Source organism: Polaribacter butkevichii (genome assembly GCF_038024105.1).
GTDB lineage: Bacteria > Bacteroidota > Bacteroidia > Flavobacteriales > Flavobacteriaceae > Polaribacter > Polaribacter butkevichii.
In genome coordinates this window covers 2,115,416-2,173,086 of the sequence record NZ_CP150661.1, presented here as the reverse complement: position 1 = coordinate 2,173,086, position 57,671 = coordinate 2,115,416, and the positions used below count along the sequence as shown (strand labels likewise).

At 30.2% G+C, this 57,671-nt stretch carries 45 protein-coding genes (1 of these 45 cut by a window edge); 15 read left to right on the top strand and 30 right to left on the bottom strand.

Annotated features, from left to right (window positions below; all coding sequences use genetic code 11):
* The 3 genes from WG951_RS09155 to WG951_RS09145 form a co-directional block, all read right to left on the bottom strand.
* A protein-coding gene (locus WG951_RS09155) for a hypothetical protein (protein WP_105050089.1) crosses the window boundary here: on the bottom strand, positions 1-828 show its 5' portion. It extends 315 nt beyond the left edge of the window; the window shows 828 of its 1,143 coding nt (coding positions 1-828); the start codon lies at positions 826-828; its stop codon lies beyond the left edge, outside the window.
* Positions 829-837: 9 nt separating this feature from the next.
* Positions 838-1,794 (bottom strand): hypothetical protein, encoded by a 957-nt coding sequence (locus WG951_RS09150; protein WP_105050090.1) that lies wholly within the window; start codon positions 1,792-1,794, stop codon positions 838-840.
* Positions 1,795-1,993: 199 nt separating this feature from the next.
* Positions 1,994-2,404 carry a BrxA/BrxB family bacilliredoxin gene (locus WG951_RS09145; protein WP_105050091.1) on the bottom strand — a complete coding sequence of 137 codons (411 nt, stop codon included), beginning with the start codon at positions 2,402-2,404 and terminating at the stop codon, positions 1,994-1,996.
* A 362-nt stretch (positions 2,405-2,766) separates the two neighbouring features.
* Between WG951_RS09145 and WG951_RS09140 the strand changes: the two genes are divergently transcribed.
* The 6 genes from WG951_RS09140 (at position 2,767) to WG951_RS09115 (ending at position 9,524) form a co-directional block, all read left to right on the top strand.
* Entirely contained in the window at positions 2,767-3,528 is a 762-nt protein-coding gene (locus tag WG951_RS09140; protein ID WP_105050092.1) for a TerB family tellurite resistance protein, read from the top strand.
* 170 nt (positions 3,529-3,698) lie between these two features.
* Positions 3,699-7,106 carry an isoleucine--tRNA ligase gene (gene ileS, locus WG951_RS09135; protein ID WP_105050093.1) on the top strand — a complete coding sequence of 1,136 codons (3,408 nt, stop codon included), beginning with the start codon at positions 3,699-3,701 and terminating at the stop codon, positions 7,104-7,106.
* Positions 7,107-7,111: 5 nt separating this feature from the next.
* Positions 7,112-7,489 carry a TraR/DksA family transcriptional regulator gene (locus WG951_RS09130; protein WP_105050094.1) on the top strand — a complete coding sequence of 126 codons (378 nt, stop codon included), beginning with the start codon at positions 7,112-7,114 and terminating at the stop codon, positions 7,487-7,489.
* 72 nt (positions 7,490-7,561) lie between these two features.
* Positions 7,562-8,218: a hypothetical protein gene (locus WG951_RS09125; protein WP_105050095.1), complete on the top strand. Its 657-nt coding sequence runs from the start codon at positions 7,562-7,564 to the stop codon at positions 8,216-8,218.
* 43 nt (positions 8,219-8,261) lie between these two features.
* Positions 8,262-8,876, top strand: coding sequence for a lipoprotein signal peptidase (locus WG951_RS09120; protein WP_105050096.1), 615 nt, complete (start codon positions 8,262-8,264; stop codon positions 8,874-8,876).
* Between the two features lie 42 nt (positions 8,877-8,918).
* The gene (locus WG951_RS09115; protein WP_105050097.1) at positions 8,919-9,524 is read left to right on the top strand and encodes a DUF4230 domain-containing protein; all 606 of its coding nucleotides are present in this window, start codon (positions 8,919-8,921) and stop codon (positions 9,522-9,524) included.
* A gap of 64 nt (positions 9,525-9,588) precedes the next feature.
* Here the strand turns inward: WG951_RS09115 and WG951_RS09110 are convergent, their stop codons facing one another.
* From WG951_RS09110 to WG951_RS09075, 8 genes are all read right to left on the bottom strand, one after another.
* On the bottom strand, positions 9,589-9,756 hold the full coding sequence (locus WG951_RS09110) for a hypothetical protein (protein ID WP_170062924.1): 168 nt from the start codon (positions 9,754-9,756) through the stop codon (positions 9,589-9,591).
* Between the two features lie 27 nt (positions 9,757-9,783).
* Positions 9,784-13,212, bottom strand: coding sequence for a T9SS type A sorting domain-containing protein (locus tag WG951_RS09105; RefSeq protein ID WP_105050098.1), 3,429 nt, complete (start codon positions 13,210-13,212; stop codon positions 9,784-9,786).
* 132 nt (positions 13,213-13,344) lie between these two features.
* The gene (locus WG951_RS09100; RefSeq protein WP_105050099.1) at positions 13,345-14,442 is read right to left on the bottom strand and encodes an ABC transporter substrate-binding protein; all 1,098 of its coding nucleotides are present in this window, start codon (positions 14,440-14,442) and stop codon (positions 13,345-13,347) included.
* A 63-nt stretch (positions 14,443-14,505) separates the two neighbouring features.
* Positions 14,506-15,072: a phage tail protein gene (locus tag WG951_RS09095; RefSeq protein ID WP_105050100.1), complete on the bottom strand. Its 567-nt coding sequence runs from the start codon at positions 15,070-15,072 to the stop codon at positions 14,506-14,508.
* Positions 15,073-15,097: 25 nt separating this feature from the next.
* The gene (locus tag WG951_RS09090; RefSeq protein ID WP_105050101.1) at positions 15,098-15,454 is read right to left on the bottom strand and encodes a hypothetical protein; all 357 of its coding nucleotides are present in this window, start codon (positions 15,452-15,454) and stop codon (positions 15,098-15,100) included.
* A 140-nt stretch (positions 15,455-15,594) separates the two neighbouring features.
* Positions 15,595-16,278 carry a response regulator transcription factor gene (locus tag WG951_RS09085; RefSeq protein WP_105050102.1) on the bottom strand — a complete coding sequence of 228 codons (684 nt, stop codon included), beginning with the start codon at positions 16,276-16,278 and terminating at the stop codon, positions 15,595-15,597.
* The gene (locus tag WG951_RS09080; protein ID WP_105050103.1) at positions 16,262-17,077 is read right to left on the bottom strand and encodes a sensor histidine kinase; all 816 of its coding nucleotides are present in this window, start codon (positions 17,075-17,077) and stop codon (positions 16,262-16,264) included. Before WG951_RS09080 ends, WG951_RS09085 begins: the two co-directional genes overlap by 17 nt.
* A gap of 1,459 nt (positions 17,078-18,536) precedes the next feature.
* Positions 18,537-19,049 carry a hypothetical protein gene (locus tag WG951_RS09075; protein ID WP_105050106.1) on the bottom strand — a complete coding sequence of 171 codons (513 nt, stop codon included), beginning with the start codon at positions 19,047-19,049 and terminating at the stop codon, positions 18,537-18,539.
* A gap of 166 nt (positions 19,050-19,215) precedes the next feature.
* Here WG951_RS09075 and uvrC point away from each other — a divergent pair, with 166 nt between their 5' ends.
* The gene (uvrC, locus tag WG951_RS09070; protein ID WP_105050107.1) at positions 19,216-21,012 is read left to right on the top strand and encodes an excinuclease ABC subunit UvrC; all 1,797 of its coding nucleotides are present in this window, start codon (positions 19,216-19,218) and stop codon (positions 21,010-21,012) included.
* On the top strand, positions 21,009-23,210 hold the full coding sequence (locus WG951_RS09065; protein WP_105050108.1) for a patatin-like phospholipase family protein: 2,202 nt from the start codon (positions 21,009-21,011) through the stop codon (positions 23,208-23,210). Before uvrC ends, WG951_RS09065 begins: the two co-directional genes overlap by 4 nt.
* A 65-nt stretch (positions 23,211-23,275) precedes the next feature.
* Here WG951_RS09065 and WG951_RS09060 read toward each other — a convergent pair whose 3' ends face one another.
* Together WG951_RS09060 and WG951_RS09055 are read right to left on the bottom strand one after the other, a co-directional pair.
* Positions 23,276-25,531 carry an inorganic phosphate transporter gene (locus WG951_RS09060; protein ID WP_105050109.1) on the bottom strand — a complete coding sequence of 752 codons (2,256 nt, stop codon included), beginning with the start codon at positions 25,529-25,531 and terminating at the stop codon, positions 23,276-23,278.
* Positions 25,532-25,614: 83 nt separating this feature from the next.
* Positions 25,615-26,826 (bottom strand): porin, encoded by a 1,212-nt coding sequence (locus WG951_RS09055; RefSeq protein ID WP_105050110.1) that lies wholly within the window; start codon positions 26,824-26,826, stop codon positions 25,615-25,617.
* A 334-nt stretch (positions 26,827-27,160) separates the two neighbouring features.
* Here WG951_RS09055 and WG951_RS09050 point away from each other — a divergent pair, with 334 nt between their 5' ends.
* A complete protein-coding gene (locus tag WG951_RS09050) occupies positions 27,161-29,911 on the top strand; it encodes a TonB-dependent receptor (RefSeq protein WP_105050111.1) in 2,751 nt (916 codons plus the stop codon).
* Positions 29,912-30,045: 134 nt separating this feature from the next.
* A complete protein-coding gene (locus tag WG951_RS09045) occupies positions 30,046-32,058 on the top strand; it encodes a hypothetical protein (RefSeq protein ID WP_105050112.1) in 2,013 nt (670 codons plus the stop codon).
* 269 nt (positions 32,059-32,327) lie between these two features.
* Here the strand turns inward: WG951_RS09045 and WG951_RS09040 are convergent, their stop codons facing one another.
* From WG951_RS09040 to WG951_RS09000, 9 genes are all read right to left on the bottom strand, one after another.
* Positions 32,328-32,831, bottom strand: a complete 504-nt coding sequence (locus tag WG951_RS09040) for a DUF3575 domain-containing protein (RefSeq protein ID WP_105050113.1) — start codon at positions 32,829-32,831, stop codon at positions 32,328-32,330.
* A gap of 58 nt (positions 32,832-32,889) precedes the next feature.
* Complete coding sequence (locus WG951_RS09035) at positions 32,890-33,441, bottom strand: DUF3575 domain-containing protein (protein WP_105050628.1); 552 nt, start codon at positions 33,439-33,441, stop codon at positions 32,890-32,892.
* A 180-nt stretch (positions 33,442-33,621) separates the two neighbouring features.
* A complete protein-coding gene (locus WG951_RS09030) occupies positions 33,622-34,758 on the bottom strand; it encodes an efflux RND transporter periplasmic adaptor subunit (RefSeq protein WP_105050114.1) in 1,137 nt (378 codons plus the stop codon).
* A 2-nt stretch (positions 34,759-34,760) separates the two neighbouring features.
* Positions 34,761-39,080, bottom strand: coding sequence for a CusA/CzcA family heavy metal efflux RND transporter (locus WG951_RS09025; RefSeq protein WP_105050115.1), 4,320 nt, complete (start codon positions 39,078-39,080; stop codon positions 34,761-34,763).
* A gap of 68 nt (positions 39,081-39,148) precedes the next feature.
* On the bottom strand, positions 39,149-39,535 hold the full coding sequence (locus tag WG951_RS09020) for a hypothetical protein (RefSeq protein WP_105050116.1): 387 nt from the start codon (positions 39,533-39,535) through the stop codon (positions 39,149-39,151).
* Positions 39,536-39,604: 69 nt separating this feature from the next.
* Positions 39,605-42,982 (bottom strand): hypothetical protein, encoded by a 3,378-nt coding sequence (locus WG951_RS09015; protein WP_170062925.1) that lies wholly within the window; start codon positions 42,980-42,982, stop codon positions 39,605-39,607.
* A gap of 56 nt (positions 42,983-43,038) precedes the next feature.
* Positions 43,039-43,557: a methylated-DNA--[protein]-cysteine S-methyltransferase gene (locus WG951_RS09010; RefSeq protein ID WP_105050117.1), complete on the bottom strand. Its 519-nt coding sequence runs from the start codon at positions 43,555-43,557 to the stop codon at positions 43,039-43,041.
* Position 43,558: 1 nt separating this feature from the next.
* On the bottom strand, positions 43,559-44,230 hold the full coding sequence (locus WG951_RS09005) for a hypothetical protein (RefSeq protein WP_146105300.1): 672 nt from the start codon (positions 44,228-44,230) through the stop codon (positions 43,559-43,561).
* Entirely contained in the window at positions 44,223-44,987 is a 765-nt protein-coding gene (locus WG951_RS09000; protein WP_105050119.1) for a TatD family hydrolase, read from the bottom strand. The genes WG951_RS09005 and WG951_RS09000 overlap by 8 nt, the downstream gene beginning before the upstream one ends.
* A gap of 101 nt (positions 44,988-45,088) precedes the next feature.
* Between WG951_RS09000 and WG951_RS08995 the strand changes: the two genes are divergently transcribed.
* From WG951_RS08995 to WG951_RS08985, 3 genes are all read left to right on the top strand, one after another.
* Positions 45,089-46,447, top strand: a complete 1,359-nt coding sequence (locus tag WG951_RS08995) for a DEAD/DEAH box helicase (protein ID WP_105050120.1) — start codon at positions 45,089-45,091, stop codon at positions 46,445-46,447.
* A complete protein-coding gene (locus WG951_RS08990; RefSeq protein ID WP_105050121.1) occupies positions 46,447-46,812 on the top strand; it encodes a Na(+)-translocating NADH-quinone reductase subunit F in 366 nt (121 codons plus the stop codon). Before WG951_RS08995 ends, WG951_RS08990 begins: the two co-directional genes overlap by 1 nt.
* 276 nt (positions 46,813-47,088) lie before the next feature.
* Positions 47,089-48,120 (top strand): hypothetical protein, encoded by a 1,032-nt coding sequence (locus WG951_RS08985; protein ID WP_105050122.1) that lies wholly within the window; start codon positions 47,089-47,091, stop codon positions 48,118-48,120.
* Positions 48,121-48,721: 601 nt separating this feature from the next.
* Here WG951_RS08985 and WG951_RS08980 read toward each other — a convergent pair.
* Both WG951_RS08980 and WG951_RS08975 read right to left on the bottom strand, forming a co-directional pair.
* Entirely contained in the window at positions 48,722-49,441 is a 720-nt protein-coding gene (locus tag WG951_RS08980) for a 3-ketoacyl-ACP reductase (RefSeq protein WP_105050123.1), read from the bottom strand.
* 82 nt (positions 49,442-49,523) lie between these two features.
* Entirely contained in the window at positions 49,524-50,369 is an 846-nt protein-coding gene (locus tag WG951_RS08975) for an OmpA/MotB family protein (protein WP_105050124.1), read from the bottom strand.
* A 116-nt stretch (positions 50,370-50,485) separates the two neighbouring features.
* On the opposite strand from WG951_RS08975, the gene WG951_RS08970 reads away from it, so the two are divergent.
* Both WG951_RS08970 and WG951_RS08965 read left to right on the top strand, forming a co-directional pair.
* Entirely contained in the window at positions 50,486-51,478 is a 993-nt protein-coding gene (locus WG951_RS08970) for an FAD:protein FMN transferase (RefSeq protein ID WP_105050125.1), read from the top strand.
* Between the two features lie 63 nt (positions 51,479-51,541).
* Positions 51,542-52,861, top strand: coding sequence for a hypothetical protein (locus tag WG951_RS08965; protein WP_105050126.1), 1,320 nt, complete (start codon positions 51,542-51,544; stop codon positions 52,859-52,861).
* Here WG951_RS08965 and WG951_RS08960 read toward each other — a convergent pair.
* From WG951_RS08960 to gpmI, 6 genes are read right to left on the bottom strand one after another with little or no spacing between them, the layout of a single operon-like run.
* Positions 52,858-53,628 carry a class I SAM-dependent methyltransferase gene (locus WG951_RS08960; RefSeq protein WP_105050127.1) on the bottom strand — a complete coding sequence of 257 codons (771 nt, stop codon included), beginning with the start codon at positions 53,626-53,628 and terminating at the stop codon, positions 52,858-52,860. The genes WG951_RS08965 and WG951_RS08960 overlap by 4 nt on opposite strands.
* Before the next feature lie 28 nt (positions 53,629-53,656).
* Positions 53,657-54,034, bottom strand: coding sequence for a GxxExxY protein (locus WG951_RS08955; RefSeq protein ID WP_245893544.1), 378 nt, complete (start codon positions 54,032-54,034; stop codon positions 53,657-53,659).
* 60 nt (positions 54,035-54,094) lie between these two features.
* Positions 54,095-54,898 carry a type I methionyl aminopeptidase gene (gene map, locus WG951_RS08950; RefSeq protein WP_105050129.1) on the bottom strand — a complete coding sequence of 268 codons (804 nt, stop codon included), beginning with the start codon at positions 54,896-54,898 and terminating at the stop codon, positions 54,095-54,097.
* Between the two features lie 57 nt (positions 54,899-54,955).
* Positions 54,956-55,357 (bottom strand): BT0820 family HAD-type phosphatase, encoded by a 402-nt coding sequence (locus tag WG951_RS08945; protein ID WP_105050130.1) that lies wholly within the window; start codon positions 55,355-55,357, stop codon positions 54,956-54,958.
* A complete protein-coding gene (locus WG951_RS08940; protein WP_105050131.1) occupies positions 55,357-55,899 on the bottom strand; it encodes a thioredoxin family protein in 543 nt (180 codons plus the stop codon). Before WG951_RS08940 ends, WG951_RS08945 begins: the two co-directional genes overlap by 1 nt.
* Positions 55,900-55,914: 15 nt before the next feature.
* Positions 55,915-57,432: a 2,3-bisphosphoglycerate-independent phosphoglycerate mutase gene (gene gpmI / locus WG951_RS08935; protein WP_105050132.1), complete on the bottom strand. Its 1,518-nt coding sequence runs from the start codon at positions 57,430-57,432 to the stop codon at positions 55,915-55,917.
* Between the last annotated feature and the right edge of the window lie 239 nt (positions 57,433-57,671).

Below are 57,671 nucleotides of genomic sequence, written 5' to 3'. Positions count from 1 at the left end.
GGTTAGTTGTTTTCCTGTATAAGTTATAAAACCCAAAACCTGGTTAAAATCTGGTGCTTCTTCATTATTTCCTTTTCCAATATTAAAATAACCACTTAGGTGAAGTTCTGGTAATGTATTAGCAAATGGTCTAACAGATAAACGTCCGGAAATTACTTTATTATTATTTTTTTCTTCACCAGAATATCCTGCTCCGTTATAAATACCAATTACATAACTGGCGTATTTACCAGGCATAGCTCCGTTAATTTCTTTTAAGAATTTTTCATCCATTTTGGGGCCAATATTACCACCAAAAGTTACACCAAAATCGGCAGAATTAAAAATTTTATTTCTTTCAATAAACATATTGTCTTGTACTCTGTACGTGTTTATTTTTTGCTCATAATCTAACCAAGGTGTATGAACCATACCAACTTCTAACCAGTTTCCTGTAAATACGGTACTATTAAAATTAGGTTTGGCTTTAACATAAAGGTATTTTAATCTTGTTTCTATATTACCAGCATCAGGTCCATCTCTGTCTACTGTCAAATCCATGGTGTATCTTACGGAAAAGGTTTCGTTTAAATCTTTTTTTAAAGTAAAGTAACTTCGTTTTAAAACAAATGCACTTTTATGTTCATTTACAAGACCTTTTTCATCATCAGCCTGTGTTTGTGCAATACCGTCTCTATAAGCAATAAACCAATTACCAGACATTTTAAGAAAGTCTGCTACTACAATTCCTTTTTCTTCGGTGTCAATACCATTTTTCTGTATTTGAGCATTACAAAAAATAGAAAAATAAAATAAAGAGCTAAGTAAAATATGCGTTTTTAATTTCATAGTTCAGCCTTAAAATGAAGTTGCTAAAAATTTTACGCCATAAACAAGTAGTATGCTTACTATAAGTCCTATAGATACTTTAAATAAGTCTTTACCTAAACTTTTAAACATTTCTTTACGAGCATCATTTTTACGCAATACTAAGTTTAATGCAATTTCTCTACCTGCTAAAATCCCTATAAATACCCAAGTAGTACTCATAGGTACGTTGTTTAATTCTTTAAAATAGAAAAGTACAATACCATAAGTAAAGTCAATTAAAGTAGCAGCACGTATGTCTACCGTATTTGTTTTAGAACGGATAATGCTTTGTATTGCTCCACCTTTAGAAGCAATTATAAAAGCTAAAAGTCCTAAAATAATAATTAAAGAACCTGCCAGTTCCCAAATATTTAAAGACCTTGGTAGGTACACGTAAATATTTGCAAAATCTTGAATTAACCATTGCGACCATAAAAAACCTGTAGATAACCACTGTAAGGCGGTCCATATATTTTTCTGACTATTTGTAATCGGATTTTCAATAAATTTCTTTTCAACAGTTTTAGATATGATTAAATACAATACAATTGCGGTTCCAAAAGCGACTAAATATCCAGACATAGATTTTAAAACCATATCCGTTAAATTCTTTTCATTAAAAAAAGTAAGTATTAAAAAAGAGGTACTTACAGGAATTCCCGTTCGAGTTAAAATCATTAACACTATTGGAGGTAAAATATAATACCAAGCAAATGGTTCTGGTAATGGATATTTAGACAACCTACCATAAGAGACATCTCCATTGTGTGTAAAGTATCCGTAAATTAAGGTTATAGTTAATATGCTACCCGCAAAAATCCACAAAACCCACCATTTTTTACGTTCATTAGAACTTAAAAAAGTACCTAACGTTTGTATTGTGTCGTTTCCTACAACTGAGTAAGCAGCTAAGATAAAACCTAAATACATTACTGTTATTTCCATAAATAAAATAAGTTAGTTAAAAAGTATAAATACTAAACAAAGGAACTTTTTTATTAAAGGGGCTATGTTATTTAAAATTTAAATAAATGTAAAGTTTTGTTTTTTAAGTTTTTAGGGTTTTTGGTAGGGTAGATACGTAATTATAAGACATAAAAAAACCACGTAATTTACGTGGTTTTAATCTTGTTTCTTTTAAAGATTAACAAAACTCTTCGTAAGCCTGCGCTAAGTTTTGTGCAATCATTTGTGCAGATCTACCTTCAATATGGTGGCGCTCTAGCATGTGCACTAAATTACCATCTTTAAACAATGCAATTGCTGGCGATGATGGAGGAAAAGGTACCATAAACTCACGTGCTCTTTGTGTAGATTCTTTTTCCACACCTGCAAAAACAGTTGTTAAGTTTGTTGGTGTTTTCTCAGCCCCAAGAGAAGCAATTGCCCCTGGTCTAGCAGTACCTGCTGCACAACCACAAACAGAGTTTACCATCACTAAAGTTGTTCCTTTTTTAGACATTGCGTTTTCAACATCTTCACTTGTATATAATGCTTCAAAACCAGCTTTGATTAACTCATCGCGCATTGGTTTTACTAATTCTTCTGGATACATATTTTCTAAATTTAAAATGCAAAGATAGGTATTTGTTTTACAAAATTCAACATACTTAAAAATGGTAGTATCAATAGAAACATCAATAAAATTGATATCATAAAGTTCTTTTTATTTTTGGGCATGCCCATTTTTAAATAAAAGTTTCGTTGTCACTACACTTTTATTTAAAAATGGTTAGGCTTCGAGTTTATCTTGAGCGAAGTCGAAAGGCACTCGCTTTTTTTGAGAAAAACAAAAAAGAGCTCAAACAAATGCTACAATCCTTCATGCATAAGAACCCTTTGGCTTTATAAACTTTAAAACGTTTTACATTTCAACTAAATAACTTTGTAACTTTGCCTCTTTAAAAAAATAAATAAATGGGAAGTTTTACAAAATGGTTAGGAGCAGGTTTAGGATTTACTTTTGGGGGTCCAATAGGTGCAGCCATTGGTTTTGCAGTAGGTAGTTTTGTAGATGGTTTTTCAGAAAAAGATTTAAATGAAGAACAACTAGATTACGAAAGAAGCAGACAAAGAGGTAGTAGAAGTACTGCAGACACACAATCTGGAGATTTTGAAATGAGTTTACTTGTTTTGGCATCCATAGTAATAAAATCTGACGGAAAAGTAGATCAAAGAGAGCTAGATTTTGTACGTGCTCAATTTGTGGGGATGTATGGTAAAGAAAGAGCAAACAATGCGTTTAAACTTTTTAACGGAATTATAAAAAAGCAAGTTTCTGCACGTCAGGTTTGTATTCAAATCAGACAAAACATGTCGCATGCATCACGTTTACAATTGTTGCACTTTTTGTTTGGTATTGCAAAAGCAGATCAATTTGTGTCAGAAACAGAAGTAGAAGAAATTAGAAAAATTGCGGGCTATTTATACATCAATCAAAATGATTTTGAATCTATAAAAGCCATGTTTTATGATTCTTCAGAGAATGCTTATAAAATTTTAGAACTAGAAAAAACAGCCACAGATGCAGAGGTAAAAAGTGGTTACAGAAAAATGGTAAAAAAATACCATCCAGATAAATTACAAGGTTTAGGAGAAGAACATTTAAAAGGTGCCAACGAAAAGTTTCAGAGCATACAGGCAGCTTACGAACAAATAAAAAAAGAAAGAGGCTTGTAAATACTAGAACAACATTATAAGTTTTAAAGTGGCAAAGTTAAACCCAACTAAGGTTTTAATTTTGCCACTTTGTAGTTTTGCTACTTTTTTACCTTAAACTTTGCTACTTTCAACTGACTAAAATTAGAAGAAAATCCTTAATTTCGCAATCTTATCAGAAAATAGATATGATGAAAGCGAAATTTCCTGAATATAAAGGACTTGACTTACCAAAAGTAGCAGAAGAAATTCTTAATTATTGGCAAGAAAATAACATTTTTGAAAAAAGTGTAACCTCAAGAGAAAATGCAAAACCTTTTGTGTTTTTTGAAGGCCCTCCTTCTGCAAACGGACTTCCAGGAGTTCACCATGTTTTAGCAAGAGCTATTAAAGATATTTTTCCACGTTATAAAACCATGAAAGGCTTTCAGGTAAAAAGAAAAGCTGGTTGGGATACACATGGTTTGCCAATAGAATTGGGTGTTGAGAAAGAATTAGGAATTACCAAAGAAGATATTGGTAAGAAAATTTCTGTAGAAGATTATAATGCTGCTTGTAGAAAAGCGGTAATGCGTTATACTGATATTTGGAATGACCTAACCAATAAAATGGGATATTGGGTAGATATGGAAGATCCATACATTACCTACGAACCTAAATATATGGAATCTGTTTGGTGGCTTTTAAAAGAAATTTACAACAAAAAGTTAATCTATAAAGGATATACAATTCAGCCTTATTCGCCAAAAGCGGGTACGGGTTTAAGCTCTCACGAGTTAAATCAACCAGGTACATACCAAGATGTAACAGATACCACAGTTGTTGCACAATTTAAAGCAGTAGCAAACACACTTCCAGGTTTTTTACAAAATGAAGGAACTGTTTATTTTATAGCTTGGACAACTACACCTTGGACATTGCCAAGTAATACAGCATTAACGGTTGGACCTAAAATAGAATATGTTTTAGTAGAAACGTTTAATCAATATACATTTGAACCTATTAAAGTAATTTTAGCTAAAAAATTAGTTGGAAAACAATTTGCAGGTAAAAACAATGTAGAAGTAGAAACTACAGAAGAACTAAGTACTTATAATGCAGGTGATAAAAAAATACCTTACCACGTTATTAAAGAGTTTGTTGGTAAAGATTTAGTTGATATTAAATACGAACCCGTTTTAGATTACTGTTTGCCAAACGATAATCCGCAAGATGCTTTTAGAGTAATTGCTGGAGATTTTGTTACTACAGAAGACGGAACAGGAATTGTACATACCGCACCAACTTTTGGAGCAGATGATGCAATGGTTGCAAAACAAGCAGTGCCACCAATTCCGCCAATGTTGGTAAAAGATGAAAACGATAATTTAGTTCCTTTAGTAGATTTACAAGGAAAATTTAGACCAGAAATGGGCGAATTTGCAGGTAAATATGTAAAGAACGAATATTATAATGATGGCGAAGCACCAGAAAGATCTATTGATGTTGAATTGGCTATTAAGTTAAAAACAGAAAATAAAGCTTTTAAAGTAGAAAAATACAAACACAGTTATCCTAATTGTTGGCGTACAGATAAACCAATCTTATATTATCCATTAGATTCTTGGTTTATTAAAGTAACCGATGTTAAAGATAGAATGCACTCTTTAAACAAAACCATTAACTGGAAACCTGAATCTACAGGTACAGGTCGTTTTGGAAACTGGTTGGCAAATGCAAATGATTGGAATTTATCTCGTTCTCGTTATTGGGGAATTCCATTACCAATCTGGAGATCAGAAGATGGTAAAGAAGAAATTTGTATTGGTTCTGTTAAAGAATTAAAAGAAGAAATGGCGAATGCTGTAGCTGCTGGTGTTTTAGCAAAAGACATTTTCGAAGATTTTGAAGTTGATAATAACTCGGAAGAAAACTATGCGAAAATAGATTTACATAAAAATATTGTGGATGAAATTGTATTAGTTTCAGCATCTGGACAACCAATGAAACGTGAAAGCGATTTAATTGATGTTTGGTTCGATTCTGGTTCTATGCCTTATGCACAATGGCATTATCCGTTTGAAAACAAACAAAAAATTGATGGAAACGAATCTTTTCCTGCAGATTTTATCGCAGAAGGAGTAGACCAAACACGTGGTTGGTTTTATACTTTACATGCAATTGCAACCATGGTTTTTGATTCTGTAGCGTATAAAAACGTAGTTTCTAACGGTTTGGTTTTAGATAAAAACGGACATAAAATGTCTAAACGTCTAGGAAATGCAACAGATCCTTTTACAACATTATCAACGTATGGAGCAGATGCAACACGTTGGTACATGATTGCAAATGCAAACCCTTGGGACAATTTAAAATTTGATTTAGATGGAATTGAAGAGGTAAAACGTAAATTCTTCGGAACTTTATATAACACCTATTCATTTTTTACTTTATATACAAATCTTGATGGTTTTTCTTATGAAGAAGCAGATATTCCTTTAGAAAAAAGACCAGAAATAGACCGTTGGGTTTTATCAGAATTACATACTTTAATTGCTAAGGTTGATAAATTCTACGAAGAATATGAGCCTACAAGAGCTGCTAGAGCAATAAGTGATTTTACTCAAGATTACTTAAGTAACTGGTACGTACGTTTAAGTAGAAGACGTTTTTGGAAAGGAGATTATCAAACAGATAAAATTTCTGCATATCAAACTTTATACACGTGTATGAATACGATTGCAAAATTAGCATCGCCAATTGCGCCATTTTTTATGGACAGATTGTATCAAGATTTAAACTCTGTAACCGGTAAAGAAACATCAGAAAGTATACATTTATCTAATTTTCCAGTATACGATGCAAGTTTTGTTGATAAAAGCTTGGAGCGTAAAATGGAAAATGCACAAATTATATCATCTTTAGTTTTATCACTTAGAGCAAAAGAAAAGATTAAAGTGCGTCAACCATTACAAAAAATTATGATTCCTGTTGATAGTGAACAACAGAAAGAAGAAATTTTAGCCGTTGCAAACTTAATTAAGAACGAGGTAAACATTAAGGAAATTCAGATTTTAGATGACGCTTCAGATATTTTAATCAAACAAATTAAGCCGAATTTTAAAACATTAGGCCCAAAGTTTGGAAAAGATATGCGCTTTATAGCTGCCGAGGTTCAGAAGTTTAATCAAGAAGATATTAACAAAATAGAAAAAGATAAAAACATTCTTCTTGACATTAATGGAAAAAATATTATTTTGGAGCTCTCGGATGTAGAGATATCATCTAAGGATATAGAAGGATGGTTGGTTGCAAATGAAGGAGCGTTAACAGTTGCTTTAGATGTTACAATAACAGAAGAATTACGTAAAGAAGGAGTTGCTAGAGAATTGGTAAACAGAATTCAGAATGCACGTAAAGACACTGGTTTAGAAGTAACAGATAGAATAAAGTTGACGGTTTTAAATTTTGAGAACTTACAGAAATCTATCATAGATAATAAGGAGTACATTATGAGTGAAACATTAACTAAAGAATTAGTTTTTGTGGATGTGTTAGAAAATGGTACAGAAATTGAATTTGATACCATAAAAAGTAGAATATTAATAGAAAAAATGTAAGAGTTATGTCAGAAGTAAAATCAAAATATTCAGCGGAAGACTTACAAGAGTTTAAGGCAATTATAGAAAAAAAAATAGCGAGAGCAGAAGAAGATTTAGCTTTGTTAAAAGCTGCATATAAAAATGATTCTAATAATGGTACAGATGATACTTCTCATTCGTTTAAATCTTTTGACGAAGGTTCTGAAGTAATGAACAAAGAAGCAAATGTTCAGTTGGCTATTAGACAAGAAAAATTTATTAGAGATTTAAAAAATGCTTTGTTACGTATAGAAAATAGAACGTATGGTGTTTGTAGAGTAACGGGTAAATTAATACAAAAAGAACGTTTAAAAATAGTACCTCATGCAACTTTAAGTATAGAGGCAAAACGTAAACAATAATCGTTTTATTAAAATATAATTATCTAAAAGCTTCTTTTATAAGGAGCTTTTTTTATTTAAACTATTCAAAGAATGTTTGTTGTTGCAAGGTCTAAAGTTTTTGTATTCTTTTTATTAATTTCTTCTGTAGTTTTATCGCAAAAGAAAGTTTTAAAAAAGTTTGAAACTCAATCTAAAGAAATAGAAATTTCTACACTTGGGTTAGATGATCTTGTGATTGAAAATTCAACGTCTAATTTTGTAGAGGTTTACTTAATAGCAGAAAACGTAGCGGATCAACAGATTGTTTCTAAAGAAGCATATGGTTTGCTGAAAATTCAGTTTAAAATACCAGAAAATATAACTGAAGAAAAAGTTTTTAGAAAATTTATTACAGAAAGATTGCATAGAGCAAGTGTTGTTATAAAGATTCCAAAAAATAAAAAAATCACCATTTTTGGTGATGAAATAAATATTGAAACTAAAAGTTACCAAGGAGATTTAAATATTTATATTGAAAAAGGGATTTTAAAATTGCATACTATTTACGCAAGTTTAAGGGTTAAAATGTATGCAGGTAACCTTTATGCAGCTGTTAATAAAGCCAATATAGATATAGTTTCTAAAAAGGGTAAGATAAAAATTAACGATGTTATAGTTGAAAATTTACATCAAAAAAAGGAAGAAAAATCAGATGAAATGATTAGCATAAATTCTATAAAAGCTAATATTTTCTTAACCACCCAATAAACACAATAATATTGTTATTTTTGTGAGTACAAATTAAAGAAAAATGTCAAAAAAGAGTCTTGCTATATTAACGATACTTATTGCAATTATTTTAGATCAAATTATAAAAATATACGTAAAAACCCATTTTGTTTTAGGAGAAGAAGTGGTTGTTTTTAATTGGTTTAAAATACATTTTGTTGAAAACAATGGGATGGCAATGGGGTTTGAGTTTGGTGGTAAAGCAGGGAAACTTTTTTTAACATTGTTTAGGTTGGTTGCCGTAACAGGAATTATCTATTGGTTGGTACAAAATATCAAGAAAAAAGTACACAACGCTGTTATTATTGCTATTGGTTTAATTTTTTCTGGGGCAGTTGGTAATATTATAGATTCTGTTTTTTACGGAGTTATTTTTGATGGGTCTAGCCATAAAGTAGCGACACTTTTTGCAGACAAACCTTATGGAGAATTATTTCATGGTAGAGTAGTAGATATGTTTTATTTTCCCTTATGGGAAGGCGTTTTACCAGATTGGATCCCTGTAATAGGAGGAGAATTCTTTACTTTTTTTCAATATATATTTAACCCAGCAGATGCTTTTATTAGTGTTGGAGTTGCTTTGTTATTTATATTTAGTAAACAAGCTTTCCCTAAAGAAGAGGTTGTAAAAGAGTAATCTCTTTTTCAATTTTACTACCTTTAAAGAAAGTTTAAAAAAATGCGCTTTCTAAAATACCTTATTGTTTTTTCTGTTGGATTTTTTATTGCCAATTTTTGGTGCTATAAAAAAGAAGAAAACCACAAACAAGAAGAAATACAAGTGGTTGTAAACTCTATTAAAAACCTTAGCAAATTGGTGGTTTCTAAGGGTGTTTTTTCTGAAGTTTATAATTATTCTGATTCTAAAAAATATTTTTATGATTATCTTTCTTTTGATAAAAAAGCCATTGTTACTGTTAATGCAGTTGTAGAGGTTGGTTATGATTTATCTAAACTAGAAATTCAAATAGATTCTGTTGGTAAGAAAATTATGATCAACAAAATTCCAGATGTTGCTATTGTAATTGCTCCGGATGTAAAATATTTTGATTTACAACAAAGTCAATTTAATACTTTTTCTAAAGAAGAGTTAAATAAAATAAATAAAAATAGCATTGATAAAATTAAAGAAACAATAGAAGTAACCGATTTAAAAGAAAAAGCTAAAACAAGATTATTTGAAGAGTTGTCTAAAATATACCAACTTTCTACAATTTACAATTGGCAAGTGGTAGATAATACGAGTTCTGGTTTTTTTAATGATTTTATAAAGGTTAAAGATTAAAAAAAAAGGCTATCAAAAATTAATTTGATAGCCTTTTAAGATGTGTAATTATCTTACTTTTTTATTAAAAACCTCCTCCCGGAGCTTCTGGAGAAGAAGCTTGCGCTTTTTGTGGGTTTAGAATTAAATAAGTGCCTAATGCTGTTAAAGCAGCATACTTACCATAGTTTCCTATTCTTTTAATTGCTTCTTTACGCGTAATATCTTTTGAAGTTTTTATATTTTTTTTCATGATGTTTAGTCTTTAAAATGATAGCTATTATTCTAAAATTATTTTTTTGTTTAACTTTCCTTTTTCAGTTTCAAGTTTTACAAGGTAAACACCTTTGGCTAATAGCGGTAAGGCAATATCTTTAGTTCCGTTAGAAGTAAAAGTAGTTTTTACTACTTGTTTACCAAGCATACTGTACAACTTAATGTTAGCATTACCCTGTGGTAAACCGGCTATTCTTAAAGTAGTATTATCTAATTTATAAATGCTTGTGTTTTCTAAAGTTACCGTTCCATCTATACTTAAAGTGCTATTGGTTGTATGAATGTAAAAACGACCAATTCCGTCTAAATTTTTAGATAAAGTAACTTTATAAGTACTGTTTGCTTCATTTAAAGGAGTAAAGGTATTTGTAAGTCTGTCTTCTAAAAATATTTTTAGATCATCATTAAAGTTTGATGCGTTTAAAGAAAAAGTAATCTCCTTACCCGCTGCAGCTTTAATTCCTACAGGAATCTCCATACTATCATAATTAGCATCTGGTAATGTTTGTATTGCTAAATTTTTTCCTTTATTATTAGAAACTAATTGAGTAAATACTTCAAAATCAGAGGAAACACCGTTAAACATTTTAGAGTCGTATCCATTGTCAAAATCTGTAGTTTTACCTGCTACGTAGAAAACTTTAGTAGATTTTTTTGTATCGTTATTTTCAATAAACAATTCAAAAGATGTTTTAGGAGTTTGTCTCATAAAAGTATCTGTACCTTGATGACTTCTATTAGCAGTAGAAAATGCTATTGCTCCGTCTGTAGAAGCTTCTACAAAGAAACCTTGTCCTGGTGCAATTTCAATTGGGTCTATAGAATTGTATGATTTATATTCAGTTCCATTCCATAACCAAACTGTTTTTTCTGTAAGTTTATCTGTATTTACGCTTGCAAAGTTATCTGAGTTAACATAAGCTGTATAAGGATTACCAATTAAATTAAATTTATTTCTAGAACCCGATGCTGATACAGGAAACATTACGTTAGAAGTATTTAAATTACCCGTAGATGATAAATCATTAGGGGTATCTAGTTTTATTGACACACCTAATCCTGGAATAAAGTTGCCGGTACTAGCTGTATTAGCGTAGAACCAAGGTGTGGCTCCATCATTTGAATAGCTACCAATACCAATATTAACACCTGTACCGGTTGCAAAAGTATTATTTGCTATTATGTTTTGTAATGTTTCATTTGCAATAGGTGTAGATGCTAAATACCAATTTGTTGTTGGTATATTTCTTTTAAAAGTTACGGAGCCGGTTACGGTACTTTGTGGTATAAAAGAGGCTCCAGAATTAATGGTTAAACTGTTAAATGTAACTGCGTTGCTTGCTGTTGGGTAATTATTTAGACTACTTGGAATAATAATGTCTGCATTTGCAGGAGGTACAATAGCTGGGTTCCAGTTTTGTGTATCATTCCAATCATTATTTAATGTTCCAGTCCAGGTAACCACACTTGTTTGTATTGTTACAGAAACACTTGCACTATTAGGGCAAGCCCCTGTTGTTTGGTAAGTAATTGTATATGTACCTAGTGTTGATGCAGAAAGATCTATTTCTCCGGTACTAGTATTTAGACTTAACCCTGCGGTAGAAGAAAAAGTTCCACCAGGTATACCTGTAATTGTAGGTGTTGGGTCTGTGTCATTATTTGTATAGCTAGCAGCTGCATAATTAAAACTAGCATTGTCTAAAGCATTTATAGTAACAGAAACATTTGAACTATTAGAACAAGTTCCTGATGTTGCATAGGTAATAGTATACGTGTTTGGGATAGAAGCAGAAAGATCTATTTGTCCTGTACTAGTATTAATAGATAAACCAGCAGTAGAAGAAAAAGTTCCACCTGAAGCGCCAGTAATATTTGCAGTTGGGTCTAGGTCATTTGCACAATATGAAGCAGCAGAATAAGAAAATGAAGCATCATCTACAGCATCAACAATAAAAGGAACATTTGAACTATTATTACAAGCTCCTGTTGTTATATAGGTTATAATATAGAAACCAGGAGTAGAAGCAGAAAGATCTACTTGTCCTGTGCTTGCATTAATAGATAAACCTCCACTTGAAGTAAAAGCCCCACCTGGTAGCCCCGTAATTGTAGGAGTTGGGTCTGTATCATTTGCACAATATGAAATATTAGAATAAGCGAATGTAGCATTATCTAAAGGGTTAATAGTAACAGAAACATTGGAGCTATTAGAACAAGTTCCGGCTGTTGTATACGTAACAATATATGTATTTGGTGTAGAGGCAGAAAGATCTATTTGTCCTGTATTTGTGTTAATTGATAAACCAGCAGTACTAGAAAAATTACCACCTGCTAAACCTGTAATTGTAGGAGTAGGATCGCTATCGCTTGTACAAAAAGTAGTAGAACCATAATTAAAATTAGCATTATCTGCTGTTGTTGTAGTAATTGTAACACTACCGCAAGAACTAGCTGTTGTACAACCACCTTCTCCTCTTACGAAATAAGTAGTACTTGGCGAGGTTGGTGTAACATTTATAGATGTACCAGTAGTAGTGCCTATAAGAGTTCCTCCACAAGCGCCTGTATAAACGCTCCATTCTGTAGCGTCATTTAAATTTCCTGCTATATTTAGGGTAGCTGTACCTCCTTCACAGATAGTGGCTGGAGAAAAGGTTACTGTGGCAACATCTGGTTGGCTACAAGGAGCTACACAGGTTACGGCAGGGGTATTATACCCAGATGGTGTAATATTATAAGAACCATTATCAGTAGTTTCCCAATTTAGATGGTTATTTATTTCTGCTCTTAAATAAGTACTTGTTCCTGTTAGTGTTCCTTTATAACGTAAATTGTCTTTTTCTGGCCCTGATGGAGTTACTGAAATACAGTTTACACCATTTGTTAAACCTGGAGGAATAATGGATCTACTTGTATTTGTAACCGATCCAGCCTGTGACCATTTAGTTATAGGGTCTACAGTAAGAACGTCATATTCACCTTGTATACCAGCAATAAAAGTTGCGTCAGCTGGTGTAACCGAGATTGTATTTCCACTAGTTTGATATGCATATACCTGATCTGCGGTACCAAAGTTTGCTGGTCCTGTTAATTTTGTCATTAAAGCACCATTAACACCGCTGATAGTGTATACGTCTACAGTATTTTCATCAAAAGAAACAATTGTTCCGCATGGAATACCAGATGAAGGTGCCGTAAATTTATAAGTTCCTTCATCTCCCAATAAATAGGAGTTATTACTTACAATTCCTCTATCAGAGAAAAAAATTATCTCATTTCCAGGAATGTCAGTTAATGTAATAAATGAATAGCCTTCAGGACCATCTGCATTCATTCCTATAAATGCGATGTCTCCTGCAACTAATTGAGCAAAAGATTTAGGAATAGATAAGATTCCTATAATAGTTAAAAAAAATAGTAGTTTTTTCATAATTAATTGGTTTAGGCGTTTAATAGTTTAAAATATGTGGTTTTTTATGAAAACCAAAATTACAAACCTCATAGGTTTTACAAAACGGGTATTTATACCTGTTTTTAAAATAAGTAACTTACTTTTAATTGTTTAATGGCATAGATAAGCATTGTGCCATCCTCCTATGCTGTTTTTTTTCTCTGTACCTATTTGATATTGATAAGGTTTAAATTTTTCTTTAATGAGTTTATGATATTTACCATTTTTATAGCGTAACTCTAAAAGATTTTGCTCAAAATTAGTTCTCTTTGTTAAGAGATTTGTTTTTAAAGATCCTCGTGGTCCAATTAATTTGGTTTCTTCTGGTTTTGTTTTTTCGTCTAAAAAATCTTTAATTAGGAGTCCGTTTTCATATCCTAATAAAGCAAATATAGACGGACGTTTATAATATGTTTCTTGGTATTTATCGATAAAAACTTTATTTTCATTAGAGGCTACTATTTCAGACCAAGTTGTTAAACATCTTGCCCCATCAAAGATTAACGGAAACTGGTCTAGTACTTTATCTTCTATTGTAAATGGCCCAGTAAATAAAGGAGTTGTTTTGTAGATTTTACTTTCTTTTAAAAAGGTTGCGTGTTCTTGAGCGTAAATACCGTTGTGAAAAGCAAAAATAGCATCAGCTTTAATTTCTTTGGCAAATTGGCTCATAATTTGGGCTTCATTTTTACGTGGTTTTATAGGTGTAATGTAGTGTCCTGCAAATTTTCCTTTTTTATCAGTATAAAGTGTTTTTTCTAGGGCTTCGATAAAACCATAGCCAGTATCATAGTAACAGGTAGAAATACCAATATTGTTAAGTCCGTTATTTAATAAATATTCACCTAATTTAGAAGTAGAACCATAAAGATCAAAAGAATTACACCAAACGTAGTTTTTTCCTTCTAACGAAATAGGTCTTGTAGCTCCCATATCTGAATAAATTAAAGGTTCTTCGCTACCTTCTACAAAATCTAGAATATCCTTTAAATCATAATGTCCTAACAAGCCAGTTGTAATTAAAACATCTTCTTGGTTTACTAATTTTTGAAAACTATTAATAATTGATTTAGAGTTAGTTGCTAAACCAATTCCTTCTATTTTAAGATTTACTTTTTCTCCCAAAGACAGTTTTAAACCATTTAGAAACTCTTTTCCCATTTTAGGGTATGCCTTTGACATTGGTAATAATACGCCTATATTTTTCACTTTTTATCTTTTAAATAAAAAGGGAACTCTTTAGAATTCCCTTTATTTTTTTGATTAATGTTATTAGCTTCTAGAAGGAAAGATTCCAAACTCTGCAATACATACGTTAATACCTAAAAAAGGATTTCTACTTTGTATGGGAATATTACCTCCTGTAGCTGTTGTTGCTCCAGAAATATTAACTCCTCCTAATTTATCTGCTGTTGTTGGGTTTTCTCTATAAATATCAGGCATACTCCCAGAAGTACCAAGGGTATTTGTACCGTTATCTGATTCTTGTGTAGGGTTATTATTATTTGTAGTATATACATCTACGTTTGCAACCCCATTAACTAGAGCATGAGAATGAGAAGGCATGTTTGCTGGTGTAACGTAAAGTTGCTCTGTTCCGCCTCTTTCTCCCCAGTTAATTGAGCTTAAACCTGGGCCGTGACCAATGTGTACAATACTTCTTCCTCTTAAATCTGGAAGCCCAAAAGATGTTCTACCATCTCCACCAAAGGTTGTTCCTAAAAGAGAAAACAAGGCAGAGTTAGATGAAATAGCAATAAGTTGTCCGTCGCATTTTGCCCAACCTCTTGGTGCAAAATTAAAACCAAACGGCTGAATTTGTCCTATAAATGGATCCATAATTTTATTTTTAGTAGTTAGTAATTTAGTTTATAATAAGTTCTTGTAGGCTAATAGGTATCATTGTTCCGTTTGTGGTGCTTAGATGTAATGTACCAAGATGATCTATTGTTGCAGTTAGTTCACCTCCACCTTCGTATCTATAATAAGCTTCGGTAGTAAGAGTTCTAACTAATACGCCCCAGGTTTCTTTTGGTGTTGGGTAACCATCTAGTTTTTTGTCTCCTAAATCTATAAAGTTAATTTGCCCTAAGCCAGGAACCATAAAATAGATAGATCCTCTGTTGTTAAATACCATATTACCTCCTTCTTTGGCTATGGTTACTCCGTTGGAAGAGCCAATGTCATAGAGGTAATCATTTTTTACTGTTAATGTATACATAAAATAAGTTTTAGTTAAACGAATTTCAAATATACTAGTAAGATTTAAAGGGCTTAAAGGTGCTAAGACCCTAATGGAAAAACGGGTATAAGTACTTGTTGATTAGGTTTTTATACCCGTTTTATAAAAAGAGACTTTATTTAAAGATTAAAATCTGGTGTAATCTCTATTAATTTTTTTTGAATTCCGTAAATAACCAAACCAGCTACATTTTTAGATTGTGTTTTAAGAAGTAAATTGTTTCTATGCCCTTCTACGGTTCTAGGGCTTATAAAAAGTTTGTCTGCAATTTCTGCGGTGGTATATTGGTCGCAAATTAACTCTAATACATCTATTTCTCTTTTAGAAAGCAGCTTTTTATCTAAATCGCTTTTTATACGTTTTCCACTAGATGAAATAATATTCTCATGAATAATCTTTAATACCTTTTCATCGTAATAAAACCCTTTTTTACTTACTTCATTAATGGTATGAATGACCATTTTAGGACTCGTATTTTTAAGTAGGTAAGAAGAAGCGCCAACATCTATCATGTTGGTAATAAAAGATTTTCCATCGAAACTAGTTAGGGCAATTATTTTAATTTCTGGATATTTTTTATGGATAACTTTAGTGGCTTCTACACCATTTATTTCTGGCATTTTTAAATCCATTAAAATAATGTCTGGCTTTTCTGTAGTAGTAGAAATAAAGTCTATTAGTTTTTTGCCATTTTCTGCTTCGTAAGAAATAGTAAGATTTTCTTCTCTTTCTAATAAAAAACGAATTCCTTTTCTAAAAAGTTCTTCATCATCAGCAATTATAATATTAATTTTTTTCATCATCTTGAGGGTATATTACAATTAAAATTTTAAAACCGTTGCCTATTTCACTACCAATACTATACTGTCCGTTTAATAAAGAAATTCTACTTTCTATATTTTTCATACCAAGACCTTTTTTATTATCTATGTTATCAGTATTAAAACCAATTCCATTGTCTGTATAGCTAAAAATTAATTTATTGTTTTTTTGAGAAATGTGTATGGTGCTATTATTTGCTTTTCCATGTCTTACAGAGTTGTTAATTAACTCTTGTGTAATTCTAAATAGGTGTAATTCATTTTGTGGGTTTAAATATTTGTTGGGGTAGTTAATAGTGTATGCAATGTTAATTTTTCTACTATTATTAAAGGTGTCTGCTAGTTCTTCAACAGCATCTTTAAAACCAAATTCTTCTAAAATAGGTGGTAATAGATTGTGCGCAATTTTACGGGCACTTTCTAAGGTTTTGTCTGTTGCTTCTAAGATGCCATTATTAACAATTAGGTATTCTTCTGGCGATAATTCTCCGTCTTTTAAAAGATTTGCATTAAGGTTAATTACATTTAGTTTAGAGCTAATATCATCATGTAAATCTTGTGCAATACGTTTACGTTCTTCTTCTTGCGTTATAATAATAGATTGTATAATTTCTTTTTGATGTGTAACTTCTAAATTTCTTTTTTCTAATTCTTTTTCCACTATTTTTTTTCTAGAGAAGAAGAAAAATAATAGCAAAGCAACTCCCATTAGAAGAAGCATTAAAACACCTATTAATACTATTGTTATCACTTGATTTTCTTGAGCAAAAAATTCTTCCATTATGAGGTTTTAAAAACGCCAAAAACGAATTTACGGAATAATTTTTTATATAAAGATAGTTGTCGTTACACGATTAAAAAAACCTAAATTTAAAAACAGGGGTTTTTACCTAGTTGATTGTTTTTAAGGTTTTTAAATTATTAGTTGTTTTTAAAGCGGATAGGTCTTTTAAAATTTTGATACCATTCTATAAAAATAGCAATCTGAAAAATAAAGTATAAAATATTATTAAATAACCAAACATATGTTTTTACCTCTTTACTACCAATATTACCTAATGTAAAAATTAGTGTGCTACAAAGTGTGTATATAAAAAAACCAGAGTTAAAGTAAATGTATTTTTTACTTGTATTAGAATCTATCCTTCTTATAAAAAAGTAAAAACTATAAATTATTAGGGGTATTGAAGTGATAACAATTTCTAATTCAGACCATTTTATATAAATCTTAGGATTTACTTTAAGGTATATGATTAAAGACAATGCAACCAAAAAGATTAAAAACCTATTAACAATCTTATATTTTTTTACTTTAAACAATGTGGAAAAGAATAGACTTAAAAGAATAAACTGACCAATAAAATAATAGTGACTTAAAAAAAGATTATGTTCTTTTAAATGAAATAAATACGAGGAATAAAACTGAATTGTACAACAAAGTATTAGATACATAATAAAGTACTTTAAAGCTTTGTCTTTTTTTGTATAACTTATTATAAATGAAAGGGTGTTTATGGCTAAAAAAAAATAGCCACCATTTGTAAGAAATTCATCAAAAGTCATTTAGTTATTTGTATTTATAAATTTCTATTCGTGTTTTATAAAAGTACTATTTTTTATGTTTTTTTTTGATTTAAAATTTTTATACCATTCTATAAAGATTAAGATTTGGTAAACTAAATATAGAGATACATTAGAATACCAAAGAACTTCTTTTAAGGAAGATTTTATATTACCAGCAACAAATAATAGTGTGCTGCAACTTAAATAGAGGAATAAACCAGAGTTTATATAAATAAATTTTTTATCTTCATTATCAATCCTTTTAAGAAAGAATAAGAAACTATAAATTATTAATGGAATTGAAGTTACAATAATTTCAAAAATGTTAAATTTATAGTATGTTTCAGGGTCTTTTGTATAATAAATGCTTATAAAAATTAGACCAATAAGTAATATGTATTTTATCCCTTTTTTGACTGAATTCTTTTTTTCAAGAGATGAATAAAAAAAACTTAATAATATAAATTGACTAATAAAATAGAAGTGACTTAAGTATAAATTATTAATTCCAAGTTGAAATAAAACAGAAGAACTTATTTGTATTAATAAAGTTAAAAATAAGTATATGGAAAATACTTTAAAAGCTATCGAATAATTTAGATAGCTTTTAAAGTAAAAATATGTATTTATAATTAAAACAAATATTCCTATAAAGGATATTAAGTCAAAAAAAGACATTAATTTAAAGGGCTAGCTTCATCGCACATTTCTGGACAAGGCCTTGAGAAATCAAAAATACCACTATCATCTGCACTTTCAGCAGCTAAAGTATTTCCCTTAGTAGCACTAGGCAACATATCTTTTCCGTTTTCATCTACGCCTACAATCATTAATTTTTCTTCATATTCCTTTTCACCTTTACTGTTTGTAGATTCTTTTACACCAATATATGCGCGTATACTTTCTACTCCGTCTTCCGCAAGAACTTCTTGTAAATCTATTTTTGGGATGTTAAAAGCACGACATTTATGGTATTTGTTGTAGTCAGATTCTAAGTTTCTCCAGTTTTTAGCCCATTTTTTGGCTTCGTCTAGAGAAATGGTGTTTACCTTAGAAGGTGTTGGTACTGGAGTCTTTTTTTTAGTACCATTAATATTAATGTTAAAAGTAATGTTGGTGTTTTTGTTGTTTTTTACAGTTAAGTCTACACTTTCTTTTAAGTTTTCTAAGTTTTCGTTACAATTACACATAAGTTTAAGTATTAGTTTAAATTAAATTTAGTTAGGCCATAAAGTTATGTAAAATAAATATCATTGTATGGGAAACCATAATATAAACTAAAAGTAGATGTTGTTACCTTGTGTGTTATTCTTTAATTCTATTTTGTATTGGTTTAAAAATCCGTAATTTCGTACTATGCCTACACCTTTAGAACTTCAAATTAAAACCTTACCAAATGAACCCGGAGTTTATCAATATTTTGATAAAGAAGATGTAATTATTTATGTAGGTAAAGCTAAAAATTTAAAGAAAAGAGTTGCTTCTTACTTCAACAAAAATCATGAAAATGGTAAGACCAGAGTTTTAGTAAAAAAGATTGTTAGCATTAAGCATATTGTGGTTAATACAGAAACAGATGCTTTATTATTAGAAAATAACTTAATTAAAAAATACAAACCACGTTACAATGTTTTGCTAAAGGATGATAAATCGTATCCTTGGCTTTGTATTAAAAAAGAACGCTTTCCAAGAGTTTTTATGACACGTAGAGTTATAAAAGATGGGTCAGAATATTTTGGTCCTTATACCTCTATAAAAACGGTGCGAATTTTATTAGATTTAATTAAAGAATTATACCCGCTAAGAACTTGTAATTACGATTTAAGCCATCAGAATGTAAATGAAGGTAAGTATAAAGTTTGTTTAGAATATCATCTAAAAAATTGTAGAGGTGCTTGTGAAGGTTTAGAAACGGAAAGTCATTACAGTAATTCTATTGCAGAAATTAGAAACATTATAAAAGGAAACTTTAAAGAAAGCTTAGATAAGTTTAACCAAATGATGTTAAACTTTGCCGAAAAAATGGAGTTTGAAGAGGCGCAGAAAATTAAAGAAAAGTTACATTTATTAAGCAATTACCAGTCTAAAAGTACCATTATAAATCCGTCTATAAATAATGTAGATGTTTTTTCTATTATTTCTGATGAAACACATGGATACGCTAATTTTTTAAAGATTTCTAACGGATCTATTATTCAGTCTCACACTACAGAAATTAAGAAAAAATTAGAAGAAACTGATAAAGAATTATTAGAGCTTTTTATTGTTGAAATTAGACAACGATTCGATTCTCAATCGCCAGAAATATATGTGCCATTTAAAGTAGATTTAGGAGAAATAGTAAAAGTTACCATTCCTAAATTAGGCGATAAAAAACGCATTGTAGAACTCTCTGAAAGAAATGCAAAATACTACAGGCAAGAGCAATTTAAGCAGGTACAAATTGTAGATCCAGACAGACATGTTAAAAGAATTATGGCGCAAATGAAAAAAGATTTGCGTTTGCATGTAGAGCCACGTCATATAGAATGTTTCGATAATTCTAACATCCAGGGTACAAACCCTGTGGCGGCTTGTGTGGTTTTTAAAGATGGTAAACCAAGTAAAAAAGATTACAGACATTACAATATTAAAACAGTGGAAGGGCCAGATGATTTTGCGTCTATGGAAGAGGTTGTTTTTAGAAGGTACAAACGTTTGTTAGAAGAAAAACAACCGTTGCCTCAGTTAATTATTGTTGATGGAGGTAAGGGACAATTATCATCTGGTTTAAAAGCGTTAGATGATTTAGGTTTAAGGGGTAAAATTGCCATTATTGGTATTGCAAAACGTTTAGAAGAAATTTATTATCCAGGAGATCCAATTCCTTTATATCTTGATAAAAAATCGGAAACTTTAAAAATAACACAGTATTTACGAAACGAGGCGCATAGATTCGGAATTACGTTTCACAGAAATAAGCGTAGTAAAAGTGCCATTAAATCTGAGTTAGAACAAATTCCTGATGTTGGTAAGCAAACAATTACAACTTTATTACGTAAATTTAAGTCGGCTAAACGTGTTAAAGAAGCTTCTTTAGATGAATTAAAAGAAGTTATAGGAAATGCCAGAGCTATAAAAGTATATCAATTTTTCAATCCTGAAGCAAAATGAAAAATTTTTTCTTAGTATTTTTCTTAGTATTTTCTGTTAGTTCCTTTAGTCAGAAAAAGCAACCAAAAGTTGGGTTAGTTTTAAGCGGAGGAGGCGCAAAAGGCTTTGCCCATATTGGTGTTTTAAAAGAAATAGACAAAGCAGGTTTACAGATAGATTATATTGGTGGCACAAGTATGGGCGCAATTATAGGTGGCTTATATGCAATAGGATATTCTGGAGAACAGATAGAACAAATTGTTTTAGAAACCGATTTTGTTTCATTATTACAAGATAAAATACCCAGAAATTCTGAACCTTTTTTTGAAAAAGAATTTGGAGAGAAAACAGTATTTACTCTTCCTGTTCATAAAGGAAAAATAGGGCTGCCTAGAGCGGTTTCTAAAGGGCAAAATGTACTCAATTTTTTAATGGAATTATTAGCTTCTGTAGAAGGTATTTCTGATTTTAAAAAATTTCAAATTCCTTTTTTTTGTATTGCAACAGATGTAGAAAACGGAAACGGTGTTTTATTAGAAAAAGGTTCTTTGCCTTTAGCCTTAAGAGCTAGTGGATCTTTTCCAACCCTATTAAACCCTGTGGTTTTAGGAGATAAGTTGTTGGTAGATGGTGGAATAGCAAATAATTTTCCTGTAAGTATTATGAAATCTAAGGGAGTAGATGTTGTTATTGGGGTAGATGTAGAAGGTAAATTGTACGATAAAGAGAAACTAAACTCTGTGGTTGCTATTATGGACCAGATTGTTAGTTATAAAATGTATAGTATTACTGATAAAGAAAAAGAAAAGTTAGATGTGTACATTCATCCAGATATAAAGGGGTATAATGTTGTTAGTTTTGATCAGAAAGAAGAAATTTTACAGAAAGGGATTGAAGAAGGACAAAAATTTAAGGACGTTTTTAAAAAGCTAGCTTTAAAACAAACGCATAAGAAAAAGCATAAAAAATTAAATTTTGATGATCAAAAATTTAAAATTACCGATATCGATTTAACCGGTTATAAATACTATACAAGAGCCTTTGTTTTAGGTAAAATAAAGATTAGAGAAGGAGATAGCCTTTCTAGAAAAGAAATTACCAAAAGAATCTATTTTTTATCATCCACAAAAAATTATGAGAAAATAGAATATAAATTAAGTAAAAAGAAAGACAACACGTATAGTTTAAAATTGCATTTAAATGAGTCTGATGAAAATGCAAATCTAAAATTAGGGGTTCATTATGATTTTTTATACAAATCGGGAGTTTTAGTAAATTACAATCAAAAACATTTATTACTAGAAAACGATTTATTTTCTTTTGATATGATTTTAGGTGATAATTTAAGATATAACTTAAATTATTTTGTAGATAATGGGTTTTATATTAGTTATGGTTTTAGGTCTAGGTATAATCATTTTAGATCTAATTCTAAGTTTAATCCAATTGTTTCTGAGTTTGCAAATGTGAGTAGTATCAATTTAAAATATACAGATATAACCAATCAATTTTTTTTACAAACTACGTTTAATAGAAGGTTTGCTGTTGGGGTAGGTTTAGAGCATAAATATGTAAAAGCAACCACAGAAACAATTGCTTCTGCGAGTAACCAAGAAACTATTTTTGATGCCAGTCATTATTTAAATAGTTTTGGGTATATAAAACTAGATACGTACGATAAAAAATATTTTCCTACCACAGGCTATTTTGCAGATTTAAACTTTAAATGGTACATGGCTTCATCTGATTATAATGAAGATTTTACACTTTTTGCACAAACAAAAGGAACCTTGGGTTTTGCAACCACTTTTTGGGATAAACTAACTTTGCAAGTAACAAGTGAAGCAGGTTTTACTTTAAATGAGACCAAATCTGATGTTTTTGATTTTTATTTAGGAGGTTATAACAAAAATTATATCAATACGTTTGTTTCTTTCTATGGATATGATTTTGCAGAACTGTCTGATAATACTTTTTTAAAGACAGAGTTTAATTTTAGATATGCCATTGCAAAAAAACATTATGTTTCTCTTATAGCTAACTATGGTAGGTTAGAAGACAACGTTTTTAAGAATATAGATCTTTTTAAAGATGTAAAATCTGGGTATGCCTTAGGATATAGTTATGATACCTTTATTGGTCCGTTAGAAATTAAATATAGTTGGTCTCCAGACAATAAAGATAATTATTGGTTATTTAATTTAGGGTTTTGGTTTTAGATCAATCTTTATAAAAAAAAAGCCATGAATTAAATTCATGGCTTTTTTTTATGATAAACTTGTACTTATTTTACAGCTTGTTTTGTACTTAAATGAAACTCTTCATAAGTTTCTAATAAGTTCATTAAAGCTTTAATTAAATCTTTTGTTTCTAAAAGAACACTAAAATATAAGGTTGTGTTTTTTGGACTCGTTTCATCTGTTCTAATTCTTGCAACTTGCTTTTCTATAGATGATGATACATTTTTTAACAACTCTGTTTTTTCTATTAAAAGATCATTAAGGTTATCTAAGTCTCTTTTTTCAAAAATAGTAGCCTCTTTAGTTAATAAAGTAGATAATTGAGCACTGATTTCTTTTAAATCATTTATTTGTGCTTTCTTTAAGTTTTTATGATTGTTGTTTACGTGCTTGTAGCTTGCTCTAGAAATATAACTAATAGATTGTGCTACGTCTTGTAAATAACCTAGAACCATAATGTAAAATCTACTAGCTTGTACAGAAGTTTCATCTAAAGATTTAATAAAATAGAAAACACCATCTTTTAAACCATCAATTTCATCATTAAGTTTAGCAACGTGTTTATCTGTTTTACGTAATTTATTTAAATCGTGGTTAGATAAATCATTTACAACATTTGTATATAATTTGTTTACACGGTTTACAACTTCAGAGATATGATCTGCACTTTCTTCAATAACTCCGTTAATTGTAATTAATTCGGCTCTTTCTATAAATTCTTGTTTTTTAACTTCTTTAGATTTTTTTCTATGATTTAAAGTGTTTCTAGTAATTAAAAACGCAACCACAGCTAATAAGATAGGTATCATAATCATGTCCCAACTTATTAAATACGCTACTAAGGCTGCAGCTAAAAAGGCTATAATTGCAGTTAAAAACCATCCACCAACAACATTTATTACACCTGCAACTCTATATACAGCACTTTCACGTCCCCAAGCTCTATCGGCTAAAGAAGTACCCATGGCAACCATAAAAGTTACATAAGTAGTAGATAAAGGTAGTTTCATAGAAGTTGCAATAGAAATTAAAATACCAGCAACAATTAAATTTACAGAAGCTCTTACTAAATCGAAAGCCGGTAATTCATATGTTTTGTCTTTTGGTAATTCTATAACAGGTTTCTGAAATTTAGAATCTATATATGCTAAAGTAGATTTAGGAACGATATAAGTAATACCTACATTAAGTCCCATGGCAATTCTTACAAATACTCTAGACAAAGTGTTTGGTTGAAATTTTTCATGTCCTTCTCCTTGACGAGATAAATCTATTCCAGTTTTTATTACGTTTTGTGCTTTACTAGAAGTCCATAAGGTTACTACCATAATTAAACCAGCCACTAAAAGTAGCCAAACATTAGAAGGTACTTTTTTTGCTAAAATTCCCATAGAAAAAGCATCTGCAGCAACACCAGAAACTTCCCAAGTTTGGTAAGAGTTCCAAGCGGCAATAGGTACACCTACAAAGTTTACCAAATCGTTTCCAGAGAATGCCATTGCTAAAGAAAAAGTACCAATACCAATAATTAATTTTAAGATATTAACTTTAAAAAATTGTATTAAAATTTGAGAAATAATTGCCCAAGTTACAAAACTACCTGCTATAATTAATAAGGTGTTTCCTTCAATTAAGTGCTCTATATCTTTGTAAAAAGGAGTTCCTTTTAATCCTTTAATAATGATGAAATAAGTAATTGCTGTAATTGCAAAACCACCAAATAAAGCACTAATATAAGTAGCTCTTTTATCAAAATTAAAAGAATAAATTAATCTAGAGGTAAATTGTACAATTGCACCTACAGAAAAGGCAATTACAACGGAGAGTAGAATTCCGAAAATAATTTTAGTCGCTGTTTCATGATTGATATAGCTCCAAAGGTCTGAGAATGATTGTGCCTCATTTGCAGATATTTTTATCAAAGAAATACAAACTGCAGCACCTAACAATTCAAAAACAATAGAAACGGTAGTTGAGGTAGGCATTCCAATAGTATTAAAGATATCTAGTAATAAAATATCTGTAATCATTACGGCCATAAAAATGAACATAATGTCTTGAAACATAAACATATTTGGGTTAAAAATTCCCTTTCTAGCAACTTCCATCATTCCACTAGAGGTAACGGCACCAAAAAACACACCTAAACTAGCAATTATCATTATATTTCTAACAGATAATGCTTTAGAACCAATGGCCGAATTTAAGAAGTTAACAGCATCGTTACTTACTCCTATAACTAAATCTACAATAGCTAAAATAGCTAAAGCTACTAACATTAAAATATATGGATCTCCCATGTTGTTTATTTAATTTTTTTTGTTCTGCAAATTTACAAACACAAAAAATTGTGAATGTTATGTTTATGTTATCTTAATTATTATTAAAAATGAATATCAACTTGTAATCTAAACAGTAGTTGATCTGATGTAAAACCAATATCTGTATAGCTTAGGTCTGTTTGTACTTTTAATTTATGACCTGCAATATATTTAGAAACACCCAAAGTGTATTGATTTTCTGCCCCTTTACCTGTAATATTTCTATCTAAAGTAACATTTGTGTAACGTGTAGATATTTCTACTGTTTTAGAAATTAAGTAACCAGATTGTACATTTAATCCGTTACCAACCTGTACAATATCTCCAGTTAGAGTTCCATCAGTATTTTTTGCGAATGGATCATCTGCTTTTCTATTTGCGTATTCTGCCATTAAAGAAAACCCTTTGTGTTTGTACATAGCATCAATAAAAACATTAGAAATATCTGTACTATACAATGTACCACTATTATTGGTCATATAGCTACCTTGGTTTCCTCTATTTCTAACGGCATTTTTATTTATATTATATCCAAAGGCAACAGATAGTTTTTGATGCTCTTCAAATTTTAAATCACTTCCTTTATAATCACCTTTGCTTGTGAAATCTCCAAAAGGGAAAAACTCAACTCTTGCGGTGTATTGATGACCACCTTCATTTCCTGTAGTTACGTTTCTTCCTTCACCCTGAGAAACAGAAAGTGTTTCTTTCATTAAAAAGGTTTCAGATAGTTTTGTTTTATGTTTTAGTTGAAGTCCCATGTCTCTGTCTATATTAAATCTACTATTTAATAAAGAACGATCTACCATTTGTAAATTACCAGAAGAAATAACACGTTCTCTATTGCCTGGTAATTTTGTTTGTCCAAACCATAAAACAAAATTTCCTGAGAAATTCCATTTTAAAACGGCATCCATTATGTATCTAGGTGAGTTGTGTGTGTATTCAGATGCACCAGATTGATCTCTATTAGATAAACCTAATTCTACTTTGTATTCTAATTTAGGAGAATAAGCAAAACCGTTAAACTTTAAACGAGACCTTCTAATTAACATAGATGTTTCTGGATTAGAAAGACCATTATTTACATCCCATTGAGAAGTTGCTAAGGTTTGGAATCGAAATCCTACTTTCATAGTCCAAGTACTATCCTTACCAACTAAGTTAAATAGCCCTTTACCAAACTTTGGGGTATTAGTTTCTTGTCCGTTTGTGGTTAAGAAAGTGCACAAACAGGTTACAATTACTGCTATACACAGTATTGAAATTCTCATAATTATTAGTTTTTGTCACTGCAAAGAACCGATAATTATGTTAAATTAATGTTAATAGAGTATTAATAAAAAAAACTGCCTTGGCCAAAGGCAGTAGGTCATATAAAATAGTCGACAAAAACTAATTAATTTATGATGACAATTTATCTTTAAAGATTTTTACAAATGTGCAATCAATAATTAAATCTAATGTTTCTTTTAAATTAACTAAAGGTTAATTCATTTTTGTTAATTAACATTTAGTTAATGTTTCTGTAATACAAGCATAATTTTGAACTAACATAGAGTTTACAAATGCGGTGGACTTTTGCCGAAGTAAATTATACGAAAAAAAATGAAAAAATTTTTATTTATTACTTTTTTGGCTTTCAGTCAATTAATAGTTGCACAAAGCAAAGGAACGTTAAAAGGTTTATTAACGGACAAGGAAGCAAATAATGAGCCGTTGCCATTTGGAAACGTTCTTATTAAAGGAACAACTATAGGAGCAACAACAGATTTTGATGGAAATTACATGTTAAATGTACCAGCCGGAAAGCATACTGTAGTTTTTAGTTTCTTAGGATATAAAACAATTGAGAAATCAATTACAATTGTTGCAGGAGAGACTGTAACTGTTAACCAAGTATTATCTGCAGAAGAAGGCGTTTCTTTAGATGAGATTGTTGTAAAATCTTCTACTAGTAGAGAGTCTGTATCTGCTTTACTATTAGACCAAAAGAAAGCAACGGTAATAAAAGAAAGTATTGGTGCGCAAACTTTAGCTAAAACCGGAGTTTCTAATGCAGCTAATGCCACTACTAAAATTTCTGGGGTAACTAAAAGTGAAGGTTCTGGTAACATTTATATTAGAGGTTTGGGAGATCGATATTTATCTACAACCATGAATGGTTTACCTATTCCTTCGGATGATGTAGAAAATAAAAATGTAAATTTAGATTTGTTTTCTACAAACATTATTAAAAATGTAGGTATTAGCAAAACGTATGCTACTAGTAGTTATGCCGATCAAGGTTCTGGTAATGTAGATGTAAATACTAAAGAGTACTCTAAACAAGCATATTCTATTTCTGTTTCTGGTGGTACAAATACAAATGTATTAAACTTGTCCGATGATTTTAGAACATCAATTATAAATAATGATGTCACTTTAGGGTTTCATAAAAAAACGTACGCACTTCAAAATGCTATTACGTTGCAAGGTTGGGATACAGAAACAACTGCAACTCCAATTAATTTTAGTGGTTCTTTTTCTGCAGCAAAAAAGTTTTCTGTATTAGGTAAAGAAGTTGCTGTTTTTTTAACAGGATCTCATTCTAAATCTTTTGAATATAAAGAAGGACTTTTTAAACGTTTTAGATCTAATGTTTTAAACAATAGTTTTACGGATGTAGAGCAATACAATATTACTTCTAATACTACAGGATATGTAAATGTAAAATTAAGACTTAACGATACTAATAAAATTAAATACAATACTTTATTTGTTAATAAAGGTGAAGATAGATTGTATGAGCAAGGTAGAAATGGTTTAGGGTATGTTTTTGATCAAGATCCACAAGAAGAAGGCGCTTTTGTAAGAGATCAAAACTTTAAACAAACTACTATGTTTGTAAACCAACTTTTAGGTGAGCATAAATGGAATGAAAATAATACCTTAAACTGGGCAGGTGGTTATAATTTTGTATTAGCAGAAGAGCCAAACAGAATTAGAAATGAAGTAAATATTTTAGACGTTACCACTTCACCAGAAATTCAGTTTTCTCATGTTGGAGATTATCAACAAAGAAAATCTAGTCAAAAAATACAAGACACAGAATATGCTGCGCTTATAGAAAATAAATGGGCATTAGGAATTAAAGATGAAGATGATAATAAACCATATTCTTTAAATTATGGAATCAATGTAAGACATAAAGAAAGAACCTTTAAATCTTTATTTGTAGGTGTTAGAGCTAAAGATTTTACAGCTCCTTCTGTAGATGATATTTCTTCTGTAATTACATCTAGTGGTTTTAATAATGGTTTAAAACTAAGAGTAGGAGAAACAGACAGGTATAATGCAGATTTAGATATCATGGCTGGTTTTGTAAACTTCGATTTTGCTTTAGGAAACAAGTTATCTGGTAATTTAGGTTTGCGTTACGAAAGAGATGAGTTAGATGTAACTTGGGATATTACCAATTATGTTGGTAGAATAGGAACCTTAAATAGAGTTTATGAAAGTTTATATCCAAGTGTAAACTTAAAATACGAATTATCAGAAAACAACTACTTACGTTTTGCATCTAGCATTACGCAAACATTACCAGAGTTTAAAGAGTTAGCACCTTTTGAGTATGTTTCACCGACAGGTCGAGTTGTTAAAGGAAATCCGGCATTAGAAAAATCTGATATTTATAATTTTGATGTAAAATATGAAATGTTTCCACAAAGAGGACAGCTTTTTTCTGCAACAGCATTTTATAAACAAATTAAAAACCCAATAAACTTAGCACAAGCTAGAGGTTCTTCTGGTAATTTTCAATATTCAAACACTGGTGATGAGGCAACTGTTTATGGTTTTGAAATAGAAGCAAAAACAGATTTGTTAAAAAATGCTGATGATGATGGTATTTTAAACTTAACAGCAAATGTTACAAAAATGTGGCTAAAGCAAGATTTACTAGAAAACTTTCAATACAAAGATATTACAGAGTCTAGCTTACAAGGGGCTTCTGATTTTATAGCAAATGGTTCTTTAAGTTTTAGTGATAAAAAAGAAAATGAATTGATTGCAACATTAACAGGTAATTATTCTTCTGATAAAATATTTGCTCTAGGTTCTCCAGAAGATTTTGCAAATAGTGCCTCTTTATATAATGATGAAATTATAGAAAAAGGATTTGTATCGCTAGATTTAGTAGTCAGTAAAAAATTAACGAAAAACATATTAGTAAAGTTAGTAGGTAGAAATTTATTGAACCCAGAAATAAAGCAAACACAAAAAGTAAGAAGCTTAATTACAGATGTAGAAACCAATGAAACTGTATTGTCTTATAAAAAAGGAAGCCAATTAACGCTAAGTGTAAAGTATACTTTTTAGGTAAGTTAACTAAGGGTTAACAAACCATAGATTTTCTAAATAAACCCTAACACACTATTAATATTTAGGTAAAGAAAACTAAAGGAATGGGTAGTTTCTTTGTAAAAAATAAAATTATAACCAATTAAAATAAAATGAAAAAATCAATTTTTAAAATTTTTAATATTGTAGCTTTTTCTTTAGTTACATTAACCTTAACCAATTGTGGTAGTAAGGAACCAGAAATTATTATACCTGGTGGAGAATCTGAAGTAATTGAAAACTTAAGTGTTGGAATTATGAATGGTAATCTTGATGAAGATTATACATTAGATGCAGGAACTGCCTATAGCTTAAACGGATCTTTTACTATAGATTCAGGTGCAAAATTAACAATACCTGCAGGAACAAAAATTCAAGCTTTAAATGGAGGAACGGAAGTTTTTATTGCAGTTTTACAAGGAGGTAAAATAGATATTCAAGGTACTGTTTCTTCTCCAGTTATTATGGCTTCTGCTTCAGGTAACCCTGGAGATTGGGGAGGATTAACAATTTGTGGTAATGCAACTACTACCGCTGGTGTAGGTGCAGAAGCAGAAGTTGGAGGTTTTATTTATGGAGGTACAGATGATGCTGATGATTCAGGTTCTATCAATTATTTAGTGATTAAAGGAACTGGTGCTCAAATTAGTTTAGAATCTCAATATAATGGAGTTTCTTTCTATGCAGTTGGTTCTGGTACTTCTATTAGTAATGTTGCTGTAATTAATGGATCTGATGATGGTGTCGAATTTTTTGGAGGTACCGTTTCTGTTTCTAACTTATATTTAGAAAATAACGAAGATGATTCTATAGATTGGACAGAAGGATGGAATGGAACCGTAAATACGGCTTATATTTCTCATACAAAGTCTGGTTTTTCTACAGTTTTTGAGGGAGATAAAGATAATGGAAATCCTAAATTTAATAATATTACTGCAATTTCTACAGTAGGAGGAACAGCTTTACAATTTAAAAAAGAATCTGGAGGTACTATTACAGGTTTGTCTTTAAGTGGTTACGATGTAGATTTAGATATGAAAGATGGTGGTGCAACATCAAACGTTGTATTGTCTGACGGTTATACGCCAGTTGCTCTTAGTTCTGAGGATGCAATGACTGCTTCAGGAGATTATTTTTACACATTAAACACTACGGTTGTACCAACTGTAACAGTTTCTGATTTTGATTGGGTACCAACAGAATTATCTTTCGAAAGTAGTTCTTTACAAGGAGCAGTAACTACAGATGTTACTTTAGATGCTTCTGTTAGTTATAGCTTAAATTCATCTTACATTGTACAATCTGGTGCAACATTAACAATTCCTGCTGGAACAAAAATTACTGCTAGAGATGGTGGAACAGGAGTTTATATTGCCGTTTTACAAGGTGGTAAAATAGATATTCAAGGTACAGAAGATAATCCTGTAGTAATTTCTTCAGCATCTGGTAATCCTGGAGATTGGGGAGGATTAACAATTTGTGGTAACGCAACAACAACTGCAGGTGTAAACGCAGAAGCAGAAGTTGGTGGTTTTATTTACGGAGGTACAAATGATGCAGATAACTCTGGTTCTGTAAAATATTTAGTAATTAGAGGAACAGGAGCTCAGATTAACTCAGAATCTCAGTACAACGGAGTTTCTTTTTATGCGGTTGGTTCTGGAACTACAATTGAAAATATTTCTGTAATTGATGGTGCAGATGACGGTGTTGAGTTTTTTGGAGGAACAGTTTCTGCTGAAAATTTATACTTAGAAAATAATGAAGATGATTCTGTAGACTGGACAGAAGGATGGAATGGAACAATTACTAATACATACATTTCTCATACGGTTGCTGGTTTTTCTACTGCTTTTGAAGGAGATAAAGATAATAAGAATCCTAAGTTTGTAAACTTAACAGCAATTTCTACTGTAGATGGTACTGCTTTACAATTTAAAAAGACTTCTGGAGCAACAATTACTAATATTTGGTTAGAAGGATATGCTAAAAACATCGACATGAAAGATGATGGTCCTTTAGCAAATGTAATGATAGATGGTTCTGCAGCAACAACTACAGCAGAGTATAAAACAGGTACTAAAGTAGATGTTTCTGCTTGGACTTGGAGAAATGCTGGTTTATAATATAAGCGAGTAATTTTAGAATTACTAAACTATACATATTTTAAAATCTCTTGAAGTTTACTTCAAGAGATTTTTTTTATGCGCTAATTTTACATCTAAATAAAGATGTTTTAATGTAAGAGGTATTACTTAAGTATGCTAAAAAAGATGCTTTAGAGTGGTTAAAATTAGAAGTATATTGGTAGGTTAATTTAGAGTGAAACATTATGTGAGTCACAAAAAAAAACGCACTCTAGAGTGCGTTTTATAAATTATAAGGTAAGTAATAATTAGAATCTCCAACCAACATTTACACCAATTCTAGGCACTAAAGTAGGAGCGGCGGTACTAAATAAGTTTCTACCAATACCAGCATGTACATCAATTGTTAAACCACTTTCAGCAATATATTTTGTACCAACAGCAACACCTAATGCACCATCTGTATATTTTTCATAAGTAAAGTCGCTACCTCCATTATTAGGTAGTTTTTCTTTTCCCCAATTGATTCCAAAAAAAGCTTCACCAAAAAAGTTCCATTGTTGGTTTGCAGAAAAATAATTACGGTAATAAGGAGTAATCATGGTATTTTCATTGTATCTAAATTTAGCTTCTTGTTTTGCTAAGTTAAAAGCAGTAGAAACACCAAAAGAAGAATTTTCTGTGATGTAGCTTTCATAAGAAAACTCTAAGTTTTTTATAACCAAAGCATCTCCAATATCTAATTTAATTTCTTGTTGAGCATAACTTAAAGAGCTAACTAAGAGTCCGAAAGCTAAAAGTATTTTTTTCATGTTTTTATTTTTTATATCCTTTTATAGAAAGGCAAATTTAGTAAATAAGATTGATTTTTTAGAACCTGTAGCCTAAAGATACCCCACCTCTGCCTACAACTTCTAAAGAGCCGTTATCTCTACCTAAATTACGGCCTATGCCTAAATAAATTTCTGTAGTAAAGCCTTTTTTAGAAATAAATTTTCCACCAACTGAAATACCAACAGCAAATTCTGTATTTGTTTTATCATTGTGCTGGTAATTACCATTAATATAATAGTCGTAATTATTGTTTTCATAAGAGTGCAACATTCCAAAACCTTCCACAAAAAAACCTCTTGCAAACTTGCTAGAAAAGTATCTTCTATAATAAGGCGTTAAAGAAAATTTTCTATATTCATCTATATCTTCATTATTGTCAAAACCTACAAGAACACCAACTCCAAAAGATGATTCTTCATTAATTAAATACTCATAAGAAACATCTATCCATTCAAATACTAGAACACCAAAAACATTTAGTTTTACCTCATGTTTTTTGTTAATGTCTTGCGGAAATTTTTCTTCTTTCTCTTGAGAAAAAATAATTAAATTGCTAAATAATAGCACAATTAGGGCAATTCTTTTCATTTTCATCTTTTTTTAAAGTTATGTTGCAAACATATCTTAAAAAAAGTCTAGAATCTAAAAAATAATTTTTAAATTATATGTGTGTTGGATGTCGCTTTTTTAATTTTCATCAAAATAATTTAACATTAGGCTTTATAAAGTATTTTATTTTTTATTTAAATGATAAAAAAAAAGTACAATTTATTCATCATTAAAATCATCGGATAACATAAAATTTCCATTGGTGAGTATTTTTTTATTTTGCAATAAAGTATCATCTACTATTTGTGCGTAGTTTTCATTTTGCAACCCAATGTTTAATTTTGTTTTTTCAAAGAGATAATAATCATCTTTTTGTTCTTTTAAAACCAACGCAAAATAAACATCTTCACTTTTTTTAATAGCACTTTTTGGTAACGATATTTCTTTTTTTACATCACAAATAATAGCGGCTTCAATATACATTCCCGAAATAAAATTATTACTTTCTTCATCGTTAATATGTCCATGCACTTTAATGGTTCTATCTGCGTTTATAGAGGTTCCCACTAAGTGCACTGTTGCTTCATAAGTTTTATCTGATGCTTCTGGAATTTTAAATTCTATTTTTTGATTTTTTTTAATTTTTAAAATATCTTTCTCAAAAACAGATAATTCTAAATGAATATGATCTGTATTTATAATTTCTAATAGTTCGCTAGACGAAGACACAAAAGAGCCATTACTTACATTTACTTTTGTAACATAGCCACTAATTGGTGCGTACAAATTTATGGTAGAGGTTATGTTGCCTTGTTTAACAGAGTTTGGGTTGATATTCATCATTTGTAATTTTTTACCTAATCCGTTATAACTAGCCAAACTAACTTTGTAATTACTTTCTGCTTTTAAGTAGTTTTTTTGCGATGTTATTTTTTCATCAAACAAGGTTTTTTGTCTTTGATACTCGTTTTTTAGAAAATTGAGTTGTGCAGAAATTTCTAAATATTGTTGTTGAATTTTAATAAATTCTGTGTTTTTTAAAATGGCCACTAATTGACCTTTTTTAACTTTATCACCAATTAAAAGCGGAATTTTAGTTACGTAACCACCAACAAATGTACTTACGCTAGATTTGTTTTCTGGCGGAACATCAATCATACCATTAACATTTATAACGGTATTAAAAGTTTGTTCTGAAAGCTCACCTAATTGCATGGCTTCATTTTTAAATTGTTGTGTACTAATTTTAATTTGATTGCTAGTTATTGTAGTTTCTTTAACTGTTTCTGTCTTTTGTTCGGTATTTCCACAAGTAAAAAAAAGTAATGAAAATAAGAGTATATATATGTTTTTCATTTTTAAAATGTATTTAAAATAAGATAGTTAATGTTGATAGCCGTTTGATTGTATGCGTTTAAATTGTTTAGGTATGATAGTTCAATATCTTTAGCGGTTTCTATGCTTTGGATGTATTGAAAAAAATCAATTTCACCTTCTTTAAAGGTACGATTGGCTGTTTTTATAATTTCGTTTTTTAGGTTCTTTCCTTGGTTCTCGTAGTAATTTACAGCTTCGTTATATTGATGTAACGTTGCTAAAAGAGCTTTGTACTCGGCTTCTAACTTTATTTTATAATCTTGCTGTTGTTCTAAAATAATGTCCTTAGAAATTTTAGAAGCTTTTATTTTTGAAGTATTTCCCGTAAAAAATAATGGTATTTTTAATCCTATTTGATATCCGCTAACAGTGTTTTTTAATAGGTTATTTGTACCTTGAAAATATTCTAAACTTATATCTGGCAATAAACTTTGCTTTTCTTTTTGATACAAAGCATTTTGATAGTTTTTAGCATCTTCAAAATATTGAACTCCTAGATTATCTTTAGTAGCTATACTTTGTACATTTAGTTTTTTAAGCGGTTCATCTAAAATATGTAACGTATCTGTTTGTACAATGCTTTTTAATTGTTCGGTAGAAAATACAACTTCTTGCACCGCTTGTTTATAGCTTGTTTCTAACTGTTTTTGTTTAGATTTTGCAGTAATCATTTCTAAATAATTGGTTTCACCTAAATTAAATTTACGTGCCGATTTTTTTGCAAAATCTTGATACAAACTATCTAAAAATCGATACGTTTCAGCTTTATTCTTAGCATAGCTTAGTTGATAATAATGAGCATAAACTGCTTTTTTAATTTGTAAAACTTGAATGTTATAATTAGTTTCTTGGATACTAACTTTTACTTTGTTTACTTTTTTGTTAGCAAAATAAACTGTTGGAAATTTAAAATCTTGGGCAATACCAAATATTTTTAAAGGCAGATTGTTTGTTGCTAAATTGTTTTCGTCATAATTATAGTAAATAGAAGTTTTATCAATACTAAAAGCATTTCCTATCAAAGCTTTGCTTTCATCAATTTTTAAATTAGAAGCTTTTAAATTGGCATTATTTTTAATAGCCAAAGCCAAGGTTTCTTCAATTGTTAGTTGAGATTGTGCATTTGTATTAGCTACAGATAAAAAACCAATAATAGTAATGATTACTGTTTTATTTATTTTGCGTGATTTTTTTTCTTCAAACCAAGCATATAATACAGGTAAAACAATAAGCGTTAAAATAGTTGCTGTAATTAAACCACCAATAACTACCGTTGCTAAAGGACGTTGAACTTCTGCGCCGGCATTTGTAGAAATGGCCATTGGTAAAAAACCTAAAGCTGCTGCTGCTGCTGTTAATAAAACAGGTCTTAATCGTTCTGCTGTTCCTCGTTTTATGCGTTCTTCAATATTATCCATTCCTTCTTTTTTAAGTTCTTTAAAATGTTCTATTAACACAATTCCATTTAATACGGCAATTCCAAATAATGCAATAAAACCAACACCTGCAGAAATACTAAAAGGTAACCCGCGTAACCATAACAATACAACGCCACCTACAGCAGAAAGCGGAATAGCAGAATAGATTAACAACGCTTCTTTTATAGAGCCAAATGCAAAATAGAGTAATAGAAATATTAAGACCAATGCAATTGGTACCGCAATTTTTAAACGAGCCTTGGCACTTTGTAAATTTTCAAATTGTCCGCCATAAGTAATTGTGTAACCAACAGGTAATTTAAGTTTACTATCAATAATAGTTTTAACATCATCTACCACAGATTGTAAATCTCTATTTCTTACGTTAACACCAACCACAATTCTACGTTTGGTGTCGTCTCTAGATATTTTTGCAGGTCCAGTTGTGTATTTAATATCGGCTAATTCGCTTAAAGGAATTTTATTTCCACCAGGAGTATCTACATATAAATGCTGAAGACTAGATAAGTTTTTTCTGTTATTTTTATCTAATCGAATTACTAAGTCAAAACGTTTTTCACCTTCAAAAACATTACCAACTGTACCGCCTGCAAAACCCATAGTTATTAATTGATTTACATCAGAAATATTTAAACCATAACGAGCAATTTTACTTCTATTAAAAGTAACACTCATTTGAGGGAGTCCTTCTACTTTTTCTATAATGATGTCAGATGCTCCTTGTACATCTTTAATAAGCGTTCTTATTTCATCTGCTTTTGTAGCCAAAACAGATAAGTTTTCGCCAAATATTTTGATAGCAACATCGGCTCTAACACCTGTAATTAATTCATTAAAACGCATTTCTATGGGTTGGGTAAATTCTACTTCCATATCCGGAATTATGGCTAAAGCTTCTTTAAATTTATCTGCTAATTGATCTTTACTTTTTGCAGAAACCCATTCGCTTTTTGGTTTTAATTTAATAATTACATCACTTTCTTCCATAGACATTGGGTCTGTTGGTACTTCTGCGGCACCAATTCTACTAACTACTTGGTCTACTTCAGGAAAATTATCTAAAAGAATTTGTTCTATTTTGGTAGTGATTTCAATGGTTTTTCCGAGTGAAGTTCCTGTTTTTAATACAGGTTGAATTACAAAATCTCCTTCATCTAAAGTGGGCACAAATTCTCCTCCCATTCTAGTAAACAAAATAATACTTGATATTAATAAGAATCCTGCTAAACCAATAACAATTTTTTTATGTTGTAAAGCCCAGTGTATAGAAGGCTTGTACCATAAATTTAAAATCTTCATTAAACGTACAGAAATATTCTTGTCACTTGGTTTACTCGGTTTTAAAAATAGTGAAGAAACCACCGGTACATAGGTTAAACAAAGTAGCATTGCGCCAACTAATGCAAAGCTAAATGTTAATGCCATGGGTTTAAACATTTTGCCTTCTACACCACTTAAAGACAAAATAGGAATGAAAACAATTAGAATAATTAATTGACCAAAAATGGCAGAATTCATCATTTTTGAAGCACTTTTTAATGTAATTGCATCAATTTCTTCTTGTTTTTCTTCTTTTTTAAGTAATTTTAGTTTGTCGCTCTCACTTATAATTCTAAAAGCTATAAATTCTACAATAATAACCGCACCATCAATAATAATTCCAAAATCGATAGCGCCAAGGCTCATTAAATTTGCATCTATTCCAAAAGTATTCATCAATGAAATAGTAAACAGTAAGCTTAATGGAATAACAGAGGCAACTACTATACCAGAGCGGAGGTTTCCTAATAATAAAACCACTACAAAGATGACAATTAACGATCCTAAAATTAAGTTTTCTGAAACCGTAAATGTGGTTTTATCAATTAACTCACTACGTTCTAAAAATCCGTTAATATAAACACCTTCTGGTAAATTATTTTGTATTGCTTTAACGCGTTCTTTTACGGCATCAATAATTGCTTTAGAGTTACCGTTTTTGAGCATCATAATTTGACCAAGAACTTTTTCTCCTTGACCATTTCCTGTAATGGCTCCAAAACGTGTTGCGCTTCCAAAACCAACTTTGGCAATGTCTTTTATGTAAATTGGAATCCCTTCATTTTTTACCACAATATGACCAACATCTTCCAAAGATTTTATCAAACCTTCTCCACGAATAAAAAAAGCTTGATTTGTTTTTTCAATATAACCACCTCCGGCAACACTGTTGTTTTTTTCTAGTGCGTTGTAAATTTCAGCAACAGAAATATGCATCGCATTTAATTTATTTGGATTGATGGCAATTTCGTATTGTTTTAAAAAACCTCCCCACGTGTTCACTTCAACCACACCAGGAATTCCGGATAATTGACGCTTCACAATCCAATCTTGAATAGTTCTTAGCTCTGTTGCAGAATATCGGTTTTCATAACCCGGTTTTACGTCTAAAATATATTGATAAATTTCACCCAAACCTGTTGTAATTGGCCCCATTTCTGGTGTTCCGAAACCTTGAGGAATTTTTTCTGAAGCAGATTTTATTTTTTCTGCAATAAGTTGTCTGGGTAAATAAGTACCCATATTGTCTTTAAAAACAATGGTTACAACAGACAATCCAAATTTAGAAACAGATCTAATTTCTTCTACACCTGGTAAATTGGCCATTTCTAATTCTACCGGATAGGTAATAAATTGTTCTACGTCTTGTGTAGATAAATTACGTGAAGTAGTAATTACTTGTACTTGATTATTGGTAATATCTGGAACAGCACCAATAGGGATTTTGGTTAATGAGAAAATTCCAAAACCGATAATAAAAATAGTGAAAATGAAAATAATCAGCTTATTTTTTAAGCTGAACTTTATAATGTATTCTAACATAATTCATAAAAATTAAGAAATAATAAATGCCTGTTTGTTATAAACAGGATTAAAAATCTAAAATTGAATTATGCGTGTTTGGGTGGTTGAAAAACAGAAGGTTTTTCAATAAAAGAGTAAGATTCTTTGTAATAATATTTTTGTTGAACTTGAATTGGTAGGGTTTCTTTCAATTCAAAAACTTGCGTGTTTAAGGTAAAAACAGTAGGTAAGTGGTTGTGGTTTGCGCAATCTTTTTTAAAAGGTAAATTGCCATGCTCTTTATGTTTTTCTATAGTACCATCATCAAATCCGTAATGCTCCGTTAAAAAATCAATAAAAGAATCTCCGTATGTTTTTTGATGAAATTGAGCGTGTTCTATCAATACATTGATTTTAGAAAAAGTTTCTAAACCAATATTTAAACTCTGTAAGAGAATTAAATTTGATAACAATATTGCTATAAGTTTCATCATTATGGTGCAAATTAAAGCCTTTTTTTTAATTATTTATGAAATAATTGTTACATAAAGAATAATTTTTGGTTAAAAAATAGCTCTTAATTGCACATTTCCGGTATGTATGGTTTTGGTATTTTCACTCTTTCTACCTAGGTAATTTAAGTTTAGATTTAAAAAAGAATTTAGTTTTTTATTGAATAAAAGATTCCAAGTATAATTTTTTCCTGCTTGTAAACCCTCTAACATTTGGTAGGCAACTGGTGTATTGGTATCTCCTGTAAAATCATTTAAAAATACATTTACATTGGCAGAAATTTGATTCTTTGTACTGTTGATATAAAAATATTCAATTCCGAATTTCTGTTGTTTTAATAGCTCAAAATCTTGCAACTTATTTTCTTTGTTTTTAAAGTGATAAAAAGCGGTAAGACGATTGTTGTCATTATACAAGAAACTAATTTTAGGCTGAATTTCGTTGGCGTTAATGGTATAATTTCTGTTATTAAAATTCTGAGTTTCTAAATCGTTTTTAGATGTTTTTCCCATCAACTCAAACAGCCAAAAAGAAGCAAACTTATGTGCAAAATCTACTTGGTGTAGTTTAATGTTGTTTTCTTGATTTCCAATAAAGTACTGTTGTTTACTTCTGTTTTTGCCAAAGGTATAAGTAGTGCTATATTTCTGAAGGTTTTTGTTAAAATAAAGGCTGTTTCTAATGTTAAAATTAAGACCTATCAGTTTACTTTCATTAAAATCGAAAGGATTAAAATTAAAGGAATTTCCAATTCTTTGTTGTTCATTTTCTACACTTAAAAAACTCTGATTGTAAAATTTAGAAAGTACTTTTTTAATGCCGTTTTTAGAGGTCCAAACTCTTGGGTTTAACGTTATAGATTGAGAAAATTTGGCTCTTTGGGTAGCAATAAATTGCAAATTAGGTTTTGGTAAACGTAAATAAGATGCTTGATCTTGAAATTCTGCAATTTCAAACTCATCAAAATCTTTAACGCCATCGTTGTTATAATCAATCCAAGTATAATAGCCCAAACCAGGTTCTGTTTGTATATAAATATATTCTTGTCTGGCAATATTACCCGATGAGGTTTCATAAACAGTACCTAAGTTGATAAAATTTTTAAATAATTCTTGATTAAAAACAACTTTAGAATTCAACGATTTTTCGTTCTCAGTAAACTTGTTTTCTGTAAGCCTATAATTGGCAAAAACACTTAAATTAGTTTGTCTGTTTTGTATTATTTTACTGTTGATGTAAAACGTTTTTCTATTGTTAACTTCGGTAAAAGAATTAGATTTTATACTATCATTATTTCGGTAATTAAAACCAACTTTGGCAAAGACATTGGTAGTATCTCCAATACCAAAATAGGTTTCGTATTCTTTAAATTTATGACTTGTATTGATGAATTCTTGCGTTGTAATATCTTTTCTGCTGTTGGTTTCAAAATTGATAAACGCACCCAACCATTTTTTATTGAAATCGTGTTCTATTTTTGCTTTTGCAGTAAAAAAGGCATCGTCTTCTGTAGTTGAGGTGTTTTTTAAAAAACTTCCGTTTATATAAAAAGACGTGTTTTTCAACTTCATTTTAGATTGTAACTCATGTTTGTTTCCAGAAAAAACATCCTTGTAGGTTAAGTTGTTGTATCGATATAAAAGAAAGTCTGTTTTTTTGTTTTGTAAAGAAAGCTCAGATTGAAAGAAACTTTTGGTAGCATTATTGGTTAATAAATTCCAATCTCTATTAAATTCTACAGACTCCCAACGTTGTGCTGTTTTAAAATTATTCTGTACAAACTCATGACTAATATTACTCTGTAATTGCCATTTTTTATCAATTAAGGTTTGTTGCCAATCCACCTTTGTTGCCAATGCTTTATTTTTGGCATCATCTAATGTAGAAAACAGATTTGCATCATTATTACTTAAAGCTACTTCTGTATTAATTGTTGTTTTATTAGAAGGATTATAGGATGATTGCACTATAAATAACTGCGATTTTGTGGGCGGAATTAAACGAATTATGGGCTTGTAGTTTCCTTGGTTTTTACCTACAAACAAAAAGATGTTTCCGATGGCAGTGGTTTTATCTAAAATATAGTCTCCTAAATTGTTGCCAACGTTAGAAAAAGTTACGGTGTATAAATCGTCTGATGTATTAGTAGAATACTCAAAAACTTCTTCGGTTCCATTTAAAACTTTTTTGTAAAGAATTTTATTCTCATTAAAAGTGTCTGCATAGGAACTTTCTGCCACCATTAAATCGGTATTATTACCTGCGTTTTCTAAGATTCTTTTTTGTTCTGTAGTTAAACTCTGTTGTACTGGTTGGTTTTTTGCATCATTTTCCGAATAAAAATAACCAGCAATACTAAACTTTTCACTTTCGTAAGAAGCTTCATTATAGGTTACAAATCGGGTGTAGTTTTTTTCGGAATATTGAAAATCAATAGATATTCTCATATCATTGGTTATCGGGTAAGTAGTGTTAAATTCTATTTCACCAAGGTTGTAATCTATTGTATAATCATTCTCTTCTCCACGTTTAATTAAAACTCCATTAATGTACACTTTCTCGCTACCTTCAATAATTAAAATAGCACTTTCATTATTAGCACCTAATATTTTATAAGGACCTTGATTTCCTTCTACTCCAGTAATTTTGTAGGTACTAAATCGTCCTCTCACTACTGCTCCAGAAGCGGCTACTTTTAAGTTGTCGTTAATTTGAGCTTGTACCAATAAGCCAGAAACTTGTTTGGTTAAGGGTAAAAAATAACTCTTTTTATTTTCTAGTGAAATATCACCAGCTCTTACACGCCAATTATCGGTAAACATTTCAATAAAAATACGATCGAAATCGGTGATGTTTTGCGAATATCCGTTTTCTTGAATAGGAATATTGGTGTCAAAAATATTGGCTCTTAATGTTACGTCTTTAGAGAGTTTACCCGATATTTCTAAATCTAAAGCAGAGTTGGTAACCGCATTCTGATTGTTACCTGTGGTTATGCCTCTACTAATATATCCTTTGGTTTGTAAACCATCAAACAATTTTATGTCTGATGCTTTTTTGTTGGTGGTTAAACTGTATAATTTACCGGTATTTGTACCATTCGGAACCATAAATTTTTCATCGAACGGTGTATATATTTTTGTGATAAAATCTGGTAGACGAAAATATTCGACAGTAATTTCTGTATATTTTTTAGAGTTGATGATTAAAACGGCATTACTAAAATCTACCGTATATTCTGATGAAGGGATTGCCTTTAAAAATGTATTTAAGACTTTAAATTTCTGCGGATTTAAAGCCACGGAGTCTAATTGAATGGTATCCTTTTCAATTAAATATTTTTGAACTCTAAAATCTTTAGATATCGTTTGAGATTGGATTGTAAACCCAATAAAAAGCAATAAGAAAAAGAGAATTCTTTGAATCATAAAAAACTATACGATTTAAACGTAAAAATATGTTTTTTAATGTTTGAATAATAAAATTAAAACAACGATTGTTGTTTTACTGGGTTTTCGTGTGCCAATAACCACTTTTTACGCCAAATTCCGCCTGCATAACCTGTTAAAGAACCATCAGAACCAATAACTCTATGACACGGAATGATAATCCAAATTGGGTTTTTACCATTTGCAGAGGCAACTGCTCTTATGGCTTTTACATCTCCTAACGCTTTGCTTTGTTCTAAATAGGTTCTTGTTTTATTAAATGGAATATTTAATAATTCTTGCCATACTTTTTTCTGAAATTCTGTTCCTTGAGGATTCAACTTTAAGTTGAAATTAATTCTCTTACCTTCAAAATATTCTTCTAATTGTGTTACACAATCTTGCAAACATTTAGGAATATCAGAATTTGTCACTTCGAGTCTTTCGTCTTCGCTCAAGACAAACTCCGACAAGGCATCATCATCTAAAACCGAAACAGATTGAATTCCGTTTTCATCACCCACAATTTTTGCGGTTCCTATTGGAGTTTTGTAATATGTGGTTTTTAGGTTCAAATTAATTATAATTTGTATAAGCAGATTTAGTTTGCCTATCTCTGCTTTTGAAATATAAATTATTAAAAATAGGATACTTTTTAGAAATTTTTAATTTAATTGTTTTATTTTTTCTACAATCACTAATCTCTCCACAGCTAAGGCTGTCTTTGTGTAAACGAGTTCTAAAAGAGAATTTTTCATTTCTATATTTATAATTGATGTAGAAATCTGCATATTGATTGCCTTTGAAATATAAGATTTTTGAAATACTTCCTGTGATTGTGTTGCCAAACAATATTAATTCGTGAGGATTTAAGGACTTTTCAGTAATTAATATTCTTGACTCTTCAGGATGTAAAGAATCATATTCAACTGGGTAATATTTACCAATAATAGGTTTACTTAGTCTAACTCTTTTAGGATAGCCATCATATAAAGCATCACTAGTTTTAAATTTTTTAGAGTTTACATTATATTTATAAATTATATTTGATGTTCCAGCATTATTACCACCGTGTCTAATTTTGGTAATAAAACCAACAGTTGTTTTTTTGTTTTTATTAATACCTTCAATTTGGTCATTATTCTTTATTAAAGAAATGATAACTATAATAATTATGATTGGAGTTATAATATAGATGACAAATTTATCTCCAGAAAAATTATTTCTATTTTTAAAAAAATTAAACACCAAAAACATCTTTAGAATTCTGCGTTGTAATTGCGGCAATTTCATCAAAAGTAAGTCCGTAAATATCTACCAATTTATCAACAACATTCGTTAAATAAGCACTTTCATTTCTTTTACCTCTGTAAGGAGTTGGAGCTAAGTATGGAGCGTCTGTTTCTAAAACGATGTGTTTTAAATCAATTTCATTTAAAAATTTATCAATCTTACCATTTTTAAAAGTAGCAACACCACCAATTCCTAATTTCATGTTATAAGAAATAGCTTGTTTTGCTTGGTCTAAAGTTCCTGTAAAACAGTGAAAAATCCCTCTTAAATCATCACTTTTTTCAGATTCTAAAATTTCAAAAACTTCATCAAAAGCATCTCTACAATGAATGTTAATGGGCATTTTTCTTTCCTTTGCCCACTGAATTTGAGTTCTAAAAGCTTCTTGTTGTTCTTTAATAAAACTTTTATCCCAAAATAAGTCCATGCCAATTTCGCCTATGGCGTAAAATTTCTTTTTATCAAGCCATTCTTTAACGTGTGCCAACTCTTCTAAATAGTTTTCGCCTACAGAAGTAGGATGTAGTCCCATCATTAAAAAAACATCGTTAGGATACTCTTTTTCTAATTGTAACATAACATCTGTGTAGGTAGAATCTATAGCAGGAATAAAAAAACGACTAACACCAGCGTCTTTAGCGCGTTGCATCATAGCTGCTTTGTCTTCGTTATACTGACTAGAATATAAATGGGTATGTGTATCTGTAATCATTTTGTGTAAAAGTTTCTACTGCAAAACTACTAAATATTCTTAGTGAAAAGGGCTATTGTTTAGCGTTTTATAAAACGTACCTTTGCAGAAAAATATTAAGAATGACTTTTCAAGATTTAGGAATCTCTAATCAATTACAGTATGCTATTGATGATCTGGGTTATGTGAACCCAACACCAATACAAGAACAAGCATTTTCTGTTGTAAGATCGGGGAAAGATGTTGTGGGAATTGCGCAAACAGGTACAGGAAAAACTTTTGCGTACATGATGCCTATTTTGCAAGATTTAAAATATGCTACGCAAAAACACCCAAGAGTATTAATTTTAGTGCCAACGCGTGAGTTGGTTTTACAGGTGGTAGAACAGATAGGACAATTATCTAAATATATTAATACACGTGTTTTAGGGGTGTATGGTGGTGCAAACATCAACACACAAAAACAAGCTATTTTACAAGGACAAGATATTATTGTTGCAACTCCGGGGCGTTTGTATGATTTGGCGTTGAGTAATGCTTTAAAGTTAAAATCTATTCAGAAATTGGTGATTGATGAAGTTGATGTAATGTTAGATTTAGGTTTCCGTTTTCAGTTGATGAACATCTTTGACGTGATACCAGAGAGAAGACAGAATGTATTGTTTTCTGCAACGATGACAGAAGATGTAGATGCCTTAATTTACGATTTCTTTAAAAATCCAGAAAAAATATCTGTGGCTGTAAGTGGAACGCCGCTAGATAATATTGAGCAAGTTTCTTACAACATTCCTAACTTTTTTACCAAAGTTAATTTGTTACATCATCTTTTAGCAGATAAAGAAACCTATAATAAAGTATTAATTTTTGTTGGTTTTAAGAGAACTGCAGATTTGTTATTTAAACATTTACAAGAAGTGTTTAATGATGAAATGTGTGTGATTCACTCTAATAAAACTCAGAATTATAGAATTCGTTCTATAAAACAGTTTGATGAAGGTAAAAACAGAATTTTATTAGCTACCGATGTAATGGCTCGTGGTTTAGATTTTGATAATGTTTCTCATGTTATCAATTTTGATACACCAGAGTTTCCAGAAAACTATATGCACAGAATTGGTAGAACGGGTCGTGCAGAACGAGCAGGAAAAACCTTACTTTTTTCTACACCAAAAGAGCAAGAAACAAAAGCAAGTATAGAGGCTTTAATGGATTATGAGATTCCGGTTTTAGATTTACCAGAAGAAGTTGAAATTTCTAAGTTATTAACAGAAGATGAACGTCCGAAAGAAGATCAAGGGATTTCTAAAAACAGAACTTCTTTAGAGTATGTTCCTGGAGCTGCATTTCATGAAAAGAGTGAAAAAAACAGTAAAACAAATCAGGGTGGTTCTTATAGGCGAGAAATTGCTGCAAAATATAAGAAACCTAAAACTAGAGGAGATAAAAATTACAACAAACATAACAAGAAAAAGAAAAAGTAATGCAGGTTTTAACAGCACAAGAATTGCATAATTTAGCAATGAATATTGTTGGCGAGAAGCTTATAAAAATGGGGTATGAGTTTCAGGCTATTAATAGTCAGTTAAAAAGACATCCTCAGTTTGTGTTATTTAAAAAAGGAGCACCTACTATTTTTGTTTTGGTAAAAGCAACTAATAATATTCAGAATCCAAATGAGTATGATGCCATTTGGATGGAGACTTTTAAAAATCACGCCAAAAAACAGAACGCCAAAGTTTGGTTTGCTGGCGTAGGAATTGCCAATGCAGAAAGTGTTGAAAGTCCGGTTTTTAAAGACCAACCTTACTATGTGGCTTTTGAAGATTTTATTAAGGTGTTGGAGTAGGTTTGTTTAACCACAATGATATTGAACGTTTTAATGTTTTATATCAGAAGTTAAACGAAGTTAGTTGATTTTTTGTTTTCAATACTTAGTCTCGTTTTCTTTTTAAATAAAAGGGCAAACGTCTTTTTGGGGAACAACAAGAAAGTTTTCAATAAAAATAACCCAAAGTTTTATGAATACTTTTCGTTTATATACTCAAGTTTTCTTGTCGGTAGTCAAACTTACTTATCATTTTTTACTAGATTTGAGTTTCTAACCAACTAAACAAATTTTAAAATGAAAAAAGTATTATTTATTGTATTCATAGCCCTGTTTTATACTGGCTGTTCTGAAATAAATGAGGATGTGGAAACAACAGCCTCAAATGAGATAGGTTATTTAAGTTTTTCTAATAAAGAAGAAGCTGAAAAAAAATTAGATGAAATTTTAACTTTAAAAGAGTATTATAATAAGATAGCTACAGAAGCTTTTTTTGAAGATAAAAAGATTGAGAAAACTAATAATACCCCCCGAATTAACCCTCTAAAAATTGATTCTGTAGTAGTAAAAGAAAGTGTAATAAAGTATCATGAGGGGCTATTGAAAAACGTTTATTCAATGCGAAACAAAATAGGTTTTACAAGTATTCAAAGTATTTCGGATGAAATAAATAGCTTAGAACTTATTGACCCGGCAAAAGCAAGTGTCTTATTTAATAAGAATCAGCAATATTTAAAAAGGTCAGTATTTGGTGTTCATACTGTTTTTGAAGAGCCTGTTTCTGAGTTGATTAACTTACGTGGTGAGTTGAAGATTGACGAGGATTTTGTTGATTTAAAACAATTTATAGAAACAGATAATAAGTATCAAGATGCGTTTACACAATATAACCTTAAAAAAAGTAACGCAAGTCCTCCTAGAAGTATTAGTCGAATTTTGGGTTACAGGTATAATTATTTTTTAGCTTTTTATGATGCTGGCAGGGCAAGAAATCGCTCTAACTGGTGGTATAGATATGATTACTATTCTAGAATTTCTACTTGGGTTAGGGTTGGAAATAGATTTTACCGTTATTCTGTTTCCTCATATAGTTTAAATAGTTCTTCCAATTACACAGAATTTAGAAGACCTAGTAGGTCTTTATGGATTCGTCCAAATGTTCCTAGTAGTGGTAGTAATAATCATTACTTTATTGGTAGGAATTCTAGGAGTAGTGGATCTTTTAGAGTTCGTAGAGTTTCAATATCAGAAGGAACCTTTAATTTTCATATAAATGGATGGTCATATACATTTGTTGTTCCTACAAACAGTTATTATGCCTCCTTTTAATTTTCTAAATATAAATTTACTTACCACTAAGCACCTTATATAAGGTGCTTTTTTAGTTATTGTTTTTATTAGGTAATGATAAATTTCTATTTTCTAATCTAATTGACATCTTTTTGTAATGGCTTATAATTTGGCTTTGTTTTTGTAGTATTGTCATTTTCTAATGTAAATTATCAATTTCTTTTGGGTATCAATTCCGTAAGAGTATATTAAAGGTTCTAAGCCTATTTAGAGTGCTTTATTCAGTTGCTTTAATACTGTTTTCTAAAAGTGGGGTTAAAATTTTCTCGCTTCTTTAGTTACATAATTTTTTCTTGATTGAAAATGCAAGATTGACCACAGAAAAAGAAAAAATAAAATAGCTAAAAGCCAAATTGTATTCTTATTCGATTTTGTTGTGCCAATAATTGCCTAAAACCACAAATTAAAGTTTTAGATTAGAAGTTAGTTGATTTTTTTGAGAAAGTCAAGTCGCTAAAAACAAGAAACCATCTTAAAGTGGTATTAGAATAAGTTTATAATTTTAAATACAAACGAGGTATAAAATTGTTGAATAATTACAACTTTATACCTCGTTCTTGTTTAAGTTGTAAGTACAAACTTATGGATTTGTAGACCATAAAGAAGCACCTTTTAGCATGGCTCTTCTTGGTAATTTTAATCCTGTAACAATTAATTCTGCAAAATCATCTGGCTGTAAAACACTGTCTTCAGAATCTTTGTTTGCAATACCTAGTTCTATAGACATGTCTGATGCAATAGTGCTAGGTGTTAGTGTACATACTCTAATGTTGTTTTTACGGACTTCTTTCATTAAAGATTCCGACATGCCAATTACGGCAAATTTAGAGGCAGAATATGCAGATGTGGTTGCATTTCCGTTTAATCCTGCAGTAGATGCAATATTAAAAATATCACCTTCATTTTTAGCTATTAAATAAGGTAATACTTCTTTTGTTACATGATACATCCCCATAACATTGGTTTGTATAATTTGGGTCCATTTGCTAACTTCCATATCGTTAAGCGTACCAAAAGCAGCAATTCCTGCATTGTTTACTAAAATATCTACCGTACCAAAAGTTGCTATAATACTTTTAATTCCTTTTTTTACTTCTTCATAATTGCTAACATCAAAAACTGAGTAAGTAGCATTTACCCCAAGGTCTTTTAATTCTGCAACCGTTTCTTTTAAAACCGTTTCTGTTCTACCTGTAATTGCTACATCAATTCCTTCTTTAGCAAATGCCAGTGCAGTTGCTTTTCCAAGACCTCTTCCTCCACCAGTTATAATTGCTTTTTTGTTTTTTAATTTGTCCATTTTGTATATGATAATTAATTTTTTTAAATCAAAAAAACCACCTGAAATTCAGATGGTTTTTAATTGTTATTTCAGCATAAAATTATTCTTTATCTTGCTCTAACAAATCAAAAAATTGATTTAATTTAGGCATGATAATAATTTTTGTTCTTCTGTTTTTTGCTTTGTTAACACTAGAGTCATTTGGCACTAATGGTACATATTGACTTCTACCTGCAGCAATTAATCTTGCTGGTTTAACGCCAAATTTATACTGTAAAACTCTTGTTATAGAAGTAGCTCTTAACACAGATAAATCCCAGTTGTCCTGAATTAAATTTCTTTTGATAGGAGTTGTATCTGTATGTCCTTCAATCATCACTTCCATTTCTGGTTGATCTTTAATTACTTTTGCAATTTTATCTAAAACAGAGTATGCATTTTCGTTTACATTATAACTACCGCTTTTAAATAATAATTTATCAGAAATAGAGATAAACACAACCGTTTTTTCAACATTTACTTCAATGTCTTTATCTTGAATTCCGTCTGTTAAGTTTTTAGTTAAGTGATACTTAATAGCAAGATTTATTGAATCTTTTTGGCTCATTGCTTTTCTAACACCATTAATGTATTTGTCTTTTTCACTTAATTGAGAAATAACATTTTTAATGTTATCAGAAGACGATTGAGTTAAAACTGTTAAGTTTTCAACTTGTTTTAAGGCACCTTTTTTATCCTCTTTTAATGTTTTTACCTGTTCTGTTAAGGTAAACACTTTGGTAGATTCTTTTTCGTTTTCAATTAGACACTTTTGTAAACTAGCTTTTGTATCTACTAATTCTGTTTTTGTTTCATTATGTTCTGCTTGTAAAGAAGCAAATTCTTTTTTAGAAACACAAGAACTAACCGTAATAGCTGTTAATAATAAGATTGATATTTTTTTCATTTATAAAAGATTAAATTAAGTTAACAAATTTAACGAATTGTAGCTACAAAAAAGTACTATTATTGATATTTTATGAAAACTTTATGTTCTACTTTTGTAGAAACATTCTATAATTTATGATACTTAAAAATAAAATTATTTTTATCACATTTCTATTGGTTGTTCTTTCTTGTTCTAAGAAAAATGCACCAAAAGATTTTACTTTAAAAGGATATGTTTTTGGAACATCCTATAATATAATCATTTTAGACGCACCTAAGAACTATCAAAAATCTATTGATAGCTTGTTTTTTTTAATGAACAAGTCTTTGTCTACCTATATACCTAATTCAAATATTTCTAAAATTAATAAAGGAGATTCTACCGTAGTTGTAGACGATTTATTTTTAGAAGTTTTTAAAAAATCGAAAAGAATTTATAAAGAAACCGATGGATATTTCGATCCAACGGTTGGTAACCTTGTAAATGCTTGGGGATTTGGTCCTAAAAGAGAAAAAATAAATTTAACGGAAGCGCAGGTAAAACAAGAAATGCAATATGTTGGTTTAGATAAAGTATCAATTGTTGATGGTAAAGTAAAGAAACAAGATGTTAAAATTTATTTAGATTTTAATTCTATTGCTAAAGGATTTGGAATTGATGTGGTTGCTCGTTTTTTAGATCGTAAAAACATAGCGAATTATTTAATAGAAATTGGTGGTGAAATTAGAGCAAAAGGTGTAAAAAAAGAAAATCATCCTTGGGTTATTAAATTGGTAGATCCTATAAAAAAAGATAGTATAAAGGGGTTTAGAAATATCAATTTATCTAATAAATCTATGGCTACTTCGGGTAATTATAGAAAATTTAGAGTTACAAAAGATGGGCAAAAATATGTGCACACAGTAAATCCTAAAACGGGGTATGCAATAGAAAGTAATTTGTTAAGTGCTTCTGTAATAGCTAATTTAGATTGTGCAGATACAGATGCATATGCTACAGCTTTTATGGCAATGGGATTAAATAATGCAAAAGTGTTTTTAGAGAATCATAAAAATATAGATGCTATTTTATTATTTATTGATAAAAATGGAAAATTAAAAGAATATAAAACAAATGCCTATAAGTAGTGAGTTTTGAATGCTGTCTTTTTATTATATTGCATTTTATAACTTAGACCATTTAGTATTATTATGAGAAAATTATTTCTAACACTTTTATGTTTATTTACTTTTACACTAATTAATGCACAGTCAAATCAAGACATAGCTAATGTGTATATAAAGAGGGCAAAAGAAGCTATAGAAACAAGTATTAACTACAAAGAGGCTTTGGTGCAGTTTAACAAATCCTTAAAATTTATGGATACCATAACAGATAGAAATGTGGCTTCTTTAGCATCTTTAATCTATTATGAAAATTATTTGTATCAAAGTACGGATAAAGAACGTTTGGTTTTTTTAAAAAAAGCTGAATCTTACAGTAGGCAATACTTTTTACTTACCAATAACAAAACTTCAGAAGAGTATGCAAGTAACTTAGAAAACCTTATTTTAATTAAAGAAACCATTGAAGAGATAGAAATTAAGGTAAAAAAAGAAGAAGAGGAGCGTATTAGAAAGGAAAAAGAACATAAAAAAATAGATTCACTAAAAACTATTTGGAAGCATAAATCGGAAACTTTATCATTAAAAATTGATAGTATTTATGCCTTTAACGCCAATAATATTGCACTATATACAAAAGCAGGTAATTTTGGAGTTATAGATGATAGAGGTAGAATTCTATTAGAGGCTACAACTTACCAAGACGGCTTAAATGCTGAAGGTTTTATTTTGTTAAAAAATACAAAAGAAGAACCAACTAAAATTTATTGTTTTAATACGAATGATAAAAATGGCTTTCTTTTACCAGATGTTTCAGCGTTTAATGCTACTGCTACGCATTATGGTAAATTAATGTTACCAAGAGGAAATGGAAGGTTGGTTACCTACCCAAATAATTCTAGTGAGCCAATGGTGTATGATTTAAATGTAAAAAAAATAGTTAAGGTTTCTGATAATGTAGAGTTGTTTAAATCCTTAAAAAAGGATGATATCATAGATAAATACAATAAAGATGGTGAGGTAAAAGTACATAAAGAATGGTATCTATTTGGAGGTGATTTAGGTGGTAAGATATATCCATTATATACAGAAAATATGTATGATGTACATTCTTTTTTATGTGCTGCTAGTGGTAAGTTATTAAGTGCAGAATCGGGTTATAAATATATTGGTGCTTTTTATGAAGATAAGAGCCAGGTAATAAAAAAAGACAAAGTTATTTGGATAGATCAAGAAGGAGCAAAAGTAAGTGCTGCAAAGGATGCCTATAAAAATTATAAAGGAGACTCTAAAGTGGTTAAATTAGAGGCTGGGATATATCAAATTTTAAGAAATGATGTAATTGTTTTGGGTGATGAAGAATTAGAGAAAATGGGAGAGTTTTTAAGAAAACATAAAGGCAATTAATTCTTATAACATACCGGAAGAATTTCATGTTGCATTAAACAAAATCGTTCTAGTTTTTCTGGAGCGATTTTTTTTGTGTAATCAATTTCATCAACGCTAAAACCTATAGAACGTAATTTATCAAAATAATCCCTACCGTAAACTCTAACGTGATCATATTGTCCAAATATTTTGGCACGTTCTTTTTTATCTGTTATAGAATTGTCTTCAAATGTTTTTTCTCTTGATAAGTCTTGCGGAATTTGAAAAATACCAAATCCGCCTTTTTTCATTACTCTAAACAGCTCTTGCATTGCTTTTGTGTCGTCTGTAATGTGTTCTAATACGTGGTTACAGAAAATAACATCAAAAGAGTTGTCATCAAAAGGCAAGTCGCAAATATCTGCTTTAACATCTGCAATTGGTGACTCTAAATCTGATGTTGTGTATGCTAAGTTTTTTTGTTTTCTAAAAATGTCTAAAAAACACTGCTCAGGTGCAATATGTAAAGTCTTTAGTTTTTCTTTGGATGTAAAAAAAGAAGTTTCATCTCTTAAAAATAACCACATTAAACGATGTCTTTCTAAAGATAGGGTAGAAGGAGAAAGTGCATTTTCTCGCTGTTTGCCATATCCGTATGGTAAAAATTTACGAAAACTTTTACCATCTATTGGATCTGTAAATTTATCGCCTTTTAAAGAAAAAGCAATGATTGGCCTTACTAGGTAACTAGCTTTTATTAACCAAGGTCTTGGGATGGTGTTAAGAATGGATTTAAAAATAGACACGAATTACACGGATTACACAAAATGAGAATTATAAAATTACTCTTTTATAGGTTAAACTATCTTCACCAAAATTAACTAATAAGCCAAGTTTTATTTTTGATGCAGCTAAATAATTTAGGGTTTGTTTTATATGGCTGTTTGTTAAACATTCAATAGCTTTAATTTCAAGTATTATTTTATTATCAATAACAAAATCAGCAAAATAATAATGAGACATTTTTTCTCCTTTATATAATATTTGAAATTTCACTTCCCTTTGATATAAAATATCTCGTCTTTTAAATTCAATTTCTAAAGCATCACCATAAATAATTTCACTAAAACCTTTCCCCAATTCTTTATGAACTTCCATACAAGAACCAATAATATTATATGATTCTTGTTTATGTAGTAGTTCTGATTTCAATTATTATTGGTGAAATTAAAGTCTATTTTTTAGTGACAATTAGTGAAATTAGTGTCTTTTTTACTGTCTGAATTCATCCTCCTCATCAGTAACAATACCTAAAGCGTCATGTACGTATTTAAAGGTTGATAACAATTCAGGTTTGCCATTAACAATGGCAACATCGTGTTCAAAATGAGCAGAAGGTTTGTTATCTAAAGTAGTAATGGTCCAACCATCAGCATGTTGTCTAATTTTTTGAGTCCCCATATTTGTCATTGGTTCTATGGCAACAACCATTCCTTCAACAAATTTCTTTCCTCTTCCTCTTTTTCCGTAGTTTGGCATTTCTGGATCTTCATGCATTTCTCTTCCTAAACCATGACCAACCAATTCTCTTACAACTCCGTAACCATGATCTTCAGTAAATTTCTGAATTGCATATCCTACATCACCAACTCTATTACCTGCTTTAAATTCGCGAATACCAACATATAAACTAGCTCTTGTTACCTCTAAAAGTTTTTTAGTTTCTTCGGCAATTTCTCCAACGGCAAATGTGTAGGCATGGTCTCCATGAAAACCATTTTTATAAGCTCCACAATCTATAGAAATAATATCACCTTCTACTAGTGGCGTTTTATTTGGTATACCGTGTACAACTTGAGAATTAGGGCTCATACAAAGTGAGTTTGGAAAATCATATAATCCCAAAAAACCTGGTACAGCACCTTCAGATCTAATAAAGTCTTCGGCAAGTTTGTCTAAATACAAAGTGGAAACCCCAGGTTTTACTTCTTTAGCAAGCATACCTAATGTTCTAGAAACTATTAAAGCACTTTCGCGCATAAGTTCTATTTCTTCTCTTGTTTTTATCTTAATCATGTTAAAAAAATTGAAAAGCAAAGTTACTATATTTTAGGCGAAAATAGGAGTGTTTATCTATTTGAAAAAAGAGAAAAACCCTTTCTTCTTTTTTTTAGGTGGTTCGTAATTAAAGATAGATTTATAGATGGCTGTCCATCCTAAAAAACCGCCAACATTTCTATCATCTATAAATAAGTCGGCATGAATTTTACGACTGTGTTTTTCATCAAAAACTTCTTCTGGAAAATTCTTATTTACGGCATAGAATTCAAGATTGTTTTCTTTACAAAAAGCAACAGCTTCATCGAGTCTTTTTCCATGTCTGTAAGTCCAAAGAATTAATCGATGGCCTTGAGATTGTAGTTTTTTTAACGTATGAAAGGCAAAGATTAACTCTTTGCCTATTTTTGGGTATGCATCTTCTACAATGGTGCCGTCAAAATCTACGGCTATAATTAAAGGGTTTTCTGGCAGCATTAATGGTCGTAAGAATGTTTATATAGATCACCTGAAACAATTTTTAGCATGTCTTTTTCTAAAGATTCACGAGCATACTCAACATATCTACCAATTTCTTTTCCTTTTTTATAAAAGATAAAAGTTGGTACTCTTTTTATATTGAAACCTTCTTGTAAATTATCTGGTGTTTTTTTACTTCTGTTTACGGTAATTAGTTCAAAATTATTTAAATCAAAATCTGCTTGTTCTAAGATTTTAAAAAAACGCGGAGTTTCTCTTTTGCTGTCTCCACACCAAGTACCCATAAAACCTTTAATTGTAACTCCTTTTAATTCTTTTTTAAGAGAAGCAATAGTTTGGGCATCTGGAGTATAAGTATCAAACTTTTGATCAAACCAAGTTTTGTAAGGAGTTTGTTGAAAAGAGGCTTTATTTGTCAATCCAATTAAATCTCCTCTTTGGTTTTTTACTGCAGTTGCTTTTTGTGCTTCAGTTGCTTTTTGTTGTACGTTGCAAGATGCAAGTACAACAAAGCAAGCTAATAAAAAGAGTTTTTTCATTCTAAAAAGGTTAATTTATAATAATGAATGTTGTGTCATTTCTTTAGGTTGTTCTAATCCCATTAAATCTAAGATTGTTGGTGCGATATCACCTAAAACACCACTGTTTACCGATTTTATTTCTTTATCAATTAAAATAAAAGGAACAGGGTTTGTTGTGTGAGCAGTATGAGGAGAACCATCAGGATTCATCATTGTTTCACAGTTACCATGATCTGCAATTAATAAAATAGAGTAGCCGTTATCTAAACCAGTTTCTATTACTTCTTTGGCACAAATATCTACAGCTTCACAAGCTTTTATAGCAGCTTCCATAATACCTGTATGACCAACCATATCTCCGTTTGCAAAATTTAAACAAACAAAATCAGCTTCACCTTTCTTTAAATCTTCACATAAGGCATCTTTTAATTCGTACGCAGACATTTCTGGTTTTAAATCATAAGTTGCTACTTTTGGTGAGTTTCTTAAGATTCTAGATTCCCCTTCAAAAGGTTCTTCTTGCCCTCCAGAAAAGAAAAATGTTACGTGAGGATATTTTTCTGTTTCTGCAATTCTAATTTGCTTTTTACCTGCTTTAGATAAAACTTCACCTAAAGTATTTTTAATATTATCTGTGTTATAAATAACGTTTATTCCTTTAAAACTTTCATCATATAGCGTGATGGTTGTGTAATAAAGATCTAATTTTTTCATTCCATGGTCAGGAAAATCATTCTGAGATAAAGCATTTGTTAACTCTCTTCCTCTATCTGTTCTGTAGTTAAAGAATAATACTACATCACCTTCTTTAATTTGTGATTTAGGAGAACCATCTTCATTAGTTACAATGATAGATTTATGAAATTCATCTGTAATTCCGTCTTCATAATTTTTGTTCATCACTGCAATAGCATCTGTAGTTTTAGTACCAACACCATTTACAAGACCATCATAGGCTTCTTTTACACGTTCCCATCTATTATCTCTATCCATAGCGTAATAACGTCCGGTTACAGAAGCTAATTCTCCTGTACTTTCTTTCATGTATTCTTGAATGTCGTTAATAAAATAAGTTCCAGATTTTGGGTCACAATCTCTACCATCTGTAAAGGCGTGTAAGTACACATTGCCTATTTCATTTTCTTTAGCAACATCTAACAATCCTTTTAGGTGATCTATGTGTGCATGTATTCCTCCATTAGAAAGTAATCCTAATAAATGAACATCCTTTTTATTGTCTTTGGCATATTTAAAAGTATCTAGTAATACTTTTTCTTTACCTAAGGTTTTTTCTCTTACCGCTTTGTTAATACGAGCTAAGTTTTGATAAACAATTCTACCAGCACCTAAATTCATGTGACCAACTTCAGAATTTCCCATTTGTCCTTCTGGCAAACCAACATGTTCTCCATCTGTCCTTAATTGAGCATTTGGGTACTTCTCATATAAACCGTTAATAAAAGGTGTTTTTGCATTGTAAATAGCAGATACTTTAGGGGCTTGTGTAATTCCCCAACCATCCAAAATCATAAGGATAACTTTCTTGTTCATTGTCTTAAAATTGAACAGTAAAATTAAGAAATATTTTATCGTTTTTATTGATTTTATCAATTTTTTACGAAACCGATAACGTAAATAAACTTTATAAATTTAGAATAAATAGTAGGTGAGTAGAATTTAACGGTTATTGAGTTTTTCTTGGTAAATGCTATTTGTTAAATACTTGTTAATTGCCATTGGTTGTTGAAACATAACAAAGCGTTAATAGTCTTTTAAGTATAATAACCGAA

What these genes read in the sequence shown, in the direction of transcription:
- WG951_RS09150 (WP_105050090.1), bottom strand. Translation starts at nt 1,794, where the DNA reads ATGGAAATAACAGTAATGTATTTAGGTTTTATCTTAGCTGCTTACTCA.
- WG951_RS09145 (WP_105050091.1), bottom strand. Translation starts at nt 2,404, where the DNA reads ATGTATCCAGAAGAATTAGTAAAACCAATGCGCGATGAGTTAATCAAA.
- WG951_RS09140 (WP_105050092.1), top strand. Translation starts at nt 2,767, where the DNA reads ATGGGAAGTTTTACAAAATGGTTAGGAGCAGGTTTAGGATTTACTTTT.
- ileS (WP_105050093.1), top strand. Translation starts at nt 3,699, where the DNA reads ATGAAAGCGAAATTTCCTGAATATAAAGGACTTGACTTACCAAAAGTA.
- WG951_RS09130 (WP_105050094.1), top strand. Translation starts at nt 7,112, where the DNA reads ATGTCAGAAGTAAAATCAAAATATTCAGCGGAAGACTTACAAGAGTTT.
- WG951_RS09125 (WP_105050095.1), top strand. Translation starts at nt 7,562, where the DNA reads ATGTTTGTTGTTGCAAGGTCTAAAGTTTTTGTATTCTTTTTATTAATT.
- WG951_RS09120 (WP_105050096.1), top strand. Translation starts at nt 8,262, where the DNA reads ATGTCAAAAAAGAGTCTTGCTATATTAACGATACTTATTGCAATTATT.
- WG951_RS09115 (WP_105050097.1), top strand. Translation starts at nt 8,919, where the DNA reads ATGCGCTTTCTAAAATACCTTATTGTTTTTTCTGTTGGATTTTTTATT.
- WG951_RS09110 (WP_170062924.1), bottom strand. Translation starts at nt 9,756, where the DNA reads ATGAAAAAAAATATAAAAACTTCAAAAGATATTACGCGTAAAGAAGCA.
- WG951_RS09105 (WP_105050098.1), bottom strand. Translation starts at nt 13,212, where the DNA reads ATGAAAAAACTACTATTTTTTTTAACTATTATAGGAATCTTATCTATT.
- WG951_RS09095 (WP_105050100.1), bottom strand. Translation starts at nt 15,072, where the DNA reads ATGGATCCATTTATAGGACAAATTCAGCCGTTTGGTTTTAATTTTGCA.
- WG951_RS09090 (WP_105050101.1), bottom strand. Translation starts at nt 15,454, where the DNA reads ATGTATACATTAACAGTAAAAAATGATTACCTCTATGACATTGGCTCT.
- WG951_RS09085 (WP_105050102.1), bottom strand. Translation starts at nt 16,278, where the DNA reads ATGATGAAAAAAATTAATATTATAATTGCTGATGATGAAGAACTTTTT.
- WG951_RS09080 (WP_105050103.1), bottom strand. Translation starts at nt 17,077, where the DNA reads ATGGAAGAATTTTTTGCTCAAGAAAATCAAGTGATAACAATAGTATTA.
- WG951_RS09075 (WP_105050106.1), bottom strand. Translation starts at nt 19,049, where the DNA reads ATGTGTAATTGTAACGAAAACTTAGAAAACTTAAAAGAAAGTGTAGAC.
- uvrC (WP_105050107.1), top strand. Translation starts at nt 19,216, where the DNA reads ATGCCTACACCTTTAGAACTTCAAATTAAAACCTTACCAAATGAACCC.
- WG951_RS09065 (WP_105050108.1), top strand. Translation starts at nt 21,009, where the DNA reads ATGAAAAATTTTTTCTTAGTATTTTTCTTAGTATTTTCTGTTAGTTCC.
- WG951_RS09060 (WP_105050109.1), bottom strand. Translation starts at nt 25,531, where the DNA reads ATGGGAGATCCATATATTTTAATGTTAGTAGCTTTAGCTATTTTAGCT.
- WG951_RS09055 (WP_105050110.1), bottom strand. Translation starts at nt 26,826, where the DNA reads ATGAGAATTTCAATACTGTGTATAGCAGTAATTGTAACCTGTTTGTGC.
- WG951_RS09050 (WP_105050111.1), top strand. Translation starts at nt 27,161, where the DNA reads ATGAAAAAATTTTTATTTATTACTTTTTTGGCTTTCAGTCAATTAATA.
- WG951_RS09045 (WP_105050112.1), top strand. Translation starts at nt 30,046, where the DNA reads ATGAAAAAATCAATTTTTAAAATTTTTAATATTGTAGCTTTTTCTTTA.
- WG951_RS09040 (WP_105050113.1), bottom strand. Translation starts at nt 32,831, where the DNA reads ATGAAAAAAATACTTTTAGCTTTCGGACTCTTAGTTAGCTCTTTAAGT.
- WG951_RS09035 (WP_105050628.1), bottom strand. Translation starts at nt 33,441, where the DNA reads ATGAAAAGAATTGCCCTAATTGTGCTATTATTTAGCAATTTAATTATT.
- WG951_RS09030 (WP_105050114.1), bottom strand. Translation starts at nt 34,758, where the DNA reads ATGAAAAACATATATATACTCTTATTTTCATTACTTTTTTTTACTTGT.
- WG951_RS09025 (WP_105050115.1), bottom strand. Translation starts at nt 39,080, where the DNA reads ATGTTAGAATACATTATAAAGTTCAGCTTAAAAAATAAGCTGATTATT.
- WG951_RS09020 (WP_105050116.1), bottom strand. Translation starts at nt 39,535, where the DNA reads ATGATGAAACTTATAGCAATATTGTTATCAAATTTAATTCTCTTACAG.
- WG951_RS09015 (WP_170062925.1), bottom strand. Translation starts at nt 42,982, where the DNA reads ATGATTCAAAGAATTCTCTTTTTCTTATTGCTTTTTATTGGGTTTACA.
- WG951_RS09000 (WP_105050119.1), bottom strand. Translation starts at nt 44,987, where the DNA reads ATGATTACAGATACACATACCCATTTATATTCTAGTCAGTATAACGAA.
- WG951_RS08995 (WP_105050120.1), top strand. Translation starts at nt 45,089, where the DNA reads ATGACTTTTCAAGATTTAGGAATCTCTAATCAATTACAGTATGCTATT.
- WG951_RS08990 (WP_105050121.1), top strand. Translation starts at nt 46,447, where the DNA reads ATGCAGGTTTTAACAGCACAAGAATTGCATAATTTAGCAATGAATATT.
- WG951_RS08985 (WP_105050122.1), top strand. Translation starts at nt 47,089, where the DNA reads ATGAAAAAAGTATTATTTATTGTATTCATAGCCCTGTTTTATACTGGC.
- WG951_RS08980 (WP_105050123.1), bottom strand. Translation starts at nt 49,441, where the DNA reads ATGGACAAATTAAAAAACAAAAAAGCAATTATAACTGGTGGAGGAAGA.
- WG951_RS08975 (WP_105050124.1), bottom strand. Translation starts at nt 50,369, where the DNA reads ATGAAAAAAATATCAATCTTATTATTAACAGCTATTACGGTTAGTTCT.
- WG951_RS08970 (WP_105050125.1), top strand. Translation starts at nt 50,486, where the DNA reads ATGATACTTAAAAATAAAATTATTTTTATCACATTTCTATTGGTTGTT.
- WG951_RS08965 (WP_105050126.1), top strand. Translation starts at nt 51,542, where the DNA reads ATGAGAAAATTATTTCTAACACTTTTATGTTTATTTACTTTTACACTA.
- map (WP_105050129.1), bottom strand. Translation starts at nt 54,898, where the DNA reads ATGATTAAGATAAAAACAAGAGAAGAAATAGAACTTATGCGCGAAAGT.
- WG951_RS08945 (WP_105050130.1), bottom strand. Translation starts at nt 55,357, where the DNA reads ATGCTGCCAGAAAACCCTTTAATTATAGCCGTAGATTTTGACGGCACC.
- WG951_RS08940 (WP_105050131.1), bottom strand. Translation starts at nt 55,899, where the DNA reads ATGAAAAAACTCTTTTTATTAGCTTGCTTTGTTGTACTTGCATCTTGC.
- gpmI (WP_105050132.1), bottom strand. Translation starts at nt 57,432, where the DNA reads ATGAACAAGAAAGTTATCCTTATGATTTTGGATGGTTGGGGAATTACA.